The sequence below is a fragment of the Sutcliffiella tianshenii genome, from assembly GCF_016908565.1.
Classification (GTDB): Bacteria; Bacillota; Bacilli; order Bacillales; family Bacillaceae_I; genus Sutcliffiella_A; species Sutcliffiella_A tianshenii.
On the sequence record NZ_JAFBED010000001.1, the window covers coordinates 288,358 to 346,028 of the forward strand.

At 44.7% G+C, this 57,671-nt stretch carries 49 protein-coding genes (2 of these 49 only partly in view); 8 read left to right on the plus strand and 41 right to left on the minus strand.

Annotated features, from left to right (window positions below):
- On the plus strand, window positions 1-967 hold the 3' end of the coding sequence (locus tag JOC95_RS01255; RefSeq protein ID WP_204412679.1) for a DEAD/DEAH box helicase. The gene continues 1,841 nt to the left of window position 1, outside the view; only the last 967 of its 2,808 coding nucleotides appear in the window; its start codon lies beyond the left edge, outside the window; the stop codon is at window positions 965-967.
- A 15-nt stretch (window positions 968-982) separates the two neighbouring features.
- Here the strand turns inward: JOC95_RS01255 and JOC95_RS01260 are convergent, their stop codons facing one another.
- Both JOC95_RS01260 and JOC95_RS01265 read right to left on the minus strand, forming a co-directional pair.
- Entirely contained in the window at window positions 983-1,498 is a 516-nt protein-coding gene (locus JOC95_RS01260; RefSeq protein WP_204412681.1) for a VanZ family protein, read from the minus strand.
- Window positions 1,499-1,558: 60 nt separating this feature from the next.
- Window positions 1,559-2,029 (minus strand): hypothetical protein, encoded by a 471-nt coding sequence (locus JOC95_RS01265; protein ID WP_204412682.1) that lies wholly within the window; start codon window positions 2,027-2,029, stop codon window positions 1,559-1,561.
- A gap of 240 nt (window positions 2,030-2,269) precedes the next feature.
- Here JOC95_RS01265 and JOC95_RS01270 point away from each other — a divergent pair, with 240 nt between their 5' ends.
- On the plus strand, window positions 2,270-2,674 hold the full coding sequence (locus JOC95_RS01270) for a helix-turn-helix domain-containing protein (protein WP_204412683.1): 405 nt from the start codon (window positions 2,270-2,272) through the stop codon (window positions 2,672-2,674).
- Between the two features lie 202 nt (window positions 2,675-2,876).
- Here JOC95_RS01270 and ssb read toward each other — a convergent pair whose 3' ends face one another.
- Window positions 2,877-3,260: a single-stranded DNA-binding protein gene (gene ssb, locus JOC95_RS01275; protein WP_224839884.1), complete on the minus strand. Its 384-nt coding sequence runs from the start codon at window positions 3,258-3,260 to the stop codon at window positions 2,877-2,879.
- 292 nt (window positions 3,261-3,552) lie between these two features.
- Between ssb and JOC95_RS01280 the strand changes: the two genes are divergently transcribed.
- The gene (locus JOC95_RS01280; RefSeq protein ID WP_204412684.1) at window positions 3,553-3,981 is read left to right on the plus strand and encodes a YwpF family protein; all 429 of its coding nucleotides are present in this window, start codon (window positions 3,553-3,555) and stop codon (window positions 3,979-3,981) included.
- Between the two features lie 403 nt (window positions 3,982-4,384).
- On the opposite strand, the gene JOC95_RS01285 is transcribed toward JOC95_RS01280, so the two are convergent.
- The 4 genes from JOC95_RS01285 to JOC95_RS01300 form a co-directional block, all read right to left on the minus strand.
- A complete protein-coding gene (locus JOC95_RS01285; protein ID WP_204412685.1) occupies window positions 4,385-4,942 on the minus strand; it encodes a class D sortase in 558 nt (185 codons plus the stop codon).
- Between the two features lie 3 nt (window positions 4,943-4,945).
- Complete coding sequence (locus JOC95_RS01290; RefSeq protein WP_204412686.1) at window positions 4,946-5,884, minus strand: processed acidic surface protein; 939 nt, start codon at window positions 5,882-5,884, stop codon at window positions 4,946-4,948.
- Window positions 5,885-6,015: 131 nt separating this feature from the next.
- Entirely contained in the window at window positions 6,016-7,065 is a 1,050-nt protein-coding gene (locus JOC95_RS01295; protein ID WP_204412692.1) for an SEC-C metal-binding domain-containing protein, read from the minus strand.
- A 166-nt stretch (window positions 7,066-7,231) separates the two neighbouring features.
- Window positions 7,232-7,381: a YwzD family small protein gene (locus JOC95_RS01300; RefSeq protein WP_204412694.1), complete on the minus strand. Its 150-nt coding sequence runs from the start codon at window positions 7,379-7,381 to the stop codon at window positions 7,232-7,234.
- A gap of 381 nt (window positions 7,382-7,762) precedes the next feature.
- Between JOC95_RS01300 and JOC95_RS01305 the strand changes: the two genes are divergently transcribed.
- The 3 genes from JOC95_RS01305 (at window position 7,763) to JOC95_RS01315 (ending at window position 10,874) form a co-directional block, all read left to right on the plus strand.
- A complete protein-coding gene (locus JOC95_RS01305) occupies window positions 7,763-8,341 on the plus strand; it encodes a DUF5317 domain-containing protein (RefSeq protein WP_204412696.1) in 579 nt (192 codons plus the stop codon).
- Window positions 8,342-8,949: 608 nt separating this feature from the next.
- The gene (locus JOC95_RS01310; RefSeq protein ID WP_338083039.1) at window positions 8,950-10,395 is read left to right on the plus strand and encodes a bifunctional diguanylate cyclase/phosphohydrolase; all 1,446 of its coding nucleotides are present in this window, start codon (window positions 8,950-8,952) and stop codon (window positions 10,393-10,395) included.
- A gap of 56 nt (window positions 10,396-10,451) precedes the next feature.
- Window positions 10,452-10,874: a hypothetical protein gene (locus JOC95_RS01315; RefSeq protein WP_204412697.1), complete on the plus strand. Its 423-nt coding sequence runs from the start codon at window positions 10,452-10,454 to the stop codon at window positions 10,872-10,874.
- Window positions 10,875-10,930: 56 nt separating this feature from the next.
- On the opposite strand, the gene JOC95_RS01320 is transcribed toward JOC95_RS01315, so the two are convergent.
- Window positions 10,931-12,718: a cell wall-binding repeat-containing protein gene (locus JOC95_RS01320; RefSeq protein ID WP_204412699.1), complete on the minus strand. Its 1,788-nt coding sequence runs from the start codon at window positions 12,716-12,718 to the stop codon at window positions 10,931-10,933.
- A 197-nt stretch (window positions 12,719-12,915) separates the two neighbouring features.
- Between JOC95_RS01320 and JOC95_RS01325 the strand changes: the two genes are divergently transcribed.
- The gene (locus tag JOC95_RS01325) at window positions 12,916-13,392 is read left to right on the plus strand and encodes a hypothetical protein (RefSeq protein WP_204412700.1); all 477 of its coding nucleotides are present in this window, start codon (window positions 12,916-12,918) and stop codon (window positions 13,390-13,392) included.
- Window positions 13,393-13,419: 27 nt separating this feature from the next.
- Here the strand turns inward: JOC95_RS01325 and JOC95_RS01330 are convergent, their stop codons facing one another.
- Window positions 13,420-13,920: a hypothetical protein gene (locus JOC95_RS01330; RefSeq protein ID WP_204412701.1), complete on the minus strand. Its 501-nt coding sequence runs from the start codon at window positions 13,918-13,920 to the stop codon at window positions 13,420-13,422.
- 163 nt (window positions 13,921-14,083) lie between these two features.
- On the opposite strand from JOC95_RS01330, the gene JOC95_RS01335 reads away from it, so the two are divergent.
- A complete protein-coding gene (locus JOC95_RS01335) occupies window positions 14,084-15,547 on the plus strand; it encodes a general stress protein (RefSeq protein WP_204412702.1) in 1,464 nt (487 codons plus the stop codon).
- A gap of 578 nt (window positions 15,548-16,125) precedes the next feature.
- Here the strand turns inward: JOC95_RS01335 and JOC95_RS01340 are convergent.
- The 32 genes from JOC95_RS01340 to JOC95_RS01495 all read right to left on the minus strand — a co-directional run.
- On the minus strand, window positions 16,126-17,166 hold the full coding sequence (locus JOC95_RS01340) for a Gfo/Idh/MocA family protein (RefSeq protein WP_204412703.1): 1,041 nt from the start codon (window positions 17,164-17,166) through the stop codon (window positions 16,126-16,128).
- A gap of 19 nt (window positions 17,167-17,185) precedes the next feature.
- Window positions 17,186-17,947, minus strand: coding sequence for a response regulator transcription factor (locus JOC95_RS01345; protein WP_204412704.1), 762 nt, complete (start codon window positions 17,945-17,947; stop codon window positions 17,186-17,188).
- Complete coding sequence (locus JOC95_RS01350) at window positions 17,928-19,724, minus strand: cache domain-containing sensor histidine kinase (RefSeq protein WP_204412705.1); 1,797 nt, start codon at window positions 19,722-19,724, stop codon at window positions 17,928-17,930. Before JOC95_RS01350 ends, JOC95_RS01345 begins: the two co-directional genes overlap by 20 nt.
- A 263-nt stretch (window positions 19,725-19,987) precedes the next feature.
- Window positions 19,988-21,259: an ABC transporter substrate-binding protein gene (locus JOC95_RS01355; RefSeq protein WP_204412706.1), complete on the minus strand. Its 1,272-nt coding sequence runs from the start codon at window positions 21,257-21,259 to the stop codon at window positions 19,988-19,990.
- A gap of 72 nt (window positions 21,260-21,331) precedes the next feature.
- Window positions 21,332-22,159: a carbohydrate ABC transporter permease gene (locus tag JOC95_RS01360; RefSeq protein WP_204412707.1), complete on the minus strand. Its 828-nt coding sequence runs from the start codon at window positions 22,157-22,159 to the stop codon at window positions 21,332-21,334.
- Complete coding sequence (locus tag JOC95_RS01365) at window positions 22,159-23,112, minus strand: carbohydrate ABC transporter permease (RefSeq protein ID WP_204412708.1); 954 nt, start codon at window positions 23,110-23,112, stop codon at window positions 22,159-22,161. Before JOC95_RS01365 ends, JOC95_RS01360 begins: the two co-directional genes overlap by 1 nt.
- Before the next feature lie 522 nt (window positions 23,113-23,634).
- A complete protein-coding gene (locus JOC95_RS01370) occupies window positions 23,635-28,485 on the minus strand; it encodes an Ig-like domain-containing protein (protein WP_204412709.1) in 4,851 nt (1,616 codons plus the stop codon).
- 13 nt (window positions 28,486-28,498) lie between these two features.
- On the minus strand, window positions 28,499-28,948 hold the full coding sequence (locus JOC95_RS01375) for a hypothetical protein (protein WP_204412711.1): 450 nt from the start codon (window positions 28,946-28,948) through the stop codon (window positions 28,499-28,501).
- A 14-nt stretch (window positions 28,949-28,962) separates the two neighbouring features.
- Window positions 28,963-30,903, minus strand: a complete 1,941-nt coding sequence (locus JOC95_RS01380) for a serine/threonine-protein kinase (protein WP_204412713.1) — start codon at window positions 30,901-30,903, stop codon at window positions 28,963-28,965.
- A gap of 18 nt (window positions 30,904-30,921) precedes the next feature.
- Complete coding sequence (locus JOC95_RS01385) at window positions 30,922-31,692, minus strand: PP2C family protein-serine/threonine phosphatase (protein WP_204412715.1); 771 nt, start codon at window positions 31,690-31,692, stop codon at window positions 30,922-30,924.
- Between the two features lie 173 nt (window positions 31,693-31,865).
- A complete protein-coding gene (locus JOC95_RS01390) occupies window positions 31,866-33,134 on the minus strand; it encodes an FHA domain-containing protein (protein ID WP_204412717.1) in 1,269 nt (422 codons plus the stop codon).
- A gap of 90 nt (window positions 33,135-33,224) precedes the next feature.
- The gene (locus tag JOC95_RS01395) at window positions 33,225-33,527 is read right to left on the minus strand and encodes a pore-forming ESAT-6 family protein (RefSeq protein ID WP_204412719.1); all 303 of its coding nucleotides are present in this window, start codon (window positions 33,525-33,527) and stop codon (window positions 33,225-33,227) included.
- 35 nt (window positions 33,528-33,562) lie between these two features.
- Complete coding sequence (locus JOC95_RS01400) at window positions 33,563-33,865, minus strand: WXG100 family type VII secretion target (RefSeq protein ID WP_204412721.1); 303 nt, start codon at window positions 33,863-33,865, stop codon at window positions 33,563-33,565.
- A gap of 357 nt (window positions 33,866-34,222) precedes the next feature.
- Window positions 34,223-34,414 (minus strand): hypothetical protein, encoded by a 192-nt coding sequence (locus tag JOC95_RS01405; protein ID WP_204412722.1) that lies wholly within the window; start codon window positions 34,412-34,414, stop codon window positions 34,223-34,225.
- A 17-nt stretch (window positions 34,415-34,431) separates the two neighbouring features.
- Window positions 34,432-35,865, minus strand: a complete 1,434-nt coding sequence (locus JOC95_RS01410; protein ID WP_204412723.1) for an Mbeg1-like protein — start codon at window positions 35,863-35,865, stop codon at window positions 34,432-34,434.
- Window positions 35,866-35,869: 4 nt separating this feature from the next.
- Window positions 35,870-36,583, minus strand: a complete 714-nt coding sequence (locus JOC95_RS01415) for a hypothetical protein (RefSeq protein ID WP_204412724.1) — start codon at window positions 36,581-36,583, stop codon at window positions 35,870-35,872.
- Window positions 36,584-36,702: 119 nt separating this feature from the next.
- Window positions 36,703-36,954 carry a methyltransferase gene (locus tag JOC95_RS01420; protein ID WP_204412725.1) on the minus strand — a complete coding sequence of 84 codons (252 nt, stop codon included), beginning with the start codon at window positions 36,952-36,954 and terminating at the stop codon, window positions 36,703-36,705.
- Complete coding sequence (gene essC / locus JOC95_RS01425) at window positions 36,947-41,566, minus strand: type VII secretion protein EssC (RefSeq protein ID WP_204412727.1); 4,620 nt, start codon at window positions 41,564-41,566, stop codon at window positions 36,947-36,949. The genes JOC95_RS01420 and essC overlap by 8 nt, the downstream gene beginning before the upstream one ends.
- A 570-nt stretch (window positions 41,567-42,136) precedes the next feature.
- The gene (locus JOC95_RS01430; protein ID WP_204412728.1) at window positions 42,137-42,442 is read right to left on the minus strand and encodes a hypothetical protein; all 306 of its coding nucleotides are present in this window, start codon (window positions 42,440-42,442) and stop codon (window positions 42,137-42,139) included.
- A 178-nt stretch (window positions 42,443-42,620) separates the two neighbouring features.
- The gene (locus JOC95_RS01435) at window positions 42,621-43,181 is read right to left on the minus strand and encodes a DUF5381 family protein (protein WP_204412729.1); all 561 of its coding nucleotides are present in this window, start codon (window positions 43,179-43,181) and stop codon (window positions 42,621-42,623) included.
- Window positions 43,178-43,960: a hypothetical protein gene (locus tag JOC95_RS01440; RefSeq protein ID WP_204412730.1), complete on the minus strand. Its 783-nt coding sequence runs from the start codon at window positions 43,958-43,960 to the stop codon at window positions 43,178-43,180. The genes JOC95_RS01435 and JOC95_RS01440 overlap by 4 nt, the downstream gene beginning before the upstream one ends.
- A 5-nt stretch (window positions 43,961-43,965) precedes the next feature.
- The gene (locus tag JOC95_RS01445; RefSeq protein ID WP_204412732.1) at window positions 43,966-45,228 is read right to left on the minus strand and encodes a hypothetical protein; all 1,263 of its coding nucleotides are present in this window, start codon (window positions 45,226-45,228) and stop codon (window positions 43,966-43,968) included.
- A 360-nt stretch (window positions 45,229-45,588) separates the two neighbouring features.
- Window positions 45,589-46,512: an ROK family protein gene (locus JOC95_RS01450; protein WP_204412733.1), complete on the minus strand. Its 924-nt coding sequence runs from the start codon at window positions 46,510-46,512 to the stop codon at window positions 45,589-45,591.
- Complete coding sequence (gene nagZ / locus JOC95_RS01455) at window positions 46,499-48,136, minus strand: beta-N-acetylhexosaminidase (RefSeq protein ID WP_204412734.1); 1,638 nt, start codon at window positions 48,134-48,136, stop codon at window positions 46,499-46,501. Before nagZ ends, JOC95_RS01450 begins: the two co-directional genes overlap by 14 nt.
- A 26-nt stretch (window positions 48,137-48,162) precedes the next feature.
- Complete coding sequence (locus tag JOC95_RS01460) at window positions 48,163-49,737, minus strand: DUF4127 family protein (RefSeq protein WP_204412735.1); 1,575 nt, start codon at window positions 49,735-49,737, stop codon at window positions 48,163-48,165.
- Complete coding sequence (locus JOC95_RS01465; protein ID WP_239582681.1) at window positions 49,688-50,809, minus strand: alpha amylase family protein; 1,122 nt, start codon at window positions 50,807-50,809, stop codon at window positions 49,688-49,690. The genes JOC95_RS01460 and JOC95_RS01465 overlap by 50 nt, the downstream gene beginning before the upstream one ends.
- 122 nt (window positions 50,810-50,931) lie before the next feature.
- Window positions 50,932-52,407 (minus strand): extracellular solute-binding protein, encoded by a 1,476-nt coding sequence (locus JOC95_RS01470; protein WP_204412737.1) that lies wholly within the window; start codon window positions 52,405-52,407, stop codon window positions 50,932-50,934.
- A gap of 135 nt (window positions 52,408-52,542) precedes the next feature.
- A complete protein-coding gene (locus JOC95_RS01475; RefSeq protein ID WP_239582650.1) occupies window positions 52,543-53,418 on the minus strand; it encodes a carbohydrate ABC transporter permease in 876 nt (291 codons plus the stop codon).
- Window positions 53,419-53,431: 13 nt separating this feature from the next.
- Window positions 53,432-54,352, minus strand: a complete 921-nt coding sequence (locus JOC95_RS01480; RefSeq protein ID WP_204413409.1) for an ABC transporter permease — start codon at window positions 54,350-54,352, stop codon at window positions 53,432-53,434.
- Between the two features lie 87 nt (window positions 54,353-54,439).
- Window positions 54,440-56,017: an FAD-dependent oxidoreductase gene (locus JOC95_RS01485; protein ID WP_204412738.1), complete on the minus strand. Its 1,578-nt coding sequence runs from the start codon at window positions 56,015-56,017 to the stop codon at window positions 54,440-54,442.
- Between the two features lie 9 nt (window positions 56,018-56,026).
- On the minus strand, window positions 56,027-56,887 hold the full coding sequence (locus JOC95_RS01490; protein ID WP_204412740.1) for a MurR/RpiR family transcriptional regulator: 861 nt from the start codon (window positions 56,885-56,887) through the stop codon (window positions 56,027-56,029).
- A 70-nt stretch (window positions 56,888-56,957) separates the two neighbouring features.
- On the minus strand, window positions 56,958-57,671 hold the 3' portion of the coding sequence (locus tag JOC95_RS01495) for an acetylxylan esterase (RefSeq protein WP_204412742.1). The gene runs 237 nt beyond the window's last position; 714 of the gene's 951 nt are visible here — the last part of the coding sequence; the start codon falls outside the window, past its right edge; the stop codon is at window positions 56,958-56,960.

Sequence of the window (57,671 nt, forward strand, 5' to 3'; positions counted from 1 at the left end):
CATCCATCATATCGCGTTGACAGGCACCCCGATGGAAAACCGCCTGTCCGAGCTTTGGGCCATCTTTGATTTCATTAACCCGGGCTACCTCGGTTCCCTTGGCGCGTTCCATAAGCAGTTTGTCCTGCCTATCGAAAAGGATCAGGATAAAAAGAAAATCCAGCAGCTTCAGATGCTCATCCAGCCCTTCCTCTTGCGTCGCACGAAACAGGATGAGCAGGTGGCACTCAATCTGCCGGAAAAGCAGGAACAGAAGGAATACTGCCCTTTGACGATCGAGCAGGCTTCCATCTACGAACAGCTGGTGAAGGAAACATTGGAGAAGGTCGAATCCCTCGGAGGCATCCAGCGCAGAGGGCTTGTACTGAAAATGCTCGGCCAGCTGAAGCAGGTATGCGATCACCCTTCCCTCTATTTAAAAGAAGAAGAGCCCTCCAACCTGTTGATGCGCTCCACGAAAATGGAGAAGCTGGTGGAGCTCGTGGAGCAGATTCGTCTGCGTAACGAAAGCTGCCTTATCTTCACCCAGTACATCTCTATGGGGAATATGATCATCGAAGCAATCGAGAAGGCGCTTGGGGAAAAAGGGAGATTCCTTAATGGAAGTGTCGTGAAAAAGGATCGTGATAATCTGATCACATCCTTCCAGAACGGGGAGTTCCATGTGCTGGTGCTCTCCCTGAAGGCCGGCGGAACCGGATTGAACCTGACAGCAGCCAATCATGTCATCCACTATGACCGCTGGTGGAACCCGGCAGTCGAAAATCAGGCTACAGACCGTGCCTATCGGATCGGCCAAAATCGCTTCGTCCATGTCCATAAGTTCATCGCAACAGGGACACTGGAAGAAAAGATAGACGCCATGATCGAATCCAAGCAGGCCCTGAACAATCAGATCATCACAAGCGAAGGCTGGATTACCGAGCTTAGCAACGAAGATCTGAAGGAGCTGTTGACACTACGTTAAAAAAGCGCGAGTCATTCAAAACGAATGATTCGCGCTTTTTCTTATGTGCCTGGCCCTATAAGTGATGTAGCCCGCCACTATGCCGATCAGCCCGCCGGTACAATCAAGCCATACATCCATCCAGCGGCCGCTCCTATCCGGATGAAGATGCTGAAGATACTCATCAAGCATGGAGATCAAGAGTACCATGCTGCAGCTCAACAGGAAAACCCGCCACCGCATGTTTGGCATGAAACTGCGGAAATAACGGACGATGACGAAACCTAGCATGAAGTAAAAAAACAGATGGGCTGCCTTGCGAAACAAAAATTCCACAAACGCATAGCCTCCCCTCGTTTCCGCACTTATTACAGATTCGCCATAGCTCAGCTGAACTCCCTTCAACCACGCCGTGAGGCTATCCTCCTGTACTAGCAAACTTAAATAGGGCCTGATATCCTGGGACGAATAGGACATGGAGGATAGATGAAACAAAAGCACCGTCCACCCGACTGCAAGGAAAAGATAATAGTATTTTCTTCTTTTCAACATAGGATCACCACTATTCTAATCAATAGTAACGGTGTATCCCATTTCTCATTTTTCTATACGCTAATTACTCTTACTTCTCACCCTCGGAAGGGAAAGAAAACTGCTTTTTCCTTTGTGCTTAATGGATATTCTCTTGAGAAGACTGATTACATGTGGTTCATCGAGGTCCTTTGGATCGTCAAAGCGGATGAATGCCCTGCGGTGTTCTTGCCAGACATAAGACGATAATTCTATGAGGCTGGTATCCAACTCGACCTTTATCGCAATGATTCGTTTATCTTCCTCTGAACGGAATTGTATTTCCACTGCCCGATGGTTGTTGGTGACAATGCTTCTGACACTGCTATCTTCCCATTCATGGCTCTCCTTTTCACAGAGCTGCAAGGCATCATAGAACGAAAAACCATGACTGGCGTAAGAAAGAGTAGGCTCCTTTACATAAATATAATAATTCTCCTGATTTTGAATCTTACTTTTTACCCTCTGAAGAAATGTAATACTGTATAAATGGAACTCTACCAACTTTCTCACTCCCCTATTCCTTCGTATTTGGTCCATCTCTATCATTTCATTTTTTACCAAATATGGAAACCATCTGAAAAGTACGGATTATCCATGGGTATTCTTACCTATTCTTTGGATACCTCTGTTTCCTTCCGATTCCCACACTGTTCTGATTTGTATCATTTTTACGGTTGAACAGATTAAGAACCGTAGATTACGCCCTCTTCCTATACGGTAAAGGAAAAACATCAGGCAGGAGGGCAATGTATGAAAGAATCTCCCGTATCCCGCAACATAAAGACTTTCCGGGACCAAAACGGCTGGAGCCAGCTGCAGCTTGCTGAAGAACTGAACCGATCCCGCGCGACCATCAGCAAATGGGAAACCGGTAACGAAACACCAAATATGGAAGCCTTGATTCAACTGAGCAATATTTTTGATGTATCCATCGACTATTTGGTAGGCAACCATCATCAGCAGGATGCATACGTCAAGGAATTCAATCGGCTCTATCAGTTGCAGAAAACCGATGATGAATTACTGGAAGTCGTCGATTATTTAAAACAGAATCCAAAATTCAAGAAATCACTACATATGTATACAAAACTCAATGTCAAATATCAAAAAACAATAGAAAAGAACTTTCGTACTCTCGTAGAAGACCTTTCTTGAAAAGAGCCAACCCGAAACAGGTTGGCACAAGTATTGGAGAGCAGGGAGGATATTTTCTCTATGAAGATTCTAAGGGGGCTTATCCAATCTAATAAGCAATAGAAAAAGGCAGCTTGTTACGGTAAGTTGCCTTTTATTTGACAGGCTAAAGCATCCTGGGAGGGGTTCCCTAGGCTTAACAGATTAATGGATATTGATATGGTTAAAATGGCAGCTCCACTTTTTCCATCTCTTTCTGCACAGTTTTTTCCACCTTCACTGCCGGCGGCTTTCGTTCTAAGAATCGCACATTATCTGCGACCACATCCGTTACAAACACGGTAGTGCCATTCTGTCCTTCGTATTTCCTCGTCTGGATCCTTCCGGTGACTCCGATCAAAGCACCTTTACTGCAATAGTTGGCTGTAGTCTCAGCAAGCTTTCTCCACACCGTGCAGGATACAAAATCAGCCTCCACCACACCATCCTGGTTCTTAAAATTCCTGTTTACCGCCAGATGAAAGCTTGCCAAAGCCGTCCCATCACTCGTATACCTAAGCTCGGGATCCTTCGTCAATCTCCCAACAAGAATAACTTGATTAATCACGTTCCTTCCCTCCTTTTTCGTGGTTCTTGCCTGTTGCTTCGTAATCATAACCGGTGGAGGGGGAAATGGTAAAATGAGTGTTATCATCTTTTAAAACAAATCTGCAATTTAAAATGTCCGTTTCTATTAAACAAAATGACATTTCATGATACTTTTTCCTTCAAATAAAGAATATTTAAGCTGTTAAGGATTATTTTAATAGAGAAACAAGAACAGTATCTTTCCGGACCAATATGATATAATAAAACCAAATTGGTACAAGCACGACAATAATACCCGCTGGAGGGAAAGTATGAAAACGTTCAAACTTGTTGCATTGTCAATCGTACACGGGGAAAACGTTGAAAAGCTGGAATTGATAGACGGATTGATCATCAATCGGGAATACGGCAAGGAAAACTGGCTCATTGAAATTCTTCTTCCAAAGATAGATCCAGAAAAATTTCAATCCATTTTAGATAATAAAGAAACGGTAAATGTACAGGCTACCATCTCCAAACCTTCCAATGATCCCGCTTCATTCGAGGTGGTCATCAGGAATGTGGCTGTAATGGAAGATCGCATGAGCATCCTCTTTGAAGGAGAACTGTTCCGCCGCAACAACAACTATCCCGAGAAGCTCCTGGAAACATTGATGGAGAACGGCTTTAACGGGGAAGACCTGTTGCAGGCATTCAAGGAGAAAATCAACGAGAAGCCTGTATTGCAGAAATCAAAATAAAAAGTCAACCATTGGTGGTTGGCTTTTTTATTTTGTGATGGTAAGATTTTGGCGTGTTGGCGTAGAGCGCGATATTTGTCGTGTTTTGTCTTATTGCACGTAAATGCTTCGTTTTTGAGCGCAAATCAGGATAATTCATCGTAAATCGCGATTATTGAGCGCAAATTAAAATTATTGTGCATAAACCCTGAGTTTTTGAGCATAACGCAATTTAACCTTCACTGGCTAGAGATCATGGGGAGATAGCATGTATCTCACAAAGTATTCTATTATAGTATTTTTTAATCAAACGTTTGATTAAACTTCCATACGAAACATCCATGACAATACTTACATGAAGACAGATTAAATTTACACATTTTAATTACTATACGAAGATAATGCGAACTCCCAATACTCCACCTTAGTAAATCCGCACCGCTTCCAACACATACCGCTCTGGGGCATTTCCGATAAATCGAAACGGATAACACGTCGTCACCGTCAATGTTTCCTTCGGTTTTGGCACAAGGACCGTCGTATCATCGGCGTCAACAATGCGAATTCGCCTAATTTTATAGTGGTATTCCCCTTCCCCATACTCTACATAAAGCGAATCCCCGACCTCAAGCTCACCCAACCGGCGGAAGACTGTATCTCGATGGCCTGAAAGCACGATGTTTCCATCCTCGCCTGGGAGTTTGCTATTCGCAACATGACCGATCCCCTTTTTCAACTCTTCCTCTGAAGCTCCATGATAGATTGGAATACTCGCCTCAAGTCTAGGTATGACAAGGTCGCCGATCCCATCCCCAACTGAAAAAGGACCTAAGGGAGCCTCCTCCTTCACCCGATCCTGGCTATCAAGCTTGTTCCATTCCTCCACAGCTGAATATCCTCTCCAAAAGGAAAGACCGCTTCCCACGAACAAAGCGGCCCCTATTATAAAAATCAAAATGGATGCTATACGAAGCTTGACCATGGACTATCCTCTTCCAACTACCAGTGAGCGGCGGTAAAGGATTCCGGCAACGGCTACCAATAGGAGGCCCAAGACCATGCCGAGTCCATATGGAGAGGCAGTATCCGGCATTCTGTTATGATAGAGTTCGTCGCTCAATCTAACGCCGAGTTGCCCCAGGTGGATGAGCTCTTTTCCTGTTTGCTGTACATAGGCCGGAGAAATGATCTGGTCATTCATTTGGGCAGTTGCCAATAGTTCCCCCTCTTGGTTAAAAAGCTCCAGATGCACTGTTTTCCCTTCAAGCCATCCAGGCTGCAGGAGCTGTTCCTGTGTGACTGCCTCTTTATTTTCCCGATTCTCCATATGAAGATTTGCCGTTACGTCAAAGGCATTCATAAAATCGGACCAGAGAGAAAAGATCTTTTCAACAGAGTTCGGTTCTTCTGCAACCTTTTGCTCAAGTCTCTCGAGCTCCGCCTGTAGATCTTCATTCGGCAAACCAAGGATATGCTGGAAAATCAGCCTTGCTTCTTCCGCCTGAAAGCCGACGGAAACTAGAAAATCCTCAGCCCTTGCAACCTCTTCTTCATGAGTCATGTAAAAATCAACCGCAATTTCAAGGTCCTCGAGAAAAGTATAATCCTGCACCTTTTCACCAAAGCGGGAGAGCAGGATTTCGAGCTCCTCCTCTGTCAAATCATAAGAGTCGAGCATTCCATGGAGATTCTCTTTATTGATCGGCGTTCCAAGTTCCGCCTGCAGATGCTCGATATCACGGAAATCATCCAGGCTAACCTCATAAAATTTCAAATAAGTATCCAAGTCATGACGGGTCCATCCGATTTCCTTCAGATAATGATCGACCTCATTCTCTGTTGGCGCAGCGAGCGCAGTCCCGGCAGTCCCCATAATAGAAATGAACAAAACTAGCATAGAAATCATGGCAACATAACGCTTCATTAAAACGTCCTCCTCTAAATCGTCGCATTCTTTCCAACTAGTGTGACCAAATTATGGTGGAAATATGTAGCAGTCCATATAAAAAAGCTCTGAATCTACCTAAGGGTAAAATCAGAGCTTTTTTAAAGAATTTAGTTCAATGCCGCTTCGATATCCTGTTGAAAAGTCTGGATGACAGGCTGTAGAACCTCATCCAGCTTTCGATAAGTGGAGGATACACTTCCTGGGGATATACCGAATTCCTCTGAAAGCGACTTTTGTGTTTCCACCTGCTCCTGCATGAAATGAACATCCAGGAAGTAGATCAAGGCCGCTGCATAGTTAGGCTCATTGCGGATGGCAGGACTCTCCTTCATGCAATAGACGGACCAGAGCATATGGGCGAATTCCTGGAATCTTGCCGGGTATCCACGTTTTTCAGCCGCCTCCATAAATAGCTCCAACACTTTTTCCTGCGCTTCGTTTTGGACAGGAAGCTCCTGCACATCTTCTTCCGACAGTTCAAATTCGATGACATTCCCTGCAAGCATCGGGAACATGGAACGAACCTGATCTTTCGAGAGACTTTCATTTTCCAGAAGCGCCTGCAGCTTTTCCTCAATGCGGATAGCTTCCAGCGTCCCTCTTTCAAACGTCGACATGAAGACCACTTGTGCATCCTGAAACGGTACAAACATCCCTACAACCAGCTCGTTCTTGCTTAGACCTTCTTCTCGGTCTATGAATTTGACTTTGACCTTCTCGTTTGTAAAACAGTCTTCCATCGTATACTGGCCACCACGGACGTTTGATACCTTATAAATAGAAGGCTGGGCTGTTTGCCAATTCTCCGCCCATTCCTTCACTTGAGGACGGGAAAACTTACTTTCGTTTCCTTTTACAAATTCCTGCACAATCGTCTGTCCGCTCTCACGCACAACTGTGAACATATACCAAAGGTGGACAATCTCCTGATAGGCTTCTTTTTTATCCTGATCCAATTCGAATTTATGTACATGCTTGCTCGCTGCCTCTTCCAACTCACTGGCATATTTATCGTATGCATAACGCATGATATCAATCTGGAGTGCCATCAGTTCCGACTCCAGCACCTTCTCAAAGCTTGCACTCTGCTCTTTCTCACAACACTTCTTATACTTTCGTCCGCTTCCGCAAGGACACGGTTCGTTTCTTCCAATCATCCAATCACCTTACACTTTTAGTAGATTCTAAGTTGTATAGGCATAAGCCAATTAGCACAACGTTTTTCATTTTATCATAGTTTGCGCCAGGATGCCGGGCTCATCCATTTGTAAAAAACGGAAAACACCGCTGATGGCAACGGTGTTCTCTGAAGTACGAATCTATTTATTTGATAAGCATTTGCAGCTTTTCTCTCATTTCGTTGACAAGCTCCATCATGGAGATGTTCTCACGTTCCATCCCTTGTTGGTAGGCATATTGCAGGACCTTGATGATTTCATCCTGGCTTTGGATATTACTGAATGACTCTTTCATTTTACTCTTTTTCACCACCTAATTAATTACAAATTATATAACAATTCTACTAGATTTCTACAAAATGGCAAGAAAATTTTGTAGTATTGTGTTATTTTTTTAGTTTATTAGTTGAAAGTGCTTTTTTATTATGTTATCTAAATACCTCTTTACTTAATATCTAAACCATTTTAGCGGGTAATTCTTCATTTTTAGGGCTTGTTACCGATATTATAATTATAAATTACAAACTCCTTCAAAATATTTGAAATAAACTCGTACAATTATACCATCTTTTGTGAAATACTTGAAAATTATGAATTATTTTGTTAGATATTAGATAATATTGTATTTTATAGAGAAATACCTCTTTACATAACCGCTACACTTTGGAGGGTTAATATGGTATATGATGGAATTATCATCGCTTTACTGGTAGGGCTTTTTAGAGGTGGAAATTTTAAAGGATTAGCCGATATGAAGATAAAACAAGCTTGGGTCTTTCCAGTGTTATTAATGATCCAAATTGTGATTTATATCTTGCAGAACAAAATACCCATACTAGGCTTTTACAGCAATACTATTTTCATATTGGTTTATTTAGTAGGTATGTATTTCCTTTGGCTGAACCGCCATCACCCAGGATTTGTCGTCATCTTTATCGGTGTATTTTTAAACTTCCTTGTTATGGCACTCAATGGTGGAAGAATGCCTGTTTCAATAGAAGCCAGCGCTGTACTTGATCCCTATTTTGTAGAAGCTTTAAAGAATGGTCTTTACGGAAAACATGCTGCTATTACAGAATCAACAAGACTTGCATTTCTGGGAGATATCATTCCATTATCTGCACCTTATCCACGTGAGCAAATTATCAGCATTGGCGATGTAATTATGAATATAGGTGTTTTCTTTTTTATCCAATACTTAATGATAGGGAAAATAGAAAAGAATTCCACTCCTCAGGTAACCACAACGAACTGATTCCCATTGTGCTAGTTGAAGGGAGGTGACAAAATGAACGTACGTACAAAAACTGCAATCATTAACCTTTTAGTGATTGGTTCTGTAATTGTGGCTTTAACATCTGGCTTTAGACTTATATAATATAGATAAAGAGGAACGATCTTTGATTATTCCTCTTTATTAATTTAAAAAAGAGTGTGATTTTAGTGGAAAGTGGAAACATATACAATAAAATTTCGAGTGTTTACCTATTCATCATTTCGATTTTAGGCTTGGGTTTATTTATTTTGCATGCTGACTTCCCTACGTACACCCTATCTGAATGGGTTATGTTTTATTCATTGGTTGGTGCACTTTTACTTTTATACCATTTCATCATTCCATTACCCCCAAAAGGAAATTCCATATCTATGGATTCTGCTATTTATTTAGCGGTGTTATTTCTTTATGGAGTAGAAACTACCCTTCACTTATTATTCCTATGTAACATTATTTTCTCCATTCGAAATAGACACATTATCTGGTGGAAACATTTGTTTAACTTCTCCATCTATTCCATTATGATAATCTCCGCTCATTACTGTTTCTTATGGTCAGGTGGTTTACAGAATAACGGGAATTCCTCCATGCTTCCGTTTACTGTTTCTTTGACCGTTTACTTTTTATTGAATGTTTTATTGATATGGATGTATTTTATCCTTTCTCAATCACACTCCATTAAAGACATACTCCATTCCTTCTGGTCAAAGGGTGTTGTAATTGAATCTTTAATAAGTTATGGCAGTACACTAGTATTATCTATTATTCTTACAATCCTTCTTAAAGAGGAACAATTATTTGGTCTTTTCCTTTTCACAATCCTCTCTGTCCTTTTATCGTTTGCATTTCAAAAATTCTTTGAACTATTTAAGGAGTCAGAGGAGAGGGCCAATAAGGATTTCCTCACAAATCTTTATAACCACGGTTATTTTAAACTTAAATTGGACGAAACCTATAAAAACCTTGGGAATAAAGAAACCTTCAGTGTTGCACTATTAGATATAGATGACTTTAAAAAATACAATGATCAGAACGGCCATTTGCAAGGTGACGAGTTGTTACGGTTTATAGGGCACTTTTTAATCAACAAAACCAAGATGACCCCATATACACCTGCGCGTTACGGTGGAGAGGAGTTTGCCATCCTTTTCCCTGATGTTACGAAGGATGAGGCCAGTGTATTTTTGAATAAAATCCGCAAGGACTTCAATGATACCCCGTTCAAGGGTGCGGATGACCTTCCTTTGAAATGCTTATCCTTCTCGGCCGGGATTACAGAGTATGAGCCCGGGACCTATAATTCTGCAGAGCTTTTAAATAAAGCGGATAAGGCGCTTTACTATGCGAAGGCCCAAGGTAAGAACAATGTACAGATCTATTATGAAGAGGCGGACGTCTATCAGAATGATCTGTATCTCGTAAAGGAAATCGAGAATCTCGAACAGCAATTGCAGATTTTCCTACCTAAAGATGTTTATACCTATCAGCACAGCAAGCGGGTTTTCAAATATGCGATGGACTTCAGCAAAAAGCTTGAATTGAGCGAACATGAAAGACAGACACTCATCCTTGGTGCGTTGATCCATGATATCGGTAAAGTGGAAATCCCACGGGATATCATCAATAAAAAAGGCAAGCTCGACTCACATGAGTGGGAGATCATGAAAAAGCACGTGCTTTGGGGGAAAGAGATTGTTTCCACTACCAAGAAGTACGAGGAGCTGCTCCCATTGGTCGAGCTGCATCACGAGCGTTATGATGGAAAAGGCTATCCTTCTGGACTTCAGGGTAATAACATTCCAAAGCTAGCCCGCATCCTATGTCTCATTGATTCGTTCGATGCCATGACTACCGAGCGCCCTTATCAGCCTACAAAAACCTTTACGGAGGCTTTTGCAGAGCTTAGACGATGTGCCGGAACACAGTTTGATCCACAGTTTGTGGAACCTTTCATCAAGATCATCCAGGAAAAGTTCCCTGCACTTTCGAAAAAGGAAAGACTTGAGCAGGAACCAAAACGAGCAGCGCAATGACAAATTTGCGCTGCTTTCTTTTATTTTATATAGTAATTGGGAGAGAAGGTGATTAGATGAAGCTATTGAAAGGCTTGCTTATAACTGTAATAGTTTTGGGCGCTATAGGGGCAGTGGGCTACTATTTTGTCAACAAGTACATCGAGGATAGAGCTGTCGAATATGTGGAGCAGGATCTCGACGACAACAATATTGCCATGGCCCGGGACTATGTAGACAACTCCCCATCCCTGAAAGCTTATATCTCAGAAGGCGCGGACGCAAACCTCGAGGAATTGCCGTTCCAGACGAGGGAGGAAGCCACAAGGGCTGTGATGAAAAAGCTGAGCCTCCAGGAAATGCAGGCTATCCAGGCAAAGGCGGCCGACGGAATGAGCGAGGCCGAAGCGATGGAGCTTGCTGAAACGTTTGAAGATAAATTGACGGATGAAGAAATGTTGGCTTTGAAGGCTATTATTTATAAAGAGCTATATGAGTAAAAACTCTAAAAGGGGTTCGACTTATTTCTAATGTCGAACCCCTTTACTTTTAAAAACTATTTTAATAAATTGTTCACAGCTTTATCACTTACCGCTCCTCGTCCACCTAATACATGGAAAGTATCAAGTTTTTTAGAACGTATTAGATTTGTAATTTCGGGACGAACTTGATCATCAATAAGCAATATTGAAGAATTTTTCTTTGCAGCTAAAACTGAGCCTGTGAGGGCATCCGCAAAATTTTGACCAGTTGCATTGTATATAATATCTGTTGGCATATTAAGTTGATTGATGATTTCAACAGAGGTTGCGTAACGATTTGCCCCCCTTATTCTTATGGACCCATTAGGAAGCTGACTAAATGTTTTATCACTTACAGCTGCAGTACCTCCTACTACGATGGCTTTCCCAATCTTAGATTCTGCAATCGCCTTCGCTGTTGAACTGTTTAAGCTGCTAGTATCTGTTAATAGGATTGGATAACCATTCTTGGCAGCATACGGAGCAATAGCAAGTGCATCGGGGAAATTCTTTCCGTAAGCCACAATTGCTTTCTCCGGATTTCCACCTAATTCTTCCGCTATTAATCTAGCAGTTTCATATCGAGTAGCTCCTCCGATGCGGTCTACTATTGCCACCCCTGCTTTCTTCAAACTTGATTCCACATTATCTGAAACAGCACTTTTTCCGCCAAGGATAATGACCTTTTTGGCACCTAATTCTATAATTCTAGCTTTGGTTTTTTCATTTAGTGATGACTGCTTAGTCAAGAGGATCGGGGCATTAAGCTTATATGCCAAAGGAGCACCCGCCAAAGCATCCGGAAAATCTTCTGACCTTGCCAAAATTACTGTTTCCGCTTTATCCCATCCTTGCTTCGATATCTCTATAGCTGTTTCAAATCGATCAGGACCTGAAATTCTTTTTCCAAAAGGAGCAAGATATGGTGAAGCAACGAAGCCACTGTTTGATTGATTTTTTGTAACAATCGGATACCATACAAAATGATTATAATTGTTATTGGACTGATCAAAAGAAAAGGCATCCTCTATGGTGACAACTTCTCTCTCTGCTTTCCCTTTTGGATTCGATTTACTAAATGGAAGTTCCCTGAGGCTTGCTCCAGCCGTTACCACTACTAGATCATTTTTTTCAAATTTATGTCGAGTGGACTGTAATGGACCCCCAGTATTATATGAAAGCTTTCGGAATCCGATAGTTCCATTATCCCGATATATTAAATCCTCCAATAAAACTTCGTCTAATCCCAAATTTAAAGGTAACTCCAAGTTGTTCTCATAGATCCAATGGAATACTTTATCTTGATATGTGTTCGTATTCCTTGAGCCATCCTTTTTTAATCTAGGACTGTTTTTTTGCACTAAACCATTATATGCCATTACAGCAAAATACCAGTTTTCTAGTTTATCTCTATCACCATCATTCATCAAGGGGATAACAGAACCGCTATACCCAAACTTATCATTTAAGATTGAAACTCCTGCCGAAATATTATAAGCGATATCAGTGTGCAATCTCTCTTCGTCTAGATTATATTCATTTTCAGGATCGGTTACCTGCATTATGCCAATTCCACCATCTCCAGAGATAATGGTTTCTCCATCCTCACAGTGTACCCAACCAAAAGCTTCCACAAATGCGATTGCCTTTACGATTTCAGGTGGCACATCGTGCTTAAGAGCTTCAGATGTTAGCATTCTATCAATTTCCCCATTGGAAGGTTGTACGCATCCACCTGTAATCGTCTGTTCCGCTGAAGTTGCATGCGGAAAAACTAATAATAAACTCATAATTAAGATTACAAACCTATTTTTCTTTTTCATTTTTTTCCCCCTCTTTTATGTCTCTTCTAATATAATAACACAATAGAAATGAGTAAAATCACTATTTTTACCAAATATTGAAAGGCGAATGTATTTTTTGCAAATGAGAATGTTGAGTAATTAGGACAAGAGAACAAGCATTTTACAAAGGGTCACATATATTAACTCTAGATTTCAACAAATAAGGAGGATTATTTGTGACCTTATATTTCGAATGGATTAAAAACTCCGGCGGCCAGGATAAAGGTAAAGAAAGATTTAATTTTGTCCAAACAAATGAAACCATGGAAGTCACGCATGATTCATTGGTGGAGATATTAAAGCTGGATGTCACAATCCTATCGCCCATGGAGAAAGTATGCTTGGATTCAAAAATCGGCTTGAAGGTAGAAACTGGCGCCCCTAGTGAGTATAGCATCCATTCTCAAGTATCTTTATGGCGAAACTCCACTTTACTCACTTCAGAAACTATCGCTTCCACCAACCAACTCGGGCGTGAAGGTAAAATAAAGACATTCATGAATTCCATATCCCTTTCATGGACAGATGTCCTACTGGCTCCAGGAAAGTATACCTATACCGTTAAGGCAGGTCGCATGAACGACGAGGAGAAAAATATCTCTACTGTCCAAGTACAGGACCGTGTTTTGAATGCCTTGGTGCTCCAACCATGACATTAGGGGTAAACCTCACTATGAATCTTACAAGCGATCTAGCACCAAGAATTTCACACCGGTCAGCAAGGCCATCGCAAGTAGCATATTCCTCCAGTTTATCCTGATGCGGCCTTCTTTTGGCTGTACCACTCCCATCGCTATGATGTTCCAGAACCACTTGCTGTCGGTCCACCGCTTCTTTATAGGAATGACTCCCGCCTCTTGTGCTTCCCGCTTTTTATTTTCATTTCTTGCCCAGAGCAGGATGATGACGATGTCTAAAATGGATGCCAGTATCATGGCGGTTGCTGCAATATGGTTTGGGATATCCCAGAGAGGCTTACTGCTCGCCGCTTTTTCTTCTTGTATTTTTTTCGTTTCATCTATGTTCACTTGAAAGGTTTCAGTGAAATTTTCTGTGTTTCCTTCTATGTTGATGTTTGCAGTACTCGCGAAGTAAATGACTGCGAGAATAATGATGGCATAGCCGCCAAAGAAAATTAATGGTAGGTGTTTGGAAGATAGTTGTCTATTACTTTGTTCCATATTCATTCCCCCTTTGATTACGTACCTTTATTTTACAAGGAAAAATATCCTAGATCTGATTCAGTTGTTACAATATTCCAACGATAATTTGGAGGTTGGTTTAACCTTATGAATCTGCTGGGTATGTAATCATTATCAAAGCAAGCTTGAGGAGGAAGAAAAGATGGCTGGACATCGTAAAGAAATGATTGGTTCATATTTAACAGAGCAGGAAGCAATGGATAAAATCAATTGGTTGAAGGAGGAAGGCTATCGCTCCGAAGAAATCTTCCTTATCAGGGACTTGAGCGGTGTGGTGGATCCTTTGCAGACAAACAGTGATATGACTTCCCCCGAGAAGGATGGTTCCGGGATGATGACTCATTCCAATATGGATCCCTTGCATGCTTCGGATTCCATTGAAAGAACGTTCTTTAGAGGATCTCGCGAGGATGGTGTTGCATCAACTTTGATGGGATTAGGCATTGAGCCGGAGGAAGCTTATCGATATGAATATGACGTGAAGGTCGGGAAAGTACTTATCTTGACGGACAATGTAAACAGGACGGTTTCAGGTGACCATAGCCGCCTAGATCGATATCGTACCGAGGAAGAGCCTGCGCTGCAGTTTGATGATACTCAAGAGATGGCTGACGAACCTGTGGAAAAGCCTGTGGAGGAAAGCTCTGGCACTTGGAATGTGAACAGGCCTTTGACAGATGATAATATCGATATTAATAGACCCCTGGATGAAATGATGGTGGCTTCCTGGAATGAAGGGCGTCATGAGGAGGCTGGGACGTTAGAACAGCTTGATGAAGGATACCGTGCTGCAGAGCCGATCGACAATGGGTTGCGTCCCTCTGAATCAGTCGATTCCATGCATGATGAGAATCAAGAGAAGCCGCTCTTTACCGCAATGGGGCATTCCCATACTCCTAAAAAGGATGCTGAAAACAGCACGATAGAAGTAACAGAGGATTATGATAAACTTTTATATGAACACGGACAGCCGTTTCCTATGGAGAAAAGCGAAGCGAAAGAGGACAGCTATGATAGCAGTGTGATAAACAAGCACTCTTCCGAAATGGGGCACTTGGAAAAGGAATTGAATCTTGAGCATGATTCTTTTGAGATGCATGACAGAATGACTAATGAATCACAACATGACCAGCAGCAGAGAGGGCATATCACGTCCGAGCAGGATGTCACTCCCGAGTCTGAATATACACAAGACAATATCCTTGGGTATGAAACAGATCATATGCAGGAAGAGCCTGTCACCATACAAAATGAATTCACACACGAGGATAGATTGCTAGAAGAGGAAGGGCCGCTTATTTCTGATAGAGTCGAAGCGGAGTATACACCTGATCTGATGGATTATGAGCAGCACAACGATCCGATGACTTCCGGACAGCTCGAGCCTGGCAACGATTATGTCGTTGAAGAGCCTGGGTTTATGGAAGAGGAGCCAATGTTCAGAGACGGGACAGCACATGGGGAAACCCAGCATTCTTCCCTATTTGAGGAAGAGGCTGAGCCTTACACTTCTGTCAATCCAAATAGAAAGGCAAGCAGCTTGAACAGGAAGAAAGGTCTTTTAAATGATAAAGGGCATGATCCTTTTAATCCCTATCGCAGATAATTGATTGGGAATTGGTATAGATACATGTATCGGCAAGCAGTCTCCTGGCGTTGTGTTGGGAGGTTGCTTGCTTTTTTGTTGTTTGGTGGGGATGTAGGGTGGGTGGTAGACGGCTGTGACGTGACGATGCGGGGTGGTAGACGGCAGCTTCATGACGATGCGGTGTAGCGTAGTGTGACGTTTGGTTTCCAATTATTGTAAAGTTGACAGATTATGTGGTGTTTTGGATCGATAACTATGGAGTTCCGATCGATTCCGGCAAAAAGTGGATCGAAAATTGCTTGTTTTGGACAGATAAACACTGTTTTCCGACAGATTACTGTTTCCCTCCCCACTTCCATAGGCAAAATGAGCAGTCTGCCCCCTCTACAAAACCTAAAAATGCCCCACACCAGCCAAAACTCGAATAAGCTGCGGGGGCATGCTACAAAACCTAAAACAAAATTACCTATTTTTAATAAAAACGGTTTTTTCACTGGCATATTGCTAGTCGACATAACAACAGGGGCCTGACCCCCATTGTTATGTAAACCACTATTGTTATGTCAACCCACATCGTTATGTCACCCACACCACCATCACCCCAGCTTAATGCTAGTCCCGGTCTCGCTGCTGCGGTAGATGGCGTCGATGATTTGGGAGGTTTGCATGGCTTGCTCGGGCTTGACGATGAGGTCTTCGAGGCCGAGGCAGCTGTTGATGAAGTTGAGTGCTTGAGGGATGCTCGGATTGTCTTCGCCTGGTACCCAATTGGCTTCGGTGTTCAGGAGCATGCCGTGCTTCATTTGGTTCAGGTGGAATGGGAATAGGTCGACTCCTCCGTCCATCCCGGATATGCTGACACTTTCCTCATCGTCCTTCACATTGGCCGACCAGGAGGTTTCAAAGAGCATCGATGCCCCTCCCTCGAATTTTATGTAGGCTGTAACATGGTCATCCACTTCGAATGTTTCGTGGTTGAAGCTTCCCCACTGATTCACCTGACCTGGGATTTTGCTCAGGTCATTGTAGGTGGTACCGAGCACTTCCACTGGCTTAGGATTGCCTAGTAGCCAGAGGGAAAGATCTAAGAGGTGGCAGCCATAGTCGATCAGGCTTCCTCCGCCCTGTAGCTCCTTATTCGTAAACACACCCCATCCCGGTACTTTCCGGCGGCGCATCCCTCTTGCACGGGCCACTAGGGGTCTTCCGATTTCGTTCTCCTCCACCAAGCGTTTGGCGGCAATGGACTCCTTCATAAAGCGGTAATGATATGCAATCGCCAGCTGCTTGTTCGACTTTTCGGCAGCTTGAATCATCCTTTCGCATTCATCCGGCGTCATCGCCATCGGCTTTTCGCAAAATACGTGAAGCCCAGCTTCTAGTGCAGCAATCGTGATTTCGGCGTGGAACTTATTCGGCGTACAAATGGTCACCGCGTCCACTTCCGTAAACATATCCGCGTAATGTGGAAATACCTTCTCTATGCCGAACTTCTCTGAAACAAGCTTTGCTGTCGCCTCATTTACATCACTGATCGCTTCGACCGTGACTTTGTCCGCCAAATTCATAAAAGTGGGTATATGGCGACCTTGTGCAATCCCTCCGACTCCGATAATTCCCATACGTAGCTTTTCCATGCCCCAGCATCCTCTCTATTTATCTATTTCCCGACAGTACTGTACTTCTGTATTCATTGGGAGTCAATTTCGTAAACTTCTTGAACACCTTGCTGAAGTATTTTTCATTTTGATAGCCCACTTGGTAGGCAACCTCATAAATTTTTACATGCGGTTTCGCCAAATATTCCTTTGCTTTTTCCATGCGGATCCTTGTCACATAATCGGTGATCGTCTCGTTGTATTCCTGCTTGAATTTGCGTGATATGTGCTCCCTGCTCAGGAAGAAACGGTCCGCAATCTCCTGTAGCGTGACATCCTGCTGGTAGTTGGCACGTAAGAAAACTTCTATTTGGCCCATGCTTTTCGCTTCGGATGATGAGGCAGCAAGGAATTCCGCATCAACAGAAGATCTCCTGTGCAATGCCTCCTCCTTCCATTTTTTCACCGCACGCGCGAGCGTTTCATTTAAAATATCCGGATCGATCGGCTTCAAAATGTAATCGAAGCTTTTATACGTAATTGCATTGCGCATATACTCATAGTCATCATAGCCGCTGACCACGATTGTCATACTGTTCAATTCTGTGGAATCGAGCCATTTCAGCAGGCTGATTCCATCCTTTTTGGGCATCCGCATATCGGTGAAGATAATCTCAGGTCGGTGTTGTGAGATCAGCTTTGTGGCCTCATCCCCGTCCTGGGCCTCGAGGATGGTATCGATTCCGTGTTCCTTCCAAGCCGCCAGGAGAAGCAGGCCTTCCCGGACATGCTTCTCATCGTCAATGATGATCGCCTTCATCCCTGACACCTCCCAATTCCAATGGAAGCACAAGCTTCACAGCCAGACCCCCATCATGATGATTCGAAAGCTTCATGCTTGCAGCCCCGTCATAATACAGCTGAAGACGGGCATTAATATTTTTCAAGCCGATATTCGTTACTTCTTCCCTTGACTCTCTTTTTCCTGCTTGAAAATGACGATAAATCTCCTCCAGCCTTTCTTCTGTCACCCCGACTCCATTGTCCACGACCTCCAAAATAAGCATACCTTCCTCCACTTTCCCTTCGACCGTTATTCTTCCTACTCCTTCTCTTATATCGAATCCATGCTTGAAGTAGTTTTCGATGATCGGCTGAAGGATCATCTTCGGGACCTGGACCTGCAGGGCATCTTCCCCGACATCAATCCTGTAATCAAGATGGTCGCCAAATCTCTCTTTCTGCAATAAAAGATACGCTTTGAGATAGTTGATTTCTTTTTTCAGGGGCACCATATCCTCCTCCATATTCATCCCATAGCGCATGATTTTGGACAGGTGCGTCACGAGTGTATAGATTTGCGGCACATTATTTTTCAGGGCGACCGTCCCGATCGACTGAAGGGCGTTATATAGAAAATGGGGATTCAACTGCGACTGCAGCACCTTTAACTGGTTATTTTTATTCTCGATTTCAAGCTTATACTCACGGTTGATGAGGTGATCGATCCTCTCCATCATCTGCTTGAACCTGCTGCCAAGTATCCCGATTTCATCATGGCCCAATGACTCGAACTGAACCTTCATATTCCCTTCCTTCACCTGCTGGATGTTCTGGAGCAGCACCCTGATCGGGGATGTGATTTTAAAGGAGACGAACAAGGTGGCGAGAATGACGAGACTTAATCCCAGGACCCCGAAAAGGATATTGATTTTCGTTACGGTGAAAGCATTTTCATAAAGGGTCGTATAGGGGACGCGTTTGACAAGGATCCAGCCGCCAACCGCTGCCGGGGTCTGTTCATACATCATCATCCCATGGAAGGAGTCATTCTGCCATTCCATCGTCCCCCGCTCCTTGTCGGACTCCATCACTGCACCGATCCACTTCTGTTCAGCCTGCTTGGCAAACACTTCTGCATTCGAACTGTAGATCAATTCCCCGGTACTTGATAAAATGAAGAATTCCTCTGTCTCCTTGTTGTAAAGGTTCTCGCTCAGCTCCAGCACCCGTTCCGTTGACACCTCTATCGTAATGAAGGCGAGCACCTCATCAGATGGCACATTGCGCAAAACCCGGTGCAGGTACAACACATTTCTCCCCTGCTGCGCCTCAGTTGTATCGATGAACATATTGTACGGATTCAACTGGGCGTTTTTGTAGGCTTCCTCATACATCCTGCTGTTGAGCCTTGTGGAAAATACGACAGTCGAGCGCTTGGACGCTGTGATGCTCCGCTTCTCTTCTGCAAATGAAATATGTACCCTCCTGATGTTATCCTCCGCATACAGGATCGTCTGCAGGACATTCTTCACAATGCCGAGTGTCATATAGTTATCTTCCTTATCAGGAGACCTCATGTAGTTGATGAAATCAGGGTTATTATACAAGGAAAGTGTTAGACTATTAAGCTCCTCCAAATAGGTTTCCAGATTGATTTTCCCCTGATAAAGGAGATTACTATTTTCTTGTACGACGAGGTCCTTGAAGGCTTCTTTTGTATGGTAATATGTGATGATGATGGATGTGCCGAATGGCAGGATCGTTATCAAGAGCAGCAGTACGATAAGCTTATTGCGGATACTTTTTCTGATCATGACCTACCCCCGATGGAAAAGCGTCTCTTTTCATTAATGGTCTGTTAAACACCGCTATTGCTTTCCGCAAAAGGCTGCGCTTTCCGCGGGGCGTTTGTGGAGCCTCCTCGGCTTAGCCTGTGGGGTCTCCACTAAACGCCATCTCCCGCAGGAGTCTCCGCCTTTTGCTCCAATCAACAGCTAGATTCTTATTAAATCAACCCTTGTTTTCTTTTAGTATAAACAGAAAGCATGCCTATGAATAGACATGCCCTCTGCCAAAATTATTTTAAATTATCCCAAGAGCTTTGGAAGCGCTCAAGGAGTGTGTCATAGTCGATTTTGCCTGCAGCGTATTCCTGGATGCTTGCGGCAAATTCCTTGTTTGCGCCATCCGGCCACATGAACCATGTCCAAGGGATTGTCTGTTCATTTTTGGAGTATTCCAGGATGGATTGACCAAGGTCTCCAAGTCCGGCAGGCTCGATGTTATCGAATGCCGGGATGAACGCGAACTCTTCTGTGATATACTTCTTGCCCGTTTCAGAGGAAACCATCCAGTTCAAGAATGTTTTTGCTTCTTCCAGGTGCTCGGAGTTCTTGTTCAGTACCCAGTTGTTCGGTACGCCAACAGGCAGGCGGTTGGAATCCGCATCGTCGCTGATGCTGATCGGGAGGAAGCCCATGTTCATGTCAGGGTTGACTTCATAGATCATGTTCTCCGTCCAGTTTCCTTGCTGCAGCATCGCAGTCTGGCCTGAAGCGAATTGTGTAACCTGTGTATTGTAATCCGTTGTTAATGGGTTGCTGTTTCCGAAATTGATTTCTGTATCCAATACTTCTTTGAAATTTTTGAAATGTTCATTTCCTACGATCTTTTCAGATCCATCATACAAGCCTGCAATGAATGCTTCCGGATCGTCCTGCTGTGCAAATGGGATGTTCAGTAAATGCTGCCCGATTACCCACCACTCGCCATAGCCGGCGGAGAAAGGTGTGATACCAGCTTTTTTCAGCTTTTCAGAAGCGTCCTTCAATTCGGAAATCGTTGTTGGGGGCTCTGTGATCCCCGCTTCTTCAAAAAGGTCTTTATTGTAGATGAATCCATAGCCTTCAAGGTTGACCGGCATACCGTAAAGCTTGCCGTCTTCCGGATCTGTCATCGGTACTTTACCGATAGGAAGAACATGTTCAGCCCAAGGCTCTTCTGAAAGATCTGCAAGCTTTTCTTTCCAAAGCTCAAGCTCCTTGAATCCACCGTTGTTGAAGATATCCGGCTCTTCACCAGAAGCAAACTTTGCCTTTAATGCAGCACCATAGTCCGCTCCTCCACCGACTGTCTCAAGCTTGATTTTGATATTTGGATGCTCTGCTTCGAATTCCTTGATCATTTCCGCCAGTTGATCGGCAATCTCCACCTTAAACTGGAAGAAGTTCAACGTTACTTGATCTCCTGAATTTTCCTTGTCGTCCCCTGAGGAATTATTGCTCGAGCATCCGGCAAAAATCCCCGCTACCAGTGTTAATGATAGTAAAAGCATGAAAAAGCGTTTCATTTTATTGCCCCCCTTGAAAGTTAGATTAATTTTTATATAAATCTAGGAATCTGTAAAGTCAGACTCCTGGATTTACTTAACAGATCCAGCGGCAATCCCCTTGATGATATGCCTTTGTAGAAATAGGAAGAAAATAATGATCGGTGCGATACCGAGTACAAGCGCCGCCAACCCCATATCCCATTGCTTCGTGTATTGCGCGAAGAATGTGGAGGTTGCGAGTGGAATGGTACGCAGATCCGCGTCCTGCAGCACAAGCAATGGAAGCAGGTAATCATTCCAGATCCATAGTGTGTTCAGGATGATGACTGTCACAGTAATCGGCTTCAGCAGTGGAAATACGATTCTCCAGAACACGCCGAACTGGCTGCAGCCATCGATCCTTGCCGCCTCCTCGATCTCAAGCGGCACTGTTTTGACAAAGCCGTGATAGAGAAAAAGGGAAAGTGGTACACCAAAACCAAAGTACATCATGATGATCCCCGGCAGGCTGTTGATCATGCCAAGCGACCCGCCAAGCTTCATGAGTGGAATCATGACCGTCTGAAATGGGATGACCATGGCAGATACAATCACGACGAACAATATCTTACTGAACCTACCCGGCGTCCGGACCATTTTCCAGGCCGCCATCGAACTGAGCACCACAATCCCGATATTACTGAACACAGTGATGATAAGGGAGTTCCAGAATGCCTTTGGAAACTTGATGATTTCCCACACCTTCGCATAGTTCGAGAATAGGATCTCCTGCGGCAGTGCAGCGGCATCTATCAGGATTTCACTGAAACTCTTTACCGAATTGATCAAGACAAAGTAGAAAGGAATGAGGAAAATGAGACCGAGCGTGATACCGATGATTTCCAAAAGGAACGTCCTCTTCGTATACTTCTGATCCATTATGCCTCCACCTCCCTTTTCTTCGTGGCCATTACCTGTACTGTCGTAAAGATGGCGACGACGACAAAGAAGATAATGGACTTTGCTGTACCCAGACCGTATCGGTTATATTGGAATGCCTCCTGATAGATGTTGATGGCGACGGACTGTGTCGAGTTGAATGGACCGCCCCCTGTCAAGGAAAGATTCAAATCGAATATTTTGAATGCCATAGAAATCGTCAGGAAAAAGCAAATCGTAAACGCAGGTAAAATTAATGGAATGATGATTTTTGTAACCAAGGTAAAGTTGGAAGCGCCATCAATCCTTGCCGCTTCAAGCAAGCTATTGTCCACTCCCTGTAATGCCGCCACATAGATGACCATCATATAGCCGCTTATCTGCCAGGCGAACACGATGACAATGCCCCAGAATGCCGTCTTTTCATCCCCGAGCCATGGAAGCTGGAAAAAAGGGATGCCTGTCATTGCCCCGACAGACGCGAAGCCTTTGACAAAAATGAACTGCCAGATAAATCCGAGCAACAAGCCCCCGATTACATTCGGGAGGAAAAAGACCGTTCTTAATATATTGCGTGTTTTCAGTGCTGCATTAAGTAAAAGTGCGAAACCAAATCCGATAAGATTGCTGATGATCACAGCTGCAAACATGAATTTGGTTGTGAACATGAATGAGTTGAAGAATGCATCATCGTTCGTGAAGATCTTTTTATAGTTTGCAAGCCCGACCCATTCCACGACCGAACTTACGCCATTCCAGGAAGTAAAAGAATAATAGACCCCCATCAGGAACGGGATGATCTGGACGACAAGGAAGAATATCAATGCCGGTCCGACAAAGGCAGCGTAGGTTAATATATTTTTCCACTTCACTTTCCGCCTTGGCACTCCTTCTACTATTCTCGTCTTCGTTCTAGGATTTTGCGACGTCGCCGGATTCACGTTCGTCTCCATCCTTCACCACCCCCCGTATGTGTAACCGCTTTCTTTTATTATATGCGGACACCCTCTCCATTTTGGGGTACCTAAATTGACTGGTTAGGTGCACAATATTGACTGAATTTTTTGTAGAATAGGTGGTTCATCTTCTTTTTACATCAGAGTGAATTTCATGTTATCCTTGAAAACCTTTTTTAAAAGTTAATCTCTATATTTTTTTTCAATCCTTTGAGCCACAAGGGGTTGAATTTTTCTTAATCAAACGTTTGTTTAAAAATTTCTATACTGATAAAAGGAATCCATAGCTTAATGGGTTTTTTTACTCCAATTTTGGCAGTTTGGACATGATTTCTTACAAAACCTTTTTTAAAAGTTAATTTCAAAAATTTTTTTCAATCCCTTGACGCTCAAGGAGTTTCTACTTTTTTAATCAAACGTTTGTTTTAAAAAAGCTATACTGGTATACTCAGCAATTTTCCCATAAAAATAGCCAATGAGAGCTAGGTAAAGCAAAGCTCTCATTGGCTGGTTCTTATTTTATTCTTCTATTCCGCTTGCACGCGGTGCGTCGATATTCTGCTTTCTGCGTCTGATCGCATAGGCGGCTGCACTTGCTGCACCCAATAGTCCAGCTGCAATTCCCCCGAAGAATAGTGGTTTGTTTTCATATACTTTTACTAGCACACTCTTGTCCGCTATTTCAAATGGCAGGACAAAGCGTTCTACGTTTCCTGCTTCATCCATCGCTTCCACGATGATTTCGTATGCTTTGATATCAGAGAAGGTGGAACGGATCACTTTGTTTCCGTCTATGTCCTCTACATCGCCCTCGAAAAGCTCCCCGTTGATCATGACGGAAAGGATCTTATCGTTTGGATTTTCAAGCTGCAGGCTTACTGTCACAGGGTCATAATAGATTCCTTTTTCTTTTACTCCATCCACAAGCACTTTTGGTGGAGTTTTATCAATCATGAATTCCACACTGAGCTGCTTGATATTGCCGGCTTTGTCCTTGATTTCAAAATATAGCACATGCTTGCCCTCTTCTGTAATCGGATCCCCGATTTCATATGGATTTCCGTTCAGGGTCAAGGCAATGATGTCATATGGACTTAAGCTGTCGATCAGGAATTCAGGGATAACATCCTCCGTGAAGTATTTATCCGAGATTGGATCCTGGAATGAGATCGATGGTGCAGTTTTGTCGATGGTGAAGTGGATCGTCCGCTTTGACACATTATTGGCCAAATCGGTTGCAACCACTTCAAGCACATAGTCCCTCTCTTCTGTCAGTGCAGTGCCGCTAGTGAACGGCTTGCCATCCAGCCTGATATAGCTTTTGGAGTCATCCAAGTGGATATCGGCATATTTGATGACCGGTACCATGTTTTCGTTGAAGAAGCCCTCGATGATTCCTGTGATTTCAAGCAACGGCCTTGTTGTATCCAAAGTAAAACCTATTTCAAGTACTGTTTCATTTCCAGCCTTATCCCTTGCAACCACACGATAATTGTATTTCATATCCTTGGATGCGATCGGGGCCCGGTTGCTTGCGATGGTCTGATTATTCAGCGTCATGGAAACGATGCTGTCTGCCGCCACATCAAGCGCAAACTCCGGTGTAAAGATGGAATTGATGAATTCCCCATTTTTAAGCGTTCTTCCATCACCCTTCACTTTAGGCGTAATGACCGGCGCAGTTTTATCAATGGTGAATGCAAGTTCCTTGCTAAAGCTGTTACCGGCTTTATCTGTTGCGTTCACCTGAATGCGGTAGTCGCCTTCCTGACTGAAGGTGTGTGCGAGTGTTGCGGTATTGCCATTCACGGCAAAACCTCCAATCGAATACCCTCTGCCGTTTTTCGTAACAGAAATTTTGTTGATGTCCAGATTCAAGTCGTTGATGGCAACCTGGATTCTCTTGTCGACATTATAGTGTGCATCATTATCTGCACCTTCGATATTAATCACAGGGTTGACCTTGTCGACTGTGAAAGTGAGCTTTTGCGTCACAGGTCCGTTTCCTGCTTTATCGGTGGCAGAAACGGAAATCGTGTACAGACCATCCTGACTGAAATTATGGCTCAGCTTTGAAAGCTTGCCGGTATTCTTCCAAGTACCCATGTTATATCCGCGGCCATCTTTCGTTACAATCAAATCTACGTCATTGGTGCTGTAGTTCAATTCGTCGATGGATAGGGTAACTGTCTTGTTTTCTGGGTTGAAGCTATTGTCTGCTGCACCATCAATCTTCACGACAGGACGGGTTTTATCGACAATAAAGGATATGTCCTCGTGTACGGTTTTGTTTTTTGCCTTATCTGTCGCAGAGAAGGAGATCTTGTATTTCCCTTCCTCTTTGAAAATATGATTGAGAGTTGCCACTCCGCCTAATGTTTTGAAACTGCCGGCGTTGTAGGCATTTCCATTTTTCGTGATGACGAGATTAGTAGTGGAAAGGTCAAGGTTTGTATCCACGAGCTTCACTTCCACAGGCATGTCCCTGTTGTAGTCCTCTCCATCCTCGACACCCTTTACACTAAGGACTGGCGCTGTCTTATCGATGGTGAAGGCTTTAACTTCAGCATCCGCTTCGTTTCCTGCAGCATCCTTGGCATTAAGCGTGATGACGTAGTCCCCGTCCTCATTGAATTCGTGCATCAATTTGGATGTCACATCTTCACTGACCCATGCACCCATATAGTACGGAGTTCCGTTTTTAGTCACTTCCATTTTCACTTTATTGTTATAGTAATGGAACTCTTTCACACTCAACGTTACTTTCTGGTTGGATGAATAGTATTCCTTATCGGAAACCCCGGAAATGCCAAGTACCGGCTTGATGTTATCCACCGTAAACTGATGAACGAGATCTTCGGCCCGGTTGCCAGCTTTATCGATAGCGGTCACCTTGATGGAATAAAACCCATCCTCTGTAAAGGTGTACGAAAGGCCGGATGTTTTCTCATTGACTTCGAGAGTGCCGATATCATAAGGCTCTGTTTTACCATCCGCTCTTGTAATTGTCGCTTCCACGTTCACCTCGCTGTCTTCAATATGCAGGTCATTCGCTTTGATTGTCAGCTTTTTCCCGCCTTTTACAAAGGCATCCATGTCTATTCCTTCAACGTTGAGCACCGGTGCTGTACGGTCGATTACAAAAGTGAGGGTCTTTTGTGCTTCTTCGTTCTCCAAGGTATCCTTGGAACGAATGGTGATCTCATAGATTCCTTCTTCTTCGAAATATTGCTCGTAGATAGCTTCCCTCTTTCCTTTAACCTTGGAAGGCTCTATCTTTCTTGGAGTGGAATCTTTATTGCTCTTAACGGTCACTTCTGTATTTTCAAGATCAAGTGTCACATCATACAATGTGATGGTAACCGCTTTGTCTGTCGGATAGTGGCCATTGTTTTCCACACCGTCAATGGTGATAGTCGGGGCACTCTGGTCCACAGTAAACTCGACAGGTGCGTGCTCTGTCATATTTCCCGCTTTATCTGTTGATTCGAGGTGAAGAACATAGTCTCCATCTTCCTTGAATTCTACATCCTGCAGGCTTGCTTCCGTTTCACTTGTTTTGTTCAACTTTTTCGGAAGCTCATAGATCTCTCCGTCCTTGTAGACAGTCAATATTGTAGTGTCCAGACTCAAGTTCTGGTCGGTTACGTTGAAATTCACGTTTTGCGTCTTTTTATATTTCTTTTTATTTTCTACACCTGTGATGCTTACGACCGGCTTTACTTTATCGATGACAACATTCTTCGTTACTGTTTCCGGCTCATTAAAATGGTCTGCTGCAGTAATTTTGATTTCATAGCTGCCATCCTCTGTAAAGGAATGCTTGGCTTCGGCATAATAGGAGAGGAAAAAACCCTTCTCGAATTTCTTTATTATGGGTTCGCCACCATCCTTGATGATTTCCAGCTTAGATTTTTCAAGATCAATGGTGTAATCACCTACCCGGAACGTAACATCCAGGGATTCATTGTAATATTTTTTGTCTTCACTCAAACCAATATAGGAAATATTAGGCTTAGAGGTATCCACTGTAAAGGAGAACTCGTCATGGGTTTTTATATTCCCGGCAAGGTCCACCGCTGTAAAGGTGACCGCATATTGGCCATCCTCAAAAAACTCATGTGTATGGGAGGCACCATCCTCTACTTTACGAAGTTGCTGCCCAGTCACCCATTCCTCTCCATCCTTTGTAATGTTTATGAAGGATTTGGATAAATCAATGTTCGAATCCTCAGCGAGAAACTCCACTTCTTTTTCCGTTTCATAACGGCCGGCGTTTTCCACCCCTGAGATGGAAAGAGTTGGTGCAGTCTTATCGACTGTAAAAGTGATTGTAGGCAGGGTATACTTTTCTCCACTCTTATGCTTTTCGGTTACAGTCACTTGAATAGTATAAGTACCCTCTGTCAGGTCATTCAGTGTTCCAATTGCTTCCCTGTTTTTCATCTCGGGGATCACCGTGAATTCCTCATCCGTCCCCTCTTTTTTAACTAGCATCGTTGCAGTTTCGAGGGGAATACCATTGGTTGCTTTAATAGAGATGCCGGCAAGATTATAAACACCACCGTCTCTCATTTCGTTCCCATTATCATCCGAAACGGTTAATGCCGCTCCTTTATTGTTGATGGAGAAAGAAATACTTTCTTCTTTTATATTTCCTGCGTAGTCTGTTGCCTGGATGGTCACTTGATATTCGCCATCCTTATCAAAGGAAACCAATCCGATTTTATCATGCCAAGAGATTTCCGCATCCTTCGCCTCTTCATTAATGGTATAGGTGACCTTTGTTTTATCCTTGGCAAAGTTCTTTTCATCTACTTGAAATGCCACTTCCACTTTGTCCTTATAAAGTGCCCCATCCTCCACACCTGAAATGCTGATAGCAGGTGAAGTGGTATCTTTCTCGACACGGAAGGTTTTCGGTGCTCCGCTATCGAGACCCCAAGCGTTTCCTTCAGTGATTTGTGCAGTAAAGGCATAGTTGTTGTCATCAGCAACCGGCACCTTCACTTCAAAAATCCCTTGTTTAAGTCCTGCTCCATCCAAGACGTCCTTATAGGAAATACTAGATGGATCCACCCCTTCACTCACGATAGTGAAAGGACGCTCATCCTTATATTCCTCCTGAAAATGTTCACTCAAATCAACAGTGAATGTTACGTGATCCTTGTCTTTGGAGAACCAATAACGATTGAAGTCCTCTTTATGCGTCTGCCATGTTTCCCCGTTGAAGGTAATATCCATCTTCACGTCGATTGTGGAAAATACCTTCGCATTGAACGCGAGCACAGACACAAGAAGGACGGCAATCACCGGCAGCAAGAGGAACGACTTCTTATTCTTGTAAACAGTCAATATCGTACTTATCATTTTTATTTCCACCTCATAGTTTGGTAGTGGAATGGGTGACCACTACATCTAATTCTTTTCTAAAGTAAAACGCTGGCTCATCTGAGAGTAACGTTGTTTCGTCCATGCTTTCCCCAAGGATCGTCGTTTCGTCCTCCTGTTCAGCACTTGGGGACAGCAAGGTTGTTTCCTCTACATCGCTTAGGTCAAGCAGTGCGGTCGCTGCCACCTCGTCCTCCATCAGCTCGGTGACCTCGTCCCCCTCCATATCCTGCTTTTTCAACCGGATTTCATTGGTCGTCCGTGTTTTCTCTTCCGTGGACTGCGGGGAGGACTTCTTGGTGCCAAAAGGACTTTTACGTTTAATGCCCGTCAGGTCGATCAGGACGCGGCGGATGTTCATTTTTACATACACATAGATGGTGATAGTCAGGGTAAGGAGCGCTGCTGCCAGACCTCCGTAAAACATTATCTGGTATGTCATCGTCATTACTCCCCCTATAATAGATTGAGATTGCTCAATCTTCTTTCTAAACGTTGGAAACTGGATGCCTCTTTTGCCCCATCAAGTCCTGTAACGTGCTTGAAAAGGTCAAGGGCATCTTGATAATTTCTTTCTCCCTCATTCTTGCCCTGTTCGATATCGAGCAGAAGGTTGATCAGGCTCACATGTGTATCCACGCTTTTCGGGAACTCTTTAACGGTAAGCTGGAACTGTTCCTTTGCTTTCAGCGACTCGCCCATTTCCTGATAGATGGTCCCGATTTTCAGCATCGACTGTTCTTTCTGCTGCATGTCAAGCGCAATGATGTTGTGGTAGTGCTCGACGGCAAGCTGAAGGTCATCTTTAGCAGCATTCAGATCCTTCGAATTCACACCCCTGCTATGGTATGCCTGGGCCAGCTTCTGTTCGAAATCTACTTCGAATTTGTATAGAAGCTGTTCATTATCCAACTGGGTCAGGATATCACTGGCCTTTTGGACGATTTCGATTGTTCTTGTATTGGCATCCGCAATCTGGCCTTTATAGGAAATATAAATATTGGCAAGTGAAGAATAGTTATCTAGCTTTCGGCTGTCATTTGGCAATTTGTCATTATAAACTTCAAATTCCAGCAGGTTCTTTGCAAATTCCGTGTAATCGATGTTCAGATTGCCCATCGTGCTTGCAAGCGTCCGGTAGTACTTGGCATCAGGTATCTCTTCTGTATCCACCCGCTGGAAGAACCTAAGCGCTGAGACATAATTACTTTTTTCATCAAAATAGGTCATCCCCACCTTGAATAGGACGCGGTCATTTTCATGTACATCCCCGTATTCATCCTGGATATAGGTTTCGATCTTGGCAAGCCCGGCATCCGTCTCATCACGGCCGATGTACAAGTCAAGTAGATTGATATAGGCCTCCGATTTGGAGGGGTCCACGACAATCGCGCGCTCCAGCTGCTCGATCGCCTCGACATCCTCACCCTGGATCAGATATCTGCTTGATTCATTTACAAGTCTCATATAATCCTGATACTGCTCATTCTTCATCCCGCTATACCCGAAGGCCGAGACCGTTGTGAAAACAAGAAAAAGGGCAAAGGGAATCAGAAAAAGATAGAGCTGCTTCAACAGCATTTTTTTATAACCCTTTGTCAGTTTATTGATATTTTCAAGGTCGTAAAGAAGCTCCTCACAGCTTTGATAGCGCTCATTCGGCTCACTCTGGGTGCATTTCAGGATGATATGCTCAAGCCCCTCGGAAAGCGATGGGTCCCAATAGCGGATCGGCTTCATTTCAAAAGGCGGCTCCGTCAGGCTCTTGCCTGTTGCCAGATGGTACAGGGTAACCCCGAGGCTATAGATGTCCGTCCTGGCATCCGTCTGCTTGCCTGATATCTGTTCAGGTGCAGCATAGGCCTTTGTTCCAAGGTTGGTTGTATCCGTGGAATTTTCCGTCTTGTATTCCCGTGCGATCCCGAAGTCGATCAGCTTGATCTTCCCTTCAGGCGTCAGCATCACGTTATCCGGCTTCATGTCACGATAAATGATCGGATGCGGCTTCCTTGTATGCAGATAGCCGAGCACATTGGCCAGCTGCTTTGCCCAGTCGATCACTTCCTTTTGCGAAATGACTTTATCCCGCTTGAGGCGTTCCTTCAGCGACTCCCCCTCGATATAGTCCATGACAACATAGATGTCACCGGAGGATTCAATAATGTCATAGATTTTCGGAAGCGCCCCATGATCCAGCTTCTTCAGCATATTTGCTTCCACGATCAAGCTGTTGATCAGCAGTTCATTGTTGCTATGCTGGCGCTTGCGGATATCCTTGACGACAAGCGATTTATTTAAACGATTATCCATGGCAAGGTAGACGACACTCATCCCGCCCCGGCCAATTTCCTTTAAGATCTCATAGCGATCATCGATTATAGTCCCTATTTGCAGCAAGAGAATTCCCCCATAAACTTATGTAACCTGCGTAAAGATGACGGAGATGTTGTCCTTTTCTTTACGAGCCTTTACCTTCTCCACCAGATCCTTCACGGTGTCCTGCAGAGCATTTTCATTCGAGATGACCGCGGGCTTGAGGCTTGCGACAATCTCTCCGTCTGTCATCTCATGATAAAAACCATCAGAACAGAGCAGAAATCCGCTTCCTGATTCCACAGTCCCCGTTGAAACGACAGGCTTTAACTCCTTCGTTGCACCCACACATTGCAAAAGGACGTTCCTTCTCGGGTCGACCCTTGCTTGATCCTCAGTGATATTTCCTTTTTCAAGCTCCCTTTGCACCAATGTCTGGTCCTTCGTCAGCTGGGTCAAGGTGTCATCGTTCAGCATATAGGCCCTGCTGTCCCCGATCTGCACAAGGATATAGCTGGAATAGACCATTAACAGAGCGGTCAGCGTAGTACCGAGCTGTACGTTGGACCCTTCGCCATGATTCAAGATTTTTCGGTTTACTTCATTTATTACTTGCTCCAATCTGATGGAGAGCTCCGTCTCCTGCGTCTCACGTTCCAGGAGCCCGGGTAACTCGTGATCAAACCACTCTGACAGATGTTCTACTACAGTTGCACTTGCCAACTCACCTTGCGTCAGTCCGCCCATCCCGTCACAGATGACGAAAAATCCTACCTGTCCTCGCGGTGTCCTGGCTGATTTTAGCAGGAGCGCATCCTGATTTGTCTTCTTTTTGATTCCTTTATCGGTATGATAAGCAGTAAGAAATGCCATTGTTTTTCCTCCTCTCTATAAATCCGTGTTCAAAAAGGAGGATAAAAAGAGCAAAGAAGTTCGAGGAAGCGAAGTCTCGAGCACCGCAGCGTATATTATGAATACGCGAGGAGCGCAGAGGCAAGCTGACAAAGAAATTCGAAGCTATTTTTACCGGACTTTTTGAACATCCTCTAAAAGAGTTTAAATACAAACTCCTCATTCGCGAGCCTGATGCGGTCCTCGTGCCTGATTTTCACTTTTTCCTTTGGATCTAGCTTCCGGTCATTGACATAGCTGCCGTTTCTCGAATCATTGTCCTCGAGGAAGTACTGCCCGTTTTCGTGTAAAATGTGGGCATGCACACGGCCAACGACCTTGTTCTGACATGTATGATCTGTGCCCTTTGGATCTCTTCCTATTTTAAATACACTCTTAGTGATCGCGATTTTCGGATTGCCGACACCATTCAGAAGATATGGCGGGGAAGTGGAGTAGTTTTCCACTCCTAGCATCGTCGTACCTTCAAACTCTTCTTCTATGGAAGTTGCTGAAGAACCGAGTACAGTTGTCCCTTCCTCCTCCTGCTCCTCCTGGAAAAAATCTGCCCCGGCTTTTGGCAGCATCTTCAAGGCCGAGTCCCTTAAGGTGTTATTCTCCTTGATGTCCGTTGCCTGATCAAGATCTGTCCGGGTAATCCTCTTGTATTGCAGCTCTTCCTCGATCTCCAGCTTACTGCCGACCTTTTTGTCCGTTTTACGTGAGCTGTATTGGGAGGTATGCACACCATTTTCGACTGTGCTGGACGTTTTGACCTCCACCTGGCCCGGTCGATAATAGTTGGATGGCTTCTCTGTCACTTCCACTTTTTTACTGACGGCAAGGATAGTGGATGGTTTATATGCACCAAGCGCTTTCAGGTCTTCTATCATTTCCGGAAGTTCGGCATCCTTGAAATCAATCAGATAGTTATGTAGGCGAACAAAGAATGCCGGATCATCCGACTCATCATATGGAGCCGTATAGAGGAGCTCTCTGAGAAAGTCCTTCAGTGATACCTTTTCAAACGAATTATTTTTAATGGGGATATATAGGAAAAGTAATCTATTTGAAAAACTATCAATAAAGATCGATTGTTTATCGAAAAGGAAGTGCTGTAGATCCAGGCCAGATTCCTCCACTCCAAGCAAGGTTTCCAATAGGTTGGAGAAGCAGGCAATCAGCTTTTCCTTTGAAAGCTTTTGAGAGAGGAAATCTTCTAATGACATTTCCGTGTCCAATTCATAACGGATATAGTGCTGCTCTTTTTTTGAAAGGGCCGTAAGCGGAAGCAGTCCAGGTTGGCTTGTGTTTTTCAGCTTATCCAGTATGGTTTGATCCAGCTCCTCATGATTCGGGACCTCCAAATACAGAAAGCTTGATAGACCATAATTTTCGATATATAAATCAACATGTTTTATCATTTATCTCGTCTCCAGACTATTAATCTGACATTCTATTTTTGTATAACTCGGGCAATTAGCATGCACTAACTGCCCTAGCTGACTACTGAATTATCTGAACGCACTTGCGTTGTTGTTGATTTGAGTCTCTGCAGAGTTGTAGTTTGTTACGGTAGAATCCAAGAACTTGGAGTAAGCGTCCACTACTGTACGGTACTCTTCAAAACGTGGCGCCAAAGCATTGAAGTTGGTACGGATCGTGTTGGAAGCATCAGAGTTCCAAGTTTGAGATAAGCCGTTCATCTCTTTCTTGATCTCTTCCAGCTTCGCAGCCAATTGAGCGTTAAGTGTTCTGATTTGACCCGCTGTTTTGGAAACCTCACCAAGGGAAATTTTAATTCCATCCACTGACATTTCATTCACCTGCCCTTTATGATTTTCAAGATAGATTAGTTGCTAAGTCTTTTCGCTGCATTAACCACTTCGTTTTGTGTTTCACGATAAGTCTTTGCACTGATTTTAAGGAATTCAGAGTGTTGTCTCATCAAAGTGGACATCTTTTGGAAATCGTCCATGAAGCCTTTGATCTGTGTAACGAATGCTACATTATCAGTTCCCTGCCATGCAGCACCCATTCCGTCCACTTCACTGAAAAGTTGCTTGTAGATTCTTTCGTAATCGCCAGCCTGCTGGTCGATACGGGAAGCTGCTGTCTCTAATTTCGCTGGATCAACTTGGATAGAACGCGCCATTCTTTCTCACCTCCTTTAAATGAGCTCTTTTGGTATGATTGCTTGTCCTTTTGTGATGCGAGCGGCTCGGAAGCATGCTTCGCTACTGATAAAACAGTGGAATCGCCGTGTTCAATGCTGGAATCTTGCGTTTGTGGGTTCGTTATTGACCTTCATTTAACGTTTTTGCACAAAAAAACGGATTTGCGCTCAAAAATTGTTCCTTTTCGCTCAAAAATCAAAATTTACGCTCAAAAAAAGGCCACTTATGCACAAAAATTTTATTTTATGCACAATTACAGTTGCAGCAGCTAATGGTATGACTCATGACACTCACTGCACCGTTAAACCCACTCGGATCCTCCATCAATCGCCGCATTAGATCTTCCTCAGCTCATTGCTGATGTTCCGGTAATTCTGTGCCGTCTCCCTCAGGCTTGCTGAGCTGTAGTTGCTGCCGATCCCTTTGAATTCATGGTTGATGCCGTTTGAAATATCCTCTAGCTCCCTGGTGATGACACTGATTTCCTGGATGATGCTACTGATTTTACTCTTCACTTTCGGATCCATGGTTACCTACCTCCTGTTTAACGTAATGAATTGGCCTTGGACACGAGGTAGGATTCCTTCTTCTGCAAAAATTCCCTCGCCTGATTCAGATATGCGATGTTTTGATTGATGTTATTGTTCATGGCAGATAGGATATCCGCCTTGATCAGGTTATCCAATCCGAAGATGCCGACCTCTCCATAAAGGCTATGGATCAAGGAATTGACATGGTTGGTCCTGCTCTTGATGGACTGCAGTCTGGAAGAATAATAGACAAGGCGATGCAGATCGACCTTGATATAAGGTTCCTGCGGCAGGCTGGTGCCACCGAAGAAGCCGCTTACTCCACTGACCACCTTTCCGAAGAGATCTGATGCTTTTTTCCCTACGTCTTCAAAGAATCCTCGCACTTTGTTCTCCAGGCTCTTGGACATCGTCTCGATTTTGTTGATCAGACTGATTGTCTGCTCCTTGATGAAGTTCGCTGCATCCGTCAGCCCTTTGTCGATGGCTGCGATGATATATTTGGCACCATCACTGATGGCTGTCATGATCTGCTCTGCCTTCGAAGTGACAAACCCCTTGACTGCGGATTCGATATTTTCATAGAAAAGATGGAAATCTTGAATATCCGAGATAAAAGAGCCACCTGGCTTCACATTGACCAGGTTTCCATTCTCATCGAATGCGACACTCGTTTCTGCATGCGGGTAAAATGGATCTGTGTACTCTCCAGTCTTTTTATCAAGCGCTACCCTTAAGCTGACATAAGGGGCATACCCGAGCTGGGATACGATGTCTCCGTCATACACGATAAAGGAGAATGCTTCGGCATTTTTCAGGCCTTCCTTCTGCGTATCATTCAGCCCCCACCACCAGAGTGGGGCACCATTGATGACATAGCCCTTGATGTTATCATCTAGATTGTTGACATACACATAGGAAGCCAGATTTCCACCTTTGGAGTGACCAAGAACATTCTTTTCCCCATCATGAAGTGCTACATGATTCGCATAGAATTCGTTCGCTTCTCTTTGCTGCACCGTTTCCATTCCAAAAAAAGCCTGACCGTTTTCGGACCAATCCGTTTTCAGATTGTCGAGATCTCCCGGGTTCTCACTTCCACGGAACACAGCTGTGGCATTTCCGCTATCGTCCTTATAGGCATAACCGACAAAGCCCGAGTGGGATTCACCGTTTGTGTTATTGCCATCGTTTGGATTGTGGTTTTGGTAGCCTACGAGTTCCACCTTTGCTAGATTAGAATTTTCATAGGATTCACTCTCTATAAAGCTCCTTATATTTTCAAGCCTTGGATTACTTTCATTAATATCTATATTATTTTCAACCTCATAAAGAATCTCTTCAATGGTAAGCGGTATATCTTCAACTTCAAGGTGTGGCGGCAAATCTAAATATGAAAGCTGAAGCAGAATATTCTTTTCTTTTTCAGTGAGTTTGGAAAGAGGCATCGGCTTACTCTCCTAACACTTTATAATGGTTTACAACAGCATCCGGTCCAGTTAACAATAATTTTTTGTCCACTCGCGGATTTTGATTTTCAGGATTAACTCTTTCATCAATACTTAAATAGCCAAATAGCTTAGCATCAAGATTTGACCATGCGATATTATTTACATTCGCCGTACGGATATAATCTGAAATATCCTCCGATTTGTCTACAAACCCAACAGATACACCATATCTTTCCGCTCCAAGTTGGGACACTTCTTTATAGATGTTATATATTCCATCACTATATCTATCAACATCTGGTTCTCCATCGGTATGAATAGCCGCTACCACCATAACCCTTATATGTTCCTTGTTTTTTTCAACGAACTCGCTAAATGGCGTATCAATCATCGAAGCATCATAAGTGCCTGTCTTAGCATAGACAACTACCTTAAATGGACTTTCAGGCAATTCTTGTTTCATTACATTTTGTAAAGACACCTTCAGTTCTTCTCCCCATTTGGAGAGTACGTAACTGTCGTAGTATTTCCCTTCATCATCCCGATACTCTCCCGCTAGAAACACTAGTTCGTCATTTCCCTTAGGGTGAACAATTGCTTTATCCTTGCCATACATTTCTGAAAAAATGATACTTCCCTTTTTAACGTTTTCGATTTCAAACTCTTCATCATATGTACTCTCCACATGGGAAAGTATCTTATTCTCTGCGTCCATACAGCCCGTCACTCCAATCAATGAGATCATGAACAAAAACAGAACAATGGCTTTAACATTCATGCTGTTGTTACCTGCCTTCCTTTACAGGTTATCTTTGATTCTTGCAATTTCTAATCCTAGAACAGCATCAGCTTCGCACCGTTCTGCAGATTCAGCTCTTCTATCGTCTGGTTTATATTCAATATCTCCCCATTCGACTTGTTGCAAAGGACTGTATCGGGGGTGGCCTTGAAGTATCCATGGGACAGCTCACTTACCGTACTTGATAAAAGATAGACCACTTCATACAGCTTGCTTGAGACCGGGATGAATACATCATGCTTATCGTTGGATGCCGGAACATACACTTCTACTAAAATCTTATCCAAAGACTGCAACCTCCTCTTTTTCCGTTTCAGAGGCTAATAGCTTCACCAGGCTGACCTTGCCATTTTTCACGACATACCCGAAGTCGGTCGGGATTTCCTGATACATGTCTGTCGTGATTTTTGCTATCTTGAGCAGATACTGATCGCTGATGCCGCTGCCGATCCAGATGGCGTTTTTCACGGATGCGTGCTTTTTAAACCATTCCTCAAAGCTGACAGAGCTGAACTTGTCGGCGCTGTCGGACATCACGATGTAGACGTTCAGGTTTGCGCCCCGCTCCAGGAACACCTTCAGCTTATCGAGCGCGTCCTCGGAAAGGCTCAAGCTAAGGTCGCTGAAGCTATCGATCACACAATAGATGTCATGGAAATCTGGTACTTCATGCCCCTGCTCCTCGGCATCCTTTTTCGTATTGTTGCGGTGAACAAGGGTTTCAAAAAGATGGACGATGGTTGTTTCAAGCTCATGCTTGGCAGATGCATAGCGATATTCTGGATCAGATTCCATCCGGAATGCCCCATTTGGATCCATGGCGATCACTTCATCCCCCGCCTTTATAGCCAACAGCTCGGAAAGTCCTTGCATAAATGGTGTTGCTGCATCGTTCTGAGTGGCAGATACCAGGTTCACGAAGCATTCCTGGAAGTCGAAGAATGATAGCTTCAGAGACTGTCGATCCACCCCGACAGGAATGAACGGATGGGAAGAACCAAACATCATCTGATCCTGGATATAATCTGCAGTCACTTTTTCAGGGAGCGTCGGGATCCCAGGAGCTGGCTCCCTGTCCCATTTCTCGCGCGCTGTCTTGCTGTAGCCTTCGATGAAGCTGAACAGATCCTCTGTTTCCTTAACAGGCTTGGCGATCTGGAATTCATATACATTGTCTGCTTTGAAAATGCCGCGTCCTTTATGCTTGGATGGATACACGCCATCTACATTTCCAAGTACGCCGGAATACTCAGTCTGGTCGTTCAACTGAAGCACAAACAGCTGCTTGAAGTTCTGCAGCAGGCGATATCGGATCGAGCCGGTATTTGTGGCTGTTACGATAAAGTAGATGCCATATTTCGTACCTTCCCGAGTCAGGTAGGCGATTGCCTCCTCATGCTCTTCATACGTCTCGGAGAACGCGGAATAGTTATGGATGGCCACGACGATCGACGGCACCTTATCCGGTGATACACGGTTGTAGACGTTAATATCTCCGCCATAATTGGAAAAGAGCTTTTTACGGTTAACAATCTCCGCTTGAAGAAGCTTCATCAGATTCTGGATCTTTTCCGCTTCATGTGATACGACTACATCCCCGACATGAGGTGCGGAGCGGAACCAGTTCAAGGTTTCGGTACTGAAATCCAGGAGGTAGAAGTTCACTTCCTCCGGTGTATGCTCCTCCATCACTGATAGTAGCATCGCTTGCAGGAAGGACGTCTTTCCGCTTCCCGTCACGCCGTATACCACCGTATTGCCTTCCTGCGTGATCGGAAGTCTGAGCGGCATCTGACGCTGATTTGCCGGATCATCATATTCCCCAATGACAGGGTTGATCACATAGGCTTCATTCGTCTGATCACTATATTTTTCTTTAATGTCCTCTATATAAATCTGAGGTGGAATCGGCTCAAGCCAAAGCTGCTTCACCTTGATGTTTTCCTGCTTGGCAAGGCTGGCAAGATAATCTGTGATTTCGTCGAGCTGTTTCGGCGGGTTCTTAATGCCCTTGTTACGGTCGATTTTAGCGGACTTGATTACACGGCCAAGGCTGTCGATGATGCTGATGCTTTCATCCTTCTTTTTCTCGAGCTTATCAGCTGGATAGTATGGTGCACCTGCCCATGCAGATTGGCCAAGCTCAAAGATCTCGTTATAGCCGACCTGCAGATAGAAGCGTCCGACATTCGTCAGTTCCGCTGCATCCGGTCGTTTGATGACCTCCATACTGTCGGCCTTTTCCTGTACCTTGAGACTGATCCGGAATTTACTGTTACTCCAGATCTGATCGTCCACCACACCTGAAGGCTTCTGCGTTGCTAGGATCAAATGCACACCTAGGCTTCGCCCGATACGCGCCGCACTGACAAGCTGCTCCATGAATTCAGGCTGCTGGGTTTTCAGCTCGGCGAACTCATCGGAGATCATGAACAAGTGCTGCAGCGGTTCTGTGACGACGCCTTCCCTGTACAGCTTCTGGTATTTATAAATATCAATATTACTTTCATCCACTCTTCTGCTCGTCTCGCTGAAAATGGCCTGGCGGCGCTTCAGCTCACTCTGGATCGAGATGAGCGAGCGCTTTACCGCCGCACCGTCGAGGTTGGTGATTGTGCCGGCAAGATGCGGCAGGTCCAGGAAGGCATTCGCCATTCCGCCACCCTTGTAGTCGATAAGGATGAACGCGACTTCATCAGGGTGGTAATTGACTGCAAGGGACAGGATGAATGTCATGATGAATTCACTTTTCCCCGAACCGGTCATACCGGCAATCAAGCCGTGTGGTCCATGGTACTTTTCATGCAGATCAAGATTGAAGATATCACCTGTTGTATCCACCCCGATCGGCGTCTGGATCGTCAAGGTCGGATTGTTTTCCTTCCACCGTGTCGGTACGTTCAAATGTTCTATCTTGCTGACACCAAACATTTCAAGGAAGGTCAGCATATCTGGCAAGGTATAATCCGACACTTCTGTTGCAAGCTGCGTATTGGCAAGCTTGATCGCATACATTTCAGCTGATTCCTTCAGGTACATATCCGCCCTGAAAGCAGTATAGGTACCGGAAATATCATCCTTATCGTAGATTTTCGACCCTTCCTCTCCAAGCTCCACCACCTTCGAGCATTCCTTCGGCAGGTTTTGCAGCTCATCGTAAAGGGTAACTAAACTGAACCCGATGTCTTTTTTCTCTTTTAAAATAAGATTGGTCATTTCCGCTTTGGAAGCGAGCTTCTTATTCATGGCAAAAACGACATAGTGCTGGTGCAGTTCCTTCAAATCTTCATCCGAAAGCATGGATTGACGGGTGATTTCCTTTTCAAAGTAGGCGGAAAGCTCCTTCAGCTCATTCTGGTTGGTCGCAATGAATCGGATCTGCTTGCCATCATCCCAGACATGCGGCAGCCACTTAGTGAATTCCCATGCATCCTTTTCGCTTTCGTCATATATAAAAATCATTTTCAGTTCGTCATAGCTATGTAGTGCCGTCATTTGGAAAATTAATCCTTTGACAAAGTCCTGTACCCGTTTTCTGTCACCGATAAACCCACTGATCTGTTCCTCTAAAAGAGATATGGTAACAGGGACATTTTCAAGGATCTGCGGACCGCCAACCAGTTCATAAAGCTCATCCTGCAGATTGTCATCCTCGATGCTGAACTTCTTTTCCGGGAACTTGATATCAGCATCCAACGGGACATTCCCAAGCCCTAAGCGAAGCTTCAAAAAGTCGTTATGGACAAGCGAACGTTCCCACAGATTCCGTTCGCGGTTTTTTATCCGGGCCAGGCATTGGCTGAGGGTGATATGGTTTTCATGGAGGATTTCACTCTGGTACACCGATTCGTCTTCAATGACCTGCTTCATTTCCACAAGATACGCTTTGTATTTTTCCTGGCGGATCCCCTCATTTTTAATTCGCTGCTTCTTTTCATGCCTTTTCGTTAAAATCGGCCACAGGACCGTTCCAAGAAGCATGGAAATCGACATCATCAATGTCGGCAGGGCATACATGATATTCCCATTGTTCATCATCACATTCTGAAGCGCGAATATACCCATGAACAAAGAAGCCATACCCATGGTGATCGATGGTCCAAGCAGCAGCATCAATGGCGTTTCGTCCATATTCGGACGCTGTGGCGGCGGATCGATCTTGATGACCGCCTCTTTAATATCCTTTTTAAAACGTGGTGAACGGTAGAATAGATGATCTTTCGGTTCTTCGATGGAAAAATCGTCGAATTCCTCTTCTTGCCAGATGACCGGCTTCTCTACCTGGAACGGTTCGAATGCATGTCGGTCAAGCAGGATGGAGCTTTGAGGATTATTGAGTGAAAGCAATGTGCCATTATAGATGATTTTCAGACCCATGATGGAAATGACATCACCTATCGCCAAAAGTTTTTCCTCTACTCTCTCCCCGTTTACATAGGTCCCATTGGAGCTGTTGCAATCCTTCAAGGTCGCCTGGCCATTTTCATCATATTGGAGGATGCAATGCAAGGAGGATACAAGCTTATTGGAAAAACAGATCTGATTGTCTTCCGATCTGCCTATCTTCAATGTATGGCTGCGCGCGATATGCTTCGTGTATTCGTTTCTGTCATCTGTTGGAGGTTCTACGTATAGTAATGCGGAGGCTTCGTCATCCCGAGAGATGGTGTAGGTTTTATAAGGCTCTAAAAGGACCTTCCTCACCTTTTCCCCCTTTTTTCCAGCTAAGTAGGCATAGTTGTTTGATTTGAGATACCACTCTCCACCTTCGGCTTCCACCGCCATCAGGTCTGCTTCCTTTCCGGTTGGAAGAGTGGTCGTCAGTATGTATTTTCCTGTCACTTTATCAGGCAGCACGAGATCCCGTGCCTTGCCTTGGTCAAAAAGTGTCACTATCATGCTCGAATCCTCCAATCAACTAATAGAGTCCAAGTTTAGTTGATAATATTGTTGTATATATCATGGTTTTTTATGTATTAATGCCCTTGGGGGGAGATTGGGAATTAAGTCCCGACCTAGTTTGAAAATCCCCTTTTTCTGGCAACAAATATTATAATGCATGTTTCGCTTTTTTTCGATAAAGCATGCTAAGAATCATCCTATATACCCAGACCGAAACTTTTTCCAGGAGTTTGACATAGGAAAACAGTCTCGGAATCTAGTTGATTATTGTTAGGAAAGCCCGCGTCAGGACTGCGTTTGTCGCATTATGTCGTTGAGTGTCGAACAGGTATTTCACTTTGGTAGCGGACATTAAAATGGAAATTGGAACACTGACGACATAAAAGCTCCATTCCCGACAAAACCCGTCCTATTTTGGACAAAACTTACAATTCAACACCATTTTATACCCCTGTATCAGGAAGATATAACCACTATTTTGTAAAATTTTTATAAAAAATTGAAAAATTTATCATGATGCGTTAAATTTCCTAATAAAAAAGACTCGCAAATTGGCAGAATACCAATTTACGAGCCTTTCTTTCCAAGCAGGGCTGCAGCTTTTGCAGCTTCCTTCTCCTCTTCCTCCCGCTTTAGCTGGGAAGCCGTCGAGCTGATATCGGCACTCAGGGATTGCAGCGCATCCACAATCGTGCTGATCTCTTTTTCCATCCTGTTGATTGCGTTGTTGAGGTAATTCATTTCGGTAGCCTGCCAGCCCTGCGCCAGCGAACCTTGAATATTCAACAGATTTCGTTTTACATTCAAGAGGCTTGCCGCTTCCTCCTGCAGGCGCCTCGCTTGGGCATTTGCTGCGTAAATATCGATGGTCATGTTATCACCTTTCCATTTAAATTTATTTTGAATTCAATCGGAAATTTCTCCCTCAACTTCTTCCCTTTTCACATACTGCATCAAACATAATTTTACAACTTTTTATAAAAATTCCAATGCTTACTATAATACTCGTAAAAAAGGGAGAAGCACGCATATGCAATCTCCCATTCAAATACTATCTGCTTTCTCCCTTTACACCTTTTGAAACACGCCACTTCTCCTGACCCTCCGGCGTGATATGCGGAACTACAAATGTGTCAAGGAACTCTGCTATGGCATGATCTGACACAATATTGTAATAGGTGAAGAATAGCGTGCGGTCATCGGTCGTGTCCACTACGACACTAGTAAATACGCGGCCGCTCGGCTTACGGTTATGCCAACCGTATTCAAGGGATTTTATCTTCCCGAACTCAATACTCTGGTTACGGTTGACGAGCTTGCCGTCTTTTACCTTCATCAGCGTTTTTCCTTGCATCATTGTCATGACGATTCGCAGAAGGGCTATGCCGAAGAACAGCGCCCCTATTCCGCCGATAAGATAGGCAAAAAAGGCACTCGATAGACCTGACCCAGGGATGAACACGACTATCCCTAAGGAAACGAGGGCCATAAAGGCGATCCCCGTTACAGTGCAGCCTGCGCTGTAGCGCGTATAATTCACGCTGACTTCATCAGGTTTGACTTTAATAATATGATCATGCTTCAAGTTCATGGGATTCTCTTGTGTCATCATACGTTTTCCTTTTCTTTTGCTGAATTTGGAGACTCTCTTTCCATTACAAAATCCTCAAGCTGTACAAGGCTGCCCTTTACCAGTCGGTAATTCGCATTCTCTTGGAGCAGCATCAGATTGCCCTCAACATCATTCGTCAGGAGAATGATATCTTTGACAGTAGGTTCTTTCATTTCATCGAATTCAAAAAGAAGGAGAGTATTGAGCTTTCCGTTTGTCTTTTCCAGCACCCTGTATAAAGAATCGAGTTCCGCTTTAACCTCAAGGGAATCAAACTGTCTGCCGTTTTCCGTGATATAGGAAAGCATCCCTTCAAGCTCCTCGGAGGAAATGGACTGGGAATTGAAATCGCCCTCCCGCTGGATATGGAAAAATTGCTGAAGGCCCAAGAGCATCTCCTCTTTTTCCACAAACTCAAAACGATGAACCTGCTCATCATAAAGCAGGGAATGCTGGAGGAATCCCTTATCGGTAAAATGATAGGAAACGGCCTCCTCTTTGCCATCGTCTTTATGTCTTGATGCCTTGAGTGATTTGGCGGAAAAATTTAACGTGTCAATCACATGCTTCAGCTTGGGCACAAGTTCAAATTTGTGACTTTCATAAACAAGGAAGTCCTTTGCCAATAGGGTGCGGCAGGAAATCTGAAGCAGAAGATCCATCTGTTCATCCGTTATTTCATCAAAATACATCTGCTTCAAGGAGTTTCCCTGCTCAAACAACCCCTCGCTGTAAAAACTGTATATCAATTCTTCTATCGATAGAGAAATAGTCTTCATGTATGCTAGCCTCCAAATGAGAGTTTACCAAAGAAACTTTTAGAATTTTCAAGTAGGTTCGAAGCGTTCTTCTTCACTTCGCTGAAGCCTTCCTGCACCTTGGAGACACCTTCTGCCACCGCTTCTGTCCCTTTGAATATGCCATCCTTGAAGTGAACAGACGCGTCCGTAACCCAGCCAGGAGTATGCTGGGTTAGTTTTTCCCCTACCACACTACCGAGGTAACCGCCCACTGCGGCCCCGACGACCGTTCCACCAGGACCTGCCAGGCTACCGACAGCCCCAAGCAGCACTGCACCGGTAACGGAGGTTGTACCGATTACAGCCGTTTTATAGACCGCTTCGCCCACTACCTTGGCATTTTCCGTCTTCAACGTCTCTATATCTCCACTATATTTCGAATAGTTTTCCGTGATTTTTATTCCTGCACCGACGCCTTCAACGATACCTGTAAGGGCAAAGGCGGTGACGGCATTGGCTTTCCCGATCTTCAGCGCAGCAGAACCGAGACTCCCAGCGTTAGCTTTTACCGCATTGGCGGCATCCTTTAGCGTCCGCGCATCAGATATGGCATGCCGGAAGTCACGTACGCTGTTTGTCATTTTCGTGATATCATCAGGCAGGTACTTCGTGAATTTCTTATAGATGACCTCACCCAAACTCTTATTGGCATATTTGATCGCATAGTAGGGACTTACCATCATCTTGGCCAGGAAATTCAGCTTGGAATTGCCCACCTTATTGATGAGGCTTCCGACTGGTATATTGTACTTCCCATGCTTGACACTATCCAAAAGCTTATATGTGTAGCGTCCTCCCTCGTTGACAAAGCGCCATCCCAACAGATGGAGAAGCCCGGCACTGCCTACATACTGGGCACCGTGGAGGATCTGGTCCACCTGGCCGAATGTTTTATCATACAATTCATAGAGGCTGCTGAAGGAACTTCTTTCCATCAACATCTTCACGAGGTCGTGTTCATTTTTATCTGCCTGGCGGTTGAGGTACCGTTCCGCCATCTGATACTTTTCCAGGGAATCCGAGGTAAAGGATTTGATCCTTCTCATCTTTTCTTCCAATCTATGTAGATCCGCTTCCGCATTTCGGAGCCTCGCATCAATATTCCTGCGGTTCTTGATTTCATAGGAAACCCCGAACTGCACAGATGATACGTTGCTTGAAACACTGGCGAGCTTTCCGTGACTCGAGTTCAAGCCTGCAATCGCACTATTCACTATACTTGGTTTAATTTTGATTGAAGAAGCCAAGGTTGGTTCACTTCCTTATTCTTGTTAACGTTGCGAGGTTTTAAGATTTCGAAGTTATTCTAAGGCGAAATGTCATAAATTGCATTTTACTCCTAATTTATACCCATACACTTTCATGAAACAAACCTGTTTTTTACACTATTTGTCTTTAAATAATATAGCATAACTACTGGCGGAAACTGTGTAGATAAATGAAAAATAGGGAAATTATACTAGGTTTTGTGGGGGAGTTGCTGTGCAATTCGAAATGATAAAGAAATATGAAGAAGCAGATAATCGGTGTATACCATACTCAAAAAGCAAGAGACAGATACCCACCTTTAATAATATACGGTGAGAAACCTGCCTCTTCTTTACTAACTATAGCATCGCTGCTCCTACTATCCCGCTATCGGCATCCAATGAGGAAATTTTCAGTTTCACACCGCTTACAAGCGATTGCAGGCCGATGCTTCTTATCTCTCTTTCCACTAGGTAAATGATCCATTGATTATCGGACATGACCCCGCCGCCCAGTACGATGACTTCGGGGTTGAAGGTATGGATGAGATTTACGATTCCGTAGGATAGCCCTTTTATCATGGTTGAAATAACTTGCACAGCCAGATCGTTTCCTTCGTGAAACAGACGGAAAACCTCCCTGCTCGACACCGGTTCCATGGGTTTACCCTCTTCTTTCTCTAGAAGCATTTGCATTCTTTTAGCAATCCAAGTACCAGATGCATAGGTTTCAAGACAGCCTTTCAATCCGCAGTTACACATCTCTCCGTTCATATCCAGGGTGATATGTCCAAGTTCTGCGGCGCCACCCCAGGTTCCCCGTACAAGTGAACCGTTTGTGATCACACCCCCACCGACACCAGTTCCAAGAGCAAGACATACTATCTCCCGATACCCTTTTGCCGCTCCAAACATTTTCTCTGCCAGTGTAAGTACATTCACATCGTTATCCACTTGGACAGGAAGTTCAGTATAGGCGGACAGTACCTCTTTCAAATGGATATTGCCCCAGTCCTTAATATTTGCTGTCCCGGACAAGATAATTCCTTGGTGGGAATCCACCTGCCCGGCAGTGCCGATACCTATCTTGTCAAGGGTTATCCCTTCTTTGGCAGCCCAGTCGGTCAAATCTTCAATCAGCTTCTGCAAGAGGTCCAATATGGCCACTCTGCTAAATTTAGGAGTGGCAACCGTCTTTTTTAATAGGACCTCCCCATATGTGCTAACCACACCTGCAGCAATCTTGGTTCCCCCGATATCAACGCCGATACTAAATTTCCTCAAGCTCTGTTCCTCCCTTGGAAGGAACTTGCCCGCAGGATGTTGCTTTCCGCTCAAGCAACCGGACAGGTGATTTCCCCTTAAAAGGATGGTGCCCCTCCAATAGACCCTTCAATGCCTCCATTACTTGATGCGTGTAGCTATAGGTCGTAATATAGGTGCTCATTGATTCAGGAAAGTGTTCAACGATTTGCGGGTTCCAGAGTGATACGACAATGACCTTGCCACTTTTCGCCGATAATTTTTCATAAAGGTCCACCCAGGAATGCGGAAGTGCTCTACGCTCATTCACCAGCAAAAGTACATATTGGTCCTTTTCCACTGTTTCAGGAAGCCTTTCCACCTCTGTATCGCTAGGGCAGGAACCTTCCAGGAAGGTAACATCATATCGATTCTCATGAAATATTTTATGAACAATGGATTTTCTGTCTCCTACATAATTCTCATCATTATAAGTGCGTTGACTAATTACTTTTACCTTTTCCTCCATCGTTAATGGAAGTACGCCGGAATTATCAAATTGCAGTGTGATACCTTCCTTAGCAATGCGTAACATGTTGTCCTCATAGGATTTTTGCGTAAGAGAATGAAGGTCAATGTCCTCCACCCCGCCATCACCAATCCATTTTTCTTTAAAACGCATTACTCTATCCACTGCGAGTTGAATGGTCTCTTCCTTAAGTACACCTTTTCTGACCGCTTGCTCCACCGCATCGATCATCAATTCCTGGGTGACGACATCCTTGCCACAAGCGAGAATAATATCTGCACCGGCCTGTACAGCCTTCACCGTACCTTCTTCCCTGCCATAGAATTTCGAGATTGCATGCATCTCCATGGAGTCTGTCAGAATCAGGCCATCGAAATCGTATCTGTCTCGCAGAAGCTTTTTCAAAAAGTAAGAGCTTAACGTTGCCGGATACTCATCATCGAGTTTTGGAAAAAGAATATGGGCCGTCATGACAGCCTCCATCCCGGATTTGATGTTTTCTATAAAAGGGAGCAGTTCAAACTGCTCGAGCTCGTCGAGGTTCTTTTCCACCTTTGGCAGGCTGAGATGGGAATCAAGCTCCGTATCTCCATGGCCGGGATAATGCTTTCCTACTGCAAGTATCCCCGCTGAACAATAACCCTGTATCGTTTTTTCACCAAGACGGCTCACCTTCTGTGGATTCTCTCCAAAGGAGCGTGCCCCGATGACAGGGTTTCTTGGATTATTATTGATGTCTATATCGGGTGCAAAGTTCATATTAAATCCGAGTTTTTTCAGTTGTACTCCCATGATATACGCTGCATCATAGGCATTCCCTTCATTTTCTGACGCACCTATCAGCATATTCCCAGGTGAAAGCACCATTCCTTCCCAAAGATAAGAAATGCCGCCCCCTTCCTGATCGATACTGATCCATAGTGGTGGACGGCCTTTTGCTTTTGCAAGCATTTGGATATCCCTATTCAACTTTACCACTTTATCAATATTTTTTAGATTGCGCTGAAAAAGTATGACCCCACCCACGTTAAGCTCGACAATGGCACGTTTAAGCTCCGGTGTCATCTCTTCCCCACCGAATGCAATAATAAACATCTGACCGATCTTTTCCTTTAGTGACCAGCCTTTTATATCCATACAATCCCTCCGCCCTTCAACTTTTCTCAGTGCCTGACCTTGCTTTCCTCCAAACAAACAGTAAATCCGACTTCAAACATCCTCCTCCACGGAAGATGGATGTCTTCAAGCTTCATTCGCCCATCTGGTATATTCGTCAAATGCGTTTGGACAAATTCTTTTAGACGCTCTTCAATCAATTTAGTAATCTCGGGGACTTGGTCCTTCAGATACCTTGGTGTCAAATCAAGCTTAGGAAGGATTTGATAGGATACATGCTTTCTTACTACCGACTGATAGCCCCAGTCCTCCACAAGTCTGGAATAGAAAAAGTTTCGGCTTTCCCGTTCATGCTCCGGGCACTCCCCTGTTTTGCCTTCCTTTTTATAGTAAGAAGAAATGATGGCATGTGCCACTACTGTTCCCATGGTATTCCCGTTTGTATTCCAACCTGCGTATGCCGACAATTCATATAGAGACCCCTGCTTTTCAATCAGTTGGAGAAGAGAGTGATCCCCCCCATTGCAGATCGCTACATCCGCCAAGGCGACATTTCTACCTTTTCCGATAAAGTGCTTCATTGCCTGTGCAAACTCGCGAATGTTTACCTCTGAAAAATAGGAACGGTGTCTCGTCTCGAGCGGATGACTCGATTCTGCCATAAACTTCTGCCCCACAGCAGGAGCATGCACCATCAACAATACATCGTTTTGAATCTCATCCGACACAATCACCCCACCAGCAGAAGTTATATGGGATTTGATACTCTCCGAGAGACTGCGATCCTCATAGCGAGGAATGATATTGGGTCCATTGGTGGAAGAATATCGCAATGCAATTTCAGGAGTATATTGATGCTCCTCACAGAATACTCTGGAAAACAGGGTGCAGGCTATCTCGTCCGCTCCTGGATAGATCGCCACCTGATCAAGCAGATTCCGTCTGTCGACTTCAAGCATCAACTGTCGCTGCTCCCTGGCTGTAAAGCCGTATTCAGAATTATCATCGAGCGGTATGATCAAATAGTCCACCACTCCACCGTCCACCATCTGCAGGACCTGTACTGTCACAGAAAAGTTCTTCTGCCTTCTTGAGAAATAGTCTTTTTTTATCTCATCGGAAAGCTCTTCCGTAATGACATTGAACTCCTCGAGCTCCTGCGCGTCCGCCAGCCCCTGCTCCTTCTTGTCCGTCAACCAGCCCAAGCGGTAGATCCTGTCTCCCACCTGCTCATAATATTCCGGCTCCTCTTCACTGCTGCTATAGGCAGGAACACGCATGATCAGATTGTACGCATAGATTTTCAGATTCGGATTTTGCCCCTTCAATTCCTTCAACAATGATACTCTCTCCAGGCAATCCTCGAGAGTAAGCTGATGGAGTCTTGATGGAACAATGCCCCCATATATCAGCATATCGATCGACACAATCAGGTACTCCGCACTTTTTGCCTCTTCCTTCAGCCACTCATGTAAAAGCAGCACATCTGCTGGAGTCTTCATATCCCCCAACAGCTCCCGGCGCGGCACGACCATTTGCATATTTGTCATATCGGCCAATGCTTTAGGATACCTAAGGTTGCAAGGTCTCTCGTCCAATGGAAGGTAAATGACTTTCTTCATGCTTCTCCCCCGTTTCCTCTATTAAAATATTCCACCAGTTGTAAGTTTCCAAATAGATGGCATCAAACAGCATCATTCCATTGCCATTTCTCCTGCACATCTTGAGGGCAGACAGAAAATCCGTTTCCTCATTCTCATAGTCCTTCAGGAAAAGGGAGGGCAGAATCGGCACCTTTCCTGTTGTTACCTCCTTGCTGAGACGAATCGCTCCCTCTACACTTTTCCATTCAGCCAGCCCGCGATGAACCGCTTTTTCTATAGTCACATCCGGGTAGTAGCACCCTGTCATCAGAAAATCCAATTCCTCCGCATATCCTGTTTCGGCATAGCCGGACACCATCCACTCATAACCCGCTTCAAACTCCCGGCTGGCCCAGTTGACACCCTCCAGATAAAACTCCGGATACCAGGAACCTACATAAACCCCAAATCCCGGCTGGCCCTTTGAGTGTCCCGCCTTCACTACCGCTTTCGCTTCCATTACAAAATCCTTGATGGTCTGAGCACGCTCCTTTATCCAATTAACGCAATGGGGGGCAGGCCCCCCTTTAGGATATCTGCAACGATCCAGAACAACGGCATCCACTTCATAGTTCTTCATGGATTCTCTTAAAATCGCAAGCTCGTAATCTCGCACTTCGCGGTTTTCAGGGTTCACGAAGATGGCATGTTCCGTGTATCGGGAGGAAATCGATGTGTTTTCCAACCCGTTCTGCTGGTAGGTCACCAACCAATCCGGCTTAACATTACGGGAGAGGAATTCCCCCACCTTCCCTTCACCGAAAACATCCAGCTTAAGAATCGCCATCAGGTCATGACGCCTGATGACCTCCAGCATAATGGCCACATAGTCCATACCCTTCCAGTCCTTGAAGCGTTCCCATTCCCCCACATGTGGAGCATATTCGCTTTTGCCTGTCACATATCCGTACGGAATCTTCGCATCGACCACAATATGCGTAAACCCTGCCTTCTTAGCATTTGTTATGTATTCTTCTCGCTTTTGTGCATTAATTAAAATTGGTGCGTTGGCCAAAAAGTCAATCCACAGGACCTTCGCATGACGAAACATATTATTCACGGTGAATCGTCCCCTTCACTTTCGTACTGTAAAGAAGTGGGGGACAGGCTCCCATTAGGATAACCTCTCCCCCTCCACACTTTATCCCTTTTTTGCAGCGGGGTCAGGCCCCTTTATTGCTCCTTATACCATTCATTCACTTCATCTGTCCATTCCTGACCGCCTTCTTTGTACCATCTGTCCACGAAGTCATCGAAGGAGTCAATTGGTTGGTTCCCTGCGATGATGTTTGCAAACACTTCGTCCTCCATAGATTTCAGTTGTCCGCCATATTGACCGCTAGCGCGTGTAGGAGGTCCATTGTACTCGGATACCATCGCATGCTCGGCAATTTTAGTCACGTTATCATATAACTTAAACTCAGGTCCAAGAGAATCGAGACGGATTTTTGTAGTTTCCGGATCTAATGGCTCTACCGTTGTATACATTTGACGATACAGGTGTTCATTATGCTTTTCGAAATCTGTCGTTGCTACGCCATCTTTCATGCTCCAAACATCATCTTCAAAACCTAGGAAAATATCACGGAAGCCTTCTGATACGATGAAATCCAGGTACTTCACAACCGCTACTGCGTTATCGCTTGTGACAGGTACTGCATTGTAGCCACGTACCAGGGCACTTCCAGCTGTACCGGAGTCACCGTTAGGACCTACAGGATACTCCAGCGCTTCCCATTTGGCATCGGGATTGTTCTGTTGGTTTGTTAAAATCGGGCCACGAGTGTCCCACCAAGCAGCTGTAAATAATCCAGCACGGTCGTTCGCCACTTTTTCACCAAGTACTTGCAAGCTATTGGATGGGAATTCCTGATCCAATAAGCCTTCTTTATATAAACCTGAAAGGAATGCCAATGCTTCCTTCATTTCAGGAGTGGTGCTGGAATAGACAAGCTTACCATCCCTTTCCACCCACTGGTTACGCTGAATGCCATGCGCTCCAAGGAATGGCGAGATACGGCCAAGGGAGTCCGTCATCACTAATCCTACATTGTCCTTTTTATCCTTGAATTCTTTTAAAACGTTTACATACTCATCTAAAGTTTCCGGCTTTTCAAGTCCAAGCTCATCCAGCCAATCCTGGCGTACATATACGATTTCAGAGCCTTTTTCTTGAAGGATATGAGGAATCGCATAAACTTCCCCATCCACCGTCACCGCTGCCCATGCTTCTTCCGGAATATGTTTTTTCAAGTTCTTACCATGCTTGTCGACAATGTCGGATAGCGGGGTCAGTGCCTTTTGGTTCACATAGTTTACAAACCAAGTCGCATCAGGGCTGTAGATCATATCAGGCAGGTCATTGCTTGCCATCAAGACGTTCAAGCGTTCCATATAACCTTCTGCAGGCGGGACCTGAACCGTTACATCAATGCCTGTCTTATCTTCAATGAATTCGAGGTACGGGTTTTTGTTTTCATCCATCCCACTTGGGAACGTACGTCCATAGTTATTGACGACAATTTCAATCTCGGAACCTTCTACATTTCCATCATCACTGCTTGTGTCTTTGGAACAGGCACCGGAGAATACCATCGCTGCCACCGAGCCGGCAAGCAGCCATTTTTTCGTAGTTTTAAACCCCTTCATGAATCATTTCCCCCTTTGGAAATTTAATTGAGATAACACCATAATGAAATGAAGCAAAAATCTTATTTTCTCTAAGCTATTTCGGCATCATCCATCCACCCCCCAAGTGATCTATCACAAAAATGCTTCATAAAATCAGCCTTTTACCGAACCGAGCATGACCCCTTTTACAAAATACTTTTGAAGGAATGGATACACGATCAGGATAGGCAGTGTACTAGATATAAGTGCTGCAGCCTTCAAGGACTCATTGGCCAGGAGCTGCTGCTCGAAGTTATCACGCAGGTTGATTTCCGATTGATCGAATTGAATCAACTCCCGTAAATATACCTGCAGCGGATAAAGGCTTCGATCGTTGACGTAAAGCACTGCATCGAAGAAAGAATTCCAGTGAAAAACCGCATGGAACAGTCCTATGGTTGCGATAACTGGCATGGACAATGGAATGACAATTTTGAACAGGATACCGATATTGGAGGCACCGTCCATTTTTGCCGATTCCTCAAGCTCCGCCGGCACACTTTGGAAAAAGTTTTTGACGATGATCAGGTTGAATGCACTGATTGCCGTCGGGATGATATAGGCCCAGAAGGTGTTCAAAAGCCCAGTCTCCCTTACTACGAGATAAGTAGGAATCATTCCGCCGCTGAAGAGCATTGTAAAGACGACCATGAACAGGATGATCCCGCGTCCCTTAATATAGGTTTTGGACAGCGGATAGGCCATCAGACAAGTCAGGAAAACGTTGATGAACGTTCCTACCACGGTCCGTGCCACACTGACACCGAACGCCCGCAGAAAGTGCTGATCCATCAATACCTCCTTATAGGCCAGGAAGGTTGTCTCAATCGGAAGGAAAATCACCTCTCCTGACACGATGGCCCGTTGGCTACTCAAGGACTGCGCTATTACATGGAGGAACGGGAACAAGCATAGAAGCGCAAAGCCTCCGAGAAATATATAATTGAAGACCGAAAAGGCCTTTTCTCCTTTTGTTTGCATCACTGCCATTCACAGGACCCCCTTACCATAAGCCGTTTTGTCCTAATTTTTTTGCAATCTTGTTGGCAGCGACAACCAGGATCAGCGCTACCACGGATTTGAAGAGACCGACTGCCGTCGTATAACTGAACTGCCCCTGTGTAACCCCGACACGGTATACATAGGTCTCAAAAACATCGCCCACGTTGTATACGAGTGGGTTCAACAGGATGAATACCTGCTCGAAGCCGACCTCCAGAATATTCCCCATCTGTAAAATGAAAAGGATGACGATAGTCGGAAGGAGACTTGGAAGCGTAATATGCCAAGTCTGCTGCCATTTGTTTGCACCATCCACTGTCGCAGCCTCGTAAAGCTGTGGATTGATCCCTGCCAGCGCTGCGAGATAAAGGATAGTTCCCCAGCCGACACTTTTCCAAAGGTCACTCGTTACAAGAACTGTTCTGAACCAACTGTCATTCGCGATAAAATAGATCGGCTCAAAGCCGAGAAACTGAATGAAGCTGTTTACCACACCTGTGGATGGCCCAAGAAGGTTCATCATGATTCCTCCGACAATGACCCATGACAGGAAATGCGGCATATAGATGATGGTCTGGATGGTCCTTTTGTACATCAAATTTCGAAGCTCATTCAGCATAAGCGCCACAATGATCGGTGCCGGGAAACCCCAGAATAGCTTATACAGACTGATCAAAAGGGTATTATTGAAAATCCTGTAAAATTCCTCCGCCTGGAACATCCGTTCAAAATGCTTGAAACCGACCCATTCACTTCCCTGGATTCCAGCGAATACACTGTAATCCTGAAAGGCGATGACAATCCCCCACATCGGTACGTATTTAAATATGATAAAAAATAAGACACCGGGGACCAAAAGCAGATATAGGTCCCAATATTTAACCAGTACATTTTTCCTTTTGACTTTCGATTTTATCTTCATATCAATATGTGCATGTTGATTCGTTTCTATGGGTGTATCTTTTAACATGGATAGAACCCTCCCTTCTCACCACTTAACAGCAGCCGCCTATACCGAATGCGTAACAGGCCAGGAAAGCTCTATGCCTTCCGAGACCAGGTGCTGTTGGAAGTCCTCTAGCAGACGTTCATCATTTCGCACCCGACGCGGGGTATAACCGTGTTTGATGCAGTAGGCCGCAAGATAGCCGCTTGCCTCCCCGATGTTCCATTCCACAGGATGCAAACGATAACAACCGTTTGTAATATGTGTCACACCAAGGTTTTTGGAGGCAGGAAGCAGATTATTGACCCGGACAGGTATCAGGCTTCCAAGCGGAATCTGAAACGGCATGCTCGAAATATCCACAAAGTTTGTCATCCCCGTGCTAGGATGAAGGTCGATCCGGTAGCAGCCGATTCCAACCGAGTCATGAAAAACCTCCGCCCCCGTCTCTCCTCTGACATCAGTGCTGATATGCTGTTCCAATACGGTAAATTCCGCCTTGATTCTTCTGGATTCACGGATATATGGATACATGGCAAGACCGTCATCCGTTCCGACCACATCACCCCTCAGGCGAAGACCAGGGTATCCTGCCTTGCCATCAGGCCTTGGAGCCTCCTTCTGCATCCAGTAGAGCAGCGAGAGACTCAATTGCCTCGCTCCCTCCAGATGAGACTGGCGCTCCTCTTCACTTACATCTATCACCGGGCCAAGCCAGTAGTCATTCTGCGGCCAGTTAATCAAGGAAATATCCCCATCATAGAGGCCATCCTGAAACTGAGATTTATCTATTAATCTGCGATACTCCCATAAGGAAAACTTCCCTTTTTCCTTAAAAAATCCATAGGTGATAGGCTCCAGGGTGATTGGGCTGACTGCAGTCCAGTCCAACTGCCTATTAGGCCAAAAGTCCGCCTGATAGTTTTTCCAAAAATCATAGTCCTTCGGCTTCTCGATGGTGTAATCTTCCCCTTCGATATAATCGAGTGCAAAGCAGTGGGTGATGGCCTGCATTTCCATTGGGTCAGCCTCTCCAACCTTTGCATGGGGCTCACCTGTTTCTTTTTGGGATTCGGCACCAGTCACATATTCCACCCCTGCCAGTGGCAGCAAGTCACCACAGTCTGTTGCATCAAGAAAATATGGCGCACACAGAACATATCTCTGCTTCGTATTGATGTTCTCCGCTTCCACCATTTTGACTTCATCGCCCTCTGTTTCTACCCGGACCGCTTTTGTTTCGGTTAAAATGAGGACTTTGCCGCTATGTATATAGGGAGCCAACATTTCGTGAAGTACAGCAAGAGATACTCTCGGTTCGTGGGATATTCTGCTGACAATTGCGCTTCCCGGATTAAATTGGGGTACAATTCTTGCCTTTTCCTTAAGTGGAAAATGTGTTAGATAATAGTTTCGCACCTTGTTCCGGTATGTCCGATAACTCCGTGTACAGCCGAACTGCTCGATCCAGCGGTGTTCATCCGGCGGGACTGCCTGATTGGTGAGCTGTCCCCCGATCCATTTAGTCTCCTCTGTCATGATCACGCGACAGCCAGATTTTGCCGCAGCAAGCGCTGCTGCACAGCCGCCTGTACTTCCACCGATGATTACAATATCTGCTGAAAGTTCCTTTTTAAACATAAAGGCCTCCTAGTATAATTTGTCCGATACTGCCTTTGCCGTTTTTTGCAGGGCCGCCAATGAGCGTTCCTTCTGCTGACGTTCAATATAACGTGTCAGTATATCGAGGACATGCATCTGGGATATCAAGGAGGAAAATGCCCCACCATGAAGCGGATCTTCCACACCTGAGGTCAATAACGCCACATTCCCATATTTGGTGATAGGCGACTTCATATGGTTTGTGATGCAGATGATATATGCTCCATTCCTTTTGGCTATGGCGATTGCATCCACCAGATCTTTCGTACTCCCGGATGTGGAGATTCCAATTACCACATCTCCCTTTTTGACAAGGGAGCAGTTCATCGCAATAACATGGGAATCAGATGCACACTCAGCGTTGAACCCAAGACGCATAAATCTATATTGCGCCTGCTGGGCCATCACCCCGGATGCCCCCACTCCAAAAAGGTAGATTTTATTGGAAGTGAGGATCTCGCTGGTCGCTTCCTCCACCGATTCAGGATGGACAAGGCTCAGGGTATTTTGCAAATTCGCGTTATTCTCCGCAGTAACTTTCTGGGCGAGGACATACACACTGTCACTATCCTGGACTTCTCCGTATTCTTGCCTGGCCGATTCCGTTCCGTTCTGGGCAACCGCCAGCTTGAAGTCCTGATAGCCGCGATAGCCGAGCTTCCTGCAAAAACGGATAACCGTCGTCTCACCGACTTCGGCATGCTCTGCAAGATCGGAGACAGACCAATAGACCGCTTCCTTCAGTCTGCTTCTTACTACCTCGGCCACTTTTTGCTCGGATTTCGTCAAGGATTGAAAAATGCTCGTAATCATTACATCTGGGTTCATTGGGTAATTTACTCTACTCATTAAAAACATCCACCTTCTATGTTGGTCTGGCTTTCATTCATGACTACACTATGCGTTCAGTCCAAGATACTCATAAAAACTCGTTCACATATGCAAGCGTTTTATCCATATGGTCTATGATTCCCATATCATGCCCGGAAAAAGGAAATACCTCGATCGACTTTGGACAATGCATCCTGTTGTAGACACCATAGATCGGCATCGGCGGACAGATAAGATCCTTCAGTCCCACCGTCATCCTCGTGCGGCATTTGATCCGCTCGCAATTGTTCAGATTATCGAAATAGGTGAGTGTTGTATAGACCTGCTCAATGTATTCGGGATGGCGGTGAAGGAACTGGTCCACCACTGTAAGTGAACCTTCGAACTTCTGCTTCATGGCAAGCGGGATATCACACAAATTCGGAACATCGGCGACCGCAAGCTTAGGTCTATCGTCCAGCGCTGCCACTGCAAGGGTAATGCCTCCCCCCATGCTCGCTCCCATCACTGCTATGCGTTCCTGGTCGATTTCCGTCCTTGAGCAGACAAAATCAATGGCCCGGACTCCATCCATAAACACTTTGCGATAGTAGTATTCCTCCTTATCAAGGATCCCTTTTGTCACCCATGTTCCCATCTCATCGGAAGTATATCTCGAATAGTCACCTGTTCTGCCCTGTCCCCTGCAATCCACTGCAAATACCGCATACCCCTGGATCAGCCATTTCATATAATGGGAAACAGAATTTTTATGCCCTGCATACCCGTGAAAGAAAATCAGGCATGGCAGCTTCCCCTCAAA

What these genes read in the sequence shown, in the direction of transcription:
- JOC95_RS01290 (WP_204412686.1), bottom strand. Translation starts at nt 5,884, where the DNA reads ATGAAGCGTTATGTTGCCATGATTTCTATGCTAGTTTTGTTCATTTCT.
- JOC95_RS01270 (WP_204412683.1), top strand. Translation starts at nt 2,270, where the DNA reads ATGAAAGAATCTCCCGTATCCCGCAACATAAAGACTTTCCGGGACCAA.
- JOC95_RS01365 (WP_204412708.1), bottom strand. Translation starts at nt 23,112, where the DNA reads ATGGAGACGAACGTGAATCCGGCGACGTCGCAAAATCCTAGAACGAAG.
- JOC95_RS01330 (WP_204412701.1), bottom strand. Translation starts at nt 13,920, where the DNA reads ATGGAACAAAGTAATAGACAACTATCTTCCAAACACCTACCATTAATT.
- JOC95_RS01375 (WP_204412711.1), bottom strand. Translation starts at nt 28,948, where the DNA reads ATGACATACCAGATAATGTTTTACGGAGGTCTGGCAGCAGCGCTCCTT.
- JOC95_RS01410 (WP_204412723.1), bottom strand. Translation starts at nt 35,865, where the DNA reads ATGCCTCTTTCCAAACTCACTGAAAAAGAAAAGAATATTCTGCTTCAG.
- JOC95_RS01405 (WP_204412722.1), bottom strand. Translation starts at nt 34,414, where the DNA reads ATGGATCCGAAAGTGAAGAGTAAAATCAGTAGCATCATCCAGGAAATC.
- JOC95_RS01345 (WP_204412704.1), bottom strand. Translation starts at nt 17,947, where the DNA reads ATGAAGGCGATCATCATTGACGATGAGAAGCATGTCCGGGAAGGCCTG.
- JOC95_RS01475 (WP_239582650.1), bottom strand. Translation starts at nt 53,418, where the DNA reads ATGGCAGTGATGCAAACAAAAGGAGAAAAGGCCTTTTCGGTCTTCAAT.
- JOC95_RS01400 (WP_204412721.1), bottom strand. Translation starts at nt 33,865, where the DNA reads ATGGCGCGTTCTATCCAAGTTGATCCAGCGAAATTAGAGACAGCAGCT.
- JOC95_RS01430 (WP_204412728.1), bottom strand. Translation starts at nt 42,442, where the DNA reads ATGACCATCGATATTTACGCAGCAAATGCCCAAGCGAGGCGCCTGCAG.
- JOC95_RS01260 (WP_204412681.1), bottom strand. Translation starts at nt 1,498, where the DNA reads ATGTTGAAAAGAAGAAAATACTATTATCTTTTCCTTGCAGTCGGGTGG.
- JOC95_RS01440 (WP_204412730.1), bottom strand. Translation starts at nt 43,960, where the DNA reads ATGAAGACTATTTCTCTATCGATAGAAGAATTGATATACAGTTTTTAC.
- JOC95_RS01385 (WP_204412715.1), bottom strand. Translation starts at nt 31,692, where the DNA reads ATGGCATTTCTTACTGCTTATCATACCGATAAAGGAATCAAAAAGAAG.
- JOC95_RS01390 (WP_204412717.1), bottom strand. Translation starts at nt 33,134, where the DNA reads ATGATAAAACATGTTGATTTATATATCGAAAATTATGGTCTATCAAGC.
- JOC95_RS01465 (WP_239582681.1), bottom strand. Translation starts at nt 50,809, where the DNA reads ATGTTTCGTCATGCGAAGGTCCTGTGGATTGACTTTTTGGCCAACGCA.
- JOC95_RS01485 (WP_204412738.1), bottom strand. Translation starts at nt 56,017, where the DNA reads ATGTTTAAAAAGGAACTTTCAGCAGATATTGTAATCATCGGTGGAAGT.
- JOC95_RS01305 (WP_204412696.1), top strand. Translation starts at nt 7,763, where the DNA reads ATGGTATATGATGGAATTATCATCGCTTTACTGGTAGGGCTTTTTAGA.
- JOC95_RS01350 (WP_204412705.1), bottom strand. Translation starts at nt 19,724, where the DNA reads ATGATCAGAAAAAGTATCCGCAATAAGCTTATCGTACTGCTGCTCTTG.
- JOC95_RS01280 (WP_204412684.1), top strand. Translation starts at nt 3,553, where the DNA reads ATGAAAACGTTCAAACTTGTTGCATTGTCAATCGTACACGGGGAAAAC.
- JOC95_RS01360 (WP_204412707.1), bottom strand. Translation starts at nt 22,159, where the DNA reads ATGGATCAGAAGTATACGAAGAGGACGTTCCTTTTGGAAATCATCGGT.
- JOC95_RS01340 (WP_204412703.1), bottom strand. Translation starts at nt 17,166, where the DNA reads ATGGAAAAGCTACGTATGGGAATTATCGGAGTCGGAGGGATTGCACAA.
- JOC95_RS01370 (WP_204412709.1), bottom strand. Translation starts at nt 28,485, where the DNA reads ATGATAAGTACGATATTGACTGTTTACAAGAATAAGAAGTCGTTCCTC.
- JOC95_RS01355 (WP_204412706.1), bottom strand. Translation starts at nt 21,259, where the DNA reads ATGAAACGCTTTTTCATGCTTTTACTATCATTAACACTGGTAGCGGGG.
- JOC95_RS01435 (WP_204412729.1), bottom strand. Translation starts at nt 43,181, where the DNA reads ATGATGACACAAGAGAATCCCATGAACTTGAAGCATGATCATATTATT.
- JOC95_RS01470 (WP_204412737.1), bottom strand. Translation starts at nt 52,407, where the DNA reads ATGAAGGGGTTTAAAACTACGAAAAAATGGCTGCTTGCCGGCTCGGTG.
- JOC95_RS01295 (WP_204412692.1), bottom strand. Translation starts at nt 7,065, where the DNA reads ATGATTGGAAGAAACGAACCGTGTCCTTGCGGAAGCGGACGAAAGTAT.
- JOC95_RS01395 (WP_204412719.1), bottom strand. Translation starts at nt 33,527, where the DNA reads ATGTCAGTGGATGGAATTAAAATTTCCCTTGGTGAGGTTTCCAAAACA.
- JOC95_RS01285 (WP_204412685.1), bottom strand. Translation starts at nt 4,942, where the DNA reads ATGGTCAAGCTTCGTATAGCATCCATTTTGATTTTTATAATAGGGGCC.
- JOC95_RS01315 (WP_204412697.1), top strand. Translation starts at nt 10,452, where the DNA reads ATGAAGCTATTGAAAGGCTTGCTTATAACTGTAATAGTTTTGGGCGCT.
- JOC95_RS01480 (WP_204413409.1), bottom strand. Translation starts at nt 54,352, where the DNA reads ATGAAGATAAAATCGAAAGTCAAAAGGAAAAATGTACTGGTTAAATAT.
- JOC95_RS01310 (WP_338083039.1), top strand. Translation starts at nt 8,950, where the DNA reads ATGCTTCCGTTTACTGTTTCTTTGACCGTTTACTTTTTATTGAATGTT.
- JOC95_RS01415 (WP_204412724.1), bottom strand. Translation starts at nt 36,583, where the DNA reads ATGGACGCAGAGAATAAGATACTTTCCCATGTGGAGAGTACATATGAT.
- JOC95_RS01335 (WP_204412702.1), top strand. Translation starts at nt 14,084, where the DNA reads ATGGCTGGACATCGTAAAGAAATGATTGGTTCATATTTAACAGAGCAG.
- JOC95_RS01460 (WP_204412735.1), bottom strand. Translation starts at nt 49,737, where the DNA reads ATGAAGAAAGTCATTTACCTTCCATTGGACGAGAGACCTTGCAACCTT.
- nagZ (WP_204412734.1), bottom strand. Translation starts at nt 48,136, where the DNA reads ATGGATATAAAAGGCTGGTCACTAAAGGAAAAGATCGGTCAGATGTTT.
- JOC95_RS01300 (WP_204412694.1), bottom strand. Translation starts at nt 7,381, where the DNA reads ATGAAAGAGTCATTCAGTAATATCCAAAGCCAGGATGAAATCATCAAG.
- JOC95_RS01320 (WP_204412699.1), bottom strand. Translation starts at nt 12,718, where the DNA reads ATGAAAAAGAAAAATAGGTTTGTAATCTTAATTATGAGTTTATTATTA.
- essC (WP_204412727.1), bottom strand. Translation starts at nt 41,566, where the DNA reads ATGATAGTGACACTTTTTGACCAAGGCAAGGCACGGGATCTCGTGCTG.
- JOC95_RS01490 (WP_204412740.1), bottom strand. Translation starts at nt 56,887, where the DNA reads ATGAGTAGAGTAAATTACCCAATGAACCCAGATGTAATGATTACGAGC.